The 53844-nt window shown below is 57.2% G+C and carries 64 protein-coding genes, 1 other RNA gene and 4 pseudogenes (1 of these 69 only partly in view); 30 read left to right on the forward strand and 39 right to left on the reverse strand.

The annotated features are described in order from the left end of the window. The first annotated feature begins 148 nt into the window (after positions 1-148). The gene (locus tag H7A77_RS19780; protein ID WP_182074546.1) at positions 149-811 is read left to right on the forward strand and encodes an MT-A70 family methyltransferase; all 663 of its coding nucleotides are present in this window, start codon (positions 149-151) and stop codon (positions 809-811) included. A gap of 174 nt (positions 812-985) precedes the next feature. Continuing rightward, positions 986-1240 (forward strand): excisionase Xis, encoded by a 255-nt coding sequence (gene xis, locus H7A77_RS19785; protein WP_230200484.1) that lies wholly within the window; start codon positions 986-988, stop codon positions 1238-1240. Here the strand turns inward: xis and H7A77_RS19790 are convergent. Further along, positions 1218-2447: a site-specific integrase gene (locus tag H7A77_RS19790; RefSeq protein WP_103687124.1), complete on the reverse strand. Its 1230-nt coding sequence runs from the start codon at positions 2445-2447 to the stop codon at positions 1218-1220. The two genes, xis and H7A77_RS19790, sit on opposite strands and share 23 nt — an antisense overlap. A gap of 765 nt (positions 2448-3212) precedes the next feature. Between H7A77_RS19790 and H7A77_RS19795 the strand changes: the two genes are divergently transcribed. Next, entirely contained in the window at positions 3213-4049 is an 837-nt protein-coding gene (locus tag H7A77_RS19795) for a hypothetical protein (protein WP_033644123.1), read from the forward strand. Here H7A77_RS19795 and rseC read toward each other — a convergent pair. The 4 genes from rseC to rpoE are packed head-to-tail and all read right to left on the reverse strand — an operon-like array spanning position 4046 to position 6737. Continuing rightward, the gene (gene rseC / locus H7A77_RS19800) at positions 4046-4522 is read right to left on the reverse strand and encodes a SoxR-reducing system protein RseC (protein WP_072627116.1); all 477 of its coding nucleotides are present in this window, start codon (positions 4520-4522) and stop codon (positions 4046-4048) included. The genes H7A77_RS19795 and rseC overlap by 4 nt on opposite strands. Then, positions 4522-5478 carry a sigma-E factor regulatory protein RseB gene (gene rseB / locus H7A77_RS19805; protein ID WP_025303948.1) on the reverse strand — a complete coding sequence of 319 codons (957 nt, stop codon included), beginning with the start codon at positions 5476-5478 and terminating at the stop codon, positions 4522-4524. Before rseB ends, rseC begins: the two co-directional genes overlap by 1 nt. Further along, the gene (gene rseA / locus H7A77_RS19810; RefSeq protein ID WP_182074547.1) at positions 5478-6131 is read right to left on the reverse strand and encodes an anti-sigma-E factor RseA; all 654 of its coding nucleotides are present in this window, start codon (positions 6129-6131) and stop codon (positions 5478-5480) included. The genes rseB and rseA overlap by 1 nt, the downstream gene beginning before the upstream one ends. A gap of 30 nt (positions 6132-6161) precedes the next feature. Then, positions 6162-6737 (reverse strand): RNA polymerase sigma factor RpoE, encoded by a 576-nt coding sequence (gene rpoE, locus H7A77_RS19815; protein ID WP_004929136.1) that lies wholly within the window; start codon positions 6735-6737, stop codon positions 6162-6164. A 214-nt stretch (positions 6738-6951) separates the two neighbouring features. On the opposite strand from rpoE, the gene nadB reads away from it, so the two are divergent. Continuing rightward, on the forward strand, positions 6952-8553 hold the full coding sequence (nadB, locus tag H7A77_RS19820; RefSeq protein ID WP_182074548.1) for an L-aspartate oxidase: 1602 nt from the start codon (positions 6952-6954) through the stop codon (positions 8551-8553). Positions 8554-8591: 38 nt separating this feature from the next. On the opposite strand, the gene H7A77_RS19825 is transcribed toward nadB, so the two are convergent. Next, positions 8592-9371 carry a tRNA1(Val) (adenine(37)-N6)-methyltransferase gene (locus H7A77_RS19825; protein ID WP_033651588.1) on the reverse strand — a complete coding sequence of 260 codons (780 nt, stop codon included), beginning with the start codon at positions 9369-9371 and terminating at the stop codon, positions 8592-8594. A 99-nt stretch (positions 9372-9470) separates the two neighbouring features. Between H7A77_RS19825 and srmB the strand changes: the two genes are divergently transcribed. Continuing rightward, entirely contained in the window at positions 9471-10793 is a 1323-nt protein-coding gene (gene srmB, locus H7A77_RS19830; RefSeq protein ID WP_047025578.1) for an ATP-dependent RNA helicase SrmB, read from the forward strand. A gap of 52 nt (positions 10794-10845) precedes the next feature. Here the strand turns inward: srmB and H7A77_RS19835 are convergent, their stop codons facing one another. From H7A77_RS19835 to grcA, 3 genes are all read right to left on the reverse strand, one after another. Beyond that, on the reverse strand, positions 10846-11601 hold the full coding sequence (locus H7A77_RS19835) for an ankyrin repeat domain-containing protein (protein ID WP_060442525.1): 756 nt from the start codon (positions 11599-11601) through the stop codon (positions 10846-10848). Next, on the reverse strand, positions 11594-12553 hold the full coding sequence (locus tag H7A77_RS19840; protein WP_060442526.1) for a DUF2974 domain-containing protein: 960 nt from the start codon (positions 12551-12553) through the stop codon (positions 11594-11596). Before H7A77_RS19840 ends, H7A77_RS19835 begins: the two co-directional genes overlap by 8 nt. Positions 12554-12736: 183 nt before the next feature. Continuing rightward, entirely contained in the window at positions 12737-13120 is a 384-nt protein-coding gene (gene grcA / locus H7A77_RS19845) for an autonomous glycyl radical cofactor GrcA (protein WP_004929114.1), read from the reverse strand. 347 nt (positions 13121-13467) lie between these two features. On the opposite strand from grcA, the gene ung reads away from it, so the two are divergent. Beyond that, positions 13468-14151: a uracil-DNA glycosylase gene (gene ung / locus H7A77_RS19850; protein WP_004929112.1), complete on the forward strand. Its 684-nt coding sequence runs from the start codon at positions 13468-13470 to the stop codon at positions 14149-14151. Between the two features lie 56 nt (positions 14152-14207). On the opposite strand, the gene grpE is transcribed toward ung, so the two are convergent. Further along, positions 14208-14792, reverse strand: coding sequence for a nucleotide exchange factor GrpE (grpE, locus tag H7A77_RS19855; RefSeq protein ID WP_025159545.1), 585 nt, complete (start codon positions 14790-14792; stop codon positions 14208-14210). Between the two features lie 125 nt (positions 14793-14917). On the opposite strand from grpE, the gene nadK reads away from it, so the two are divergent. The 3 genes from nadK to bamE all read left to right on the forward strand — a co-directional run bounded on the left by nadK (position 14918) and on the right by bamE (position 18123). Continuing rightward, the gene (gene nadK / locus H7A77_RS19860; RefSeq protein WP_004929107.1) at positions 14918-15796 is read left to right on the forward strand and encodes an NAD(+) kinase; all 879 of its coding nucleotides are present in this window, start codon (positions 14918-14920) and stop codon (positions 15794-15796) included. A gap of 86 nt (positions 15797-15882) precedes the next feature. After that, positions 15883-17544, forward strand: coding sequence for a DNA repair protein RecN (recN, locus tag H7A77_RS19865; RefSeq protein WP_033644129.1), 1662 nt, complete (start codon positions 15883-15885; stop codon positions 17542-17544). Positions 17545-17784: 240 nt separating this feature from the next. Further along, a complete protein-coding gene (gene bamE, locus H7A77_RS19870; protein WP_004929101.1) occupies positions 17785-18123 on the forward strand; it encodes an outer membrane protein assembly factor BamE in 339 nt (112 codons plus the stop codon). A 118-nt stretch (positions 18124-18241) separates the two neighbouring features. Here bamE and H7A77_RS19875 read toward each other — a convergent pair whose 3' ends face one another. Both H7A77_RS19875 and H7A77_RS19880 read right to left on the reverse strand, forming a co-directional pair. Further along, entirely contained in the window at positions 18242-18526 is a 285-nt protein-coding gene (locus H7A77_RS19875) for an RnfH family protein (RefSeq protein ID WP_004929098.1), read from the reverse strand. Continuing rightward, positions 18519-18953, reverse strand: a complete 435-nt coding sequence (locus tag H7A77_RS19880) for a type II toxin-antitoxin system RatA family toxin (protein WP_004929096.1) — start codon at positions 18951-18953, stop codon at positions 18519-18521. The genes H7A77_RS19875 and H7A77_RS19880 overlap by 8 nt, the downstream gene beginning before the upstream one ends. Before the next feature lie 161 nt (positions 18954-19114). On the opposite strand from H7A77_RS19880, the gene smpB reads away from it, so the two are divergent. The 3 genes and pseudogenes from smpB to H7A77_RS19895 all read left to right on the forward strand — a co-directional run bounded on the left by smpB (position 19115) and on the right by H7A77_RS19895 (position 21369). After that, on the forward strand, positions 19115-19597 hold the full coding sequence (smpB, locus tag H7A77_RS19885) for an SsrA-binding protein SmpB (protein ID WP_016929804.1): 483 nt from the start codon (positions 19115-19117) through the stop codon (positions 19595-19597). A gap of 49 nt (positions 19598-19646) precedes the next feature. Next, positions 19647-20010, forward strand: a transfer-messenger RNA (tmRNA) gene (gene ssrA / locus H7A77_RS19890). A gap of 189 nt (positions 20011-20199) precedes the next feature. Beyond that, positions 20200-21369: pseudogene (locus H7A77_RS19895) on the forward strand (integrase domain-containing protein). A gap of 34 nt (positions 21370-21403) precedes the next feature. Here the strand turns inward: H7A77_RS19895 and H7A77_RS19900 are convergent. The 6 genes and pseudogenes from H7A77_RS19900 to H7A77_RS19925 all read right to left on the reverse strand — a co-directional run bounded on the left by H7A77_RS19900 (position 21404) and on the right by H7A77_RS19925 (position 25523). Next, positions 21404-23101: a DUF2326 domain-containing protein gene (locus tag H7A77_RS19900; protein ID WP_182074549.1), complete on the reverse strand. Its 1698-nt coding sequence runs from the start codon at positions 23099-23101 to the stop codon at positions 21404-21406. Beyond that, positions 23088-23321, reverse strand: a complete 234-nt coding sequence (locus H7A77_RS19905; protein ID WP_182074550.1) for an ABC-three component system middle component 6 — start codon at positions 23319-23321, stop codon at positions 23088-23090. Before H7A77_RS19905 ends, H7A77_RS19900 begins: the two co-directional genes overlap by 14 nt. Beyond that, the gene (locus H7A77_RS19910; RefSeq protein ID WP_182074551.1) at positions 23308-23856 is read right to left on the reverse strand and encodes a hypothetical protein; all 549 of its coding nucleotides are present in this window, start codon (positions 23854-23856) and stop codon (positions 23308-23310) included. Before H7A77_RS19910 ends, H7A77_RS19905 begins: the two co-directional genes overlap by 14 nt. A gap of 2 nt (positions 23857-23858) precedes the next feature. Next, complete coding sequence (locus tag H7A77_RS19915) at positions 23859-24110, reverse strand: hypothetical protein (protein WP_182074552.1); 252 nt, start codon at positions 24108-24110, stop codon at positions 23859-23861. A gap of 437 nt (positions 24111-24547) precedes the next feature. Then, positions 24548-24801: pseudogene (locus H7A77_RS19920) on the reverse strand (ogr/Delta-like zinc finger family protein). Beyond that, positions 24798-25523 carry an NAD-dependent aldehyde dehydrogenase gene (locus tag H7A77_RS19925; RefSeq protein WP_182074553.1) on the reverse strand — a complete coding sequence of 242 codons (726 nt, stop codon included), beginning with the start codon at positions 25521-25523 and terminating at the stop codon, positions 24798-24800. The pseudogene H7A77_RS19920 and the gene H7A77_RS19925 overlap by 4 nt, the downstream one beginning before the upstream one ends. 545 nt (positions 25524-26068) lie before the next feature. On the opposite strand from H7A77_RS19925, the gene H7A77_RS19930 reads away from it, so the two are divergent. Together H7A77_RS19930 and H7A77_RS19935 are read left to right on the forward strand one after the other, a co-directional pair. Further along, complete coding sequence (locus H7A77_RS19930) at positions 26069-26329, forward strand: AlpA family transcriptional regulator (protein ID WP_182074554.1); 261 nt, start codon at positions 26069-26071, stop codon at positions 26327-26329. After that, positions 26326-26493, forward strand: coding sequence for a hypothetical protein (locus tag H7A77_RS19935; RefSeq protein WP_182074573.1), 168 nt, complete (start codon positions 26326-26328; stop codon positions 26491-26493). Before H7A77_RS19930 ends, H7A77_RS19935 begins: the two co-directional genes overlap by 4 nt. Here H7A77_RS19935 and H7A77_RS19940 read toward each other — a convergent pair. Beyond that, positions 26480-26740: pseudogene (locus tag H7A77_RS19940) on the reverse strand (transposase); the annotation flags it as partial. The gene H7A77_RS19935 and the pseudogene H7A77_RS19940 overlap by 14 nt on opposite strands. Positions 26741-27545: 805 nt before the next feature. On the opposite strand from H7A77_RS19940, the gene H7A77_RS19945 reads away from it, so the two are divergent. Then, a complete protein-coding gene (locus H7A77_RS19945; RefSeq protein ID WP_182074555.1) occupies positions 27546-28505 on the forward strand; it encodes a reverse transcriptase family protein in 960 nt (319 codons plus the stop codon). A 211-nt stretch (positions 28506-28716) separates the two neighbouring features. Here the strand turns inward: H7A77_RS19945 and H7A77_RS19950 are convergent, their stop codons facing one another. The 4 genes from H7A77_RS19950 to H7A77_RS19965 all read right to left on the reverse strand — a co-directional run bounded on the left by H7A77_RS19950 (position 28717) and on the right by H7A77_RS19965 (position 31880). Further along, positions 28717-29064: a DUF6404 family protein gene (locus tag H7A77_RS19950; RefSeq protein WP_182074556.1), complete on the reverse strand. Its 348-nt coding sequence runs from the start codon at positions 29062-29064 to the stop codon at positions 28717-28719. 101 nt (positions 29065-29165) lie between these two features. Beyond that, positions 29166-30827 (reverse strand): DUF2534 family protein, encoded by a 1662-nt coding sequence (locus H7A77_RS19955; RefSeq protein ID WP_182074557.1) that lies wholly within the window; start codon positions 30825-30827, stop codon positions 29166-29168. 71 nt (positions 30828-30898) lie between these two features. Next, entirely contained in the window at positions 30899-31315 is a 417-nt protein-coding gene (locus tag H7A77_RS19960) for a DUF2946 domain-containing protein (protein ID WP_206191941.1), read from the reverse strand. A gap of 112 nt (positions 31316-31427) precedes the next feature. Continuing rightward, a complete protein-coding gene (locus H7A77_RS19965; protein WP_042785778.1) occupies positions 31428-31880 on the reverse strand; it encodes a GNAT family N-acetyltransferase in 453 nt (150 codons plus the stop codon). A 100-nt stretch (positions 31881-31980) separates the two neighbouring features. Between H7A77_RS19965 and H7A77_RS19970 the strand changes: the two genes are divergently transcribed. Continuing rightward, positions 31981-32715, forward strand: a complete 735-nt coding sequence (locus H7A77_RS19970) for a bifunctional 2-polyprenyl-6-hydroxyphenol methylase/3-demethylubiquinol 3-O-methyltransferase UbiG (RefSeq protein WP_182074558.1) — start codon at positions 31981-31983, stop codon at positions 32713-32715. A gap of 59 nt (positions 32716-32774) precedes the next feature. Here the strand turns inward: H7A77_RS19970 and H7A77_RS19975 are convergent, their stop codons facing one another. After that, complete coding sequence (locus tag H7A77_RS19975; RefSeq protein ID WP_127146539.1) at positions 32775-33275, reverse strand: GNAT family N-acetyltransferase; 501 nt, start codon at positions 33273-33275, stop codon at positions 32775-32777. A gap of 151 nt (positions 33276-33426) precedes the next feature. Next, the gene (locus tag H7A77_RS19980) at positions 33427-33942 is read right to left on the reverse strand and encodes a DUF1543 domain-containing protein (protein WP_182074559.1); all 516 of its coding nucleotides are present in this window, start codon (positions 33940-33942) and stop codon (positions 33427-33429) included. Between the two features lie 120 nt (positions 33943-34062). Here H7A77_RS19980 and H7A77_RS19985 point away from each other — a divergent pair, with 120 nt between their 5' ends. Continuing rightward, complete coding sequence (locus H7A77_RS19985) at positions 34063-34245, forward strand: YodC family protein (protein WP_182074560.1); 183 nt, start codon at positions 34063-34065, stop codon at positions 34243-34245. A gap of 32 nt (positions 34246-34277) precedes the next feature. Here the strand turns inward: H7A77_RS19985 and H7A77_RS19990 are convergent, their stop codons facing one another. Then, complete coding sequence (locus H7A77_RS19990; protein ID WP_033644139.1) at positions 34278-34556, reverse strand: GNAT family N-acetyltransferase; 279 nt, start codon at positions 34554-34556, stop codon at positions 34278-34280. A gap of 1 nt (position 34557) precedes the next feature. Beyond that, positions 34558-34788 (reverse strand): (4Fe-4S)-binding protein, encoded by a 231-nt coding sequence (locus tag H7A77_RS19995; protein ID WP_016929825.1) that lies wholly within the window; start codon positions 34786-34788, stop codon positions 34558-34560. A gap of 192 nt (positions 34789-34980) precedes the next feature. Here H7A77_RS19995 and H7A77_RS20000 point away from each other — a divergent pair, with 192 nt between their 5' ends. Further along, a complete protein-coding gene (locus tag H7A77_RS20000; RefSeq protein ID WP_016929826.1) occupies positions 34981-35394 on the forward strand; it encodes a DoxX family protein in 414 nt (137 codons plus the stop codon). 50 nt (positions 35395-35444) lie between these two features. Here the strand turns inward: H7A77_RS20000 and smrA are convergent. Continuing rightward, positions 35445-36017 (reverse strand): annotated as a pseudogene (smrA, locus tag H7A77_RS20005) (DNA endonuclease SmrA). Positions 36018-36201: 184 nt separating this feature from the next. Between smrA and H7A77_RS20010 the strand changes: the two are divergent. Both H7A77_RS20010 and H7A77_RS20015 read left to right on the forward strand, forming a co-directional pair. Beyond that, the gene (locus H7A77_RS20010; RefSeq protein WP_033644141.1) at positions 36202-36537 is read left to right on the forward strand and encodes an MbeD/MobD family mobilization/exclusion protein; all 336 of its coding nucleotides are present in this window, start codon (positions 36202-36204) and stop codon (positions 36535-36537) included. A 67-nt stretch (positions 36538-36604) separates the two neighbouring features. Beyond that, positions 36605-37051: a DUF1198 family protein gene (locus tag H7A77_RS20015; protein WP_033644142.1), complete on the forward strand. Its 447-nt coding sequence runs from the start codon at positions 36605-36607 to the stop codon at positions 37049-37051. A gap of 25 nt (positions 37052-37076) precedes the next feature. Here H7A77_RS20015 and H7A77_RS20020 read toward each other — a convergent pair whose 3' ends face one another. The 3 genes from H7A77_RS20020 to H7A77_RS20030 all read right to left on the reverse strand — a co-directional run bounded on the left by H7A77_RS20020 (position 37077) and on the right by H7A77_RS20030 (position 39685). After that, positions 37077-37415 (reverse strand): DUF2002 family protein, encoded by a 339-nt coding sequence (locus tag H7A77_RS20020; protein ID WP_042785237.1) that lies wholly within the window; start codon positions 37413-37415, stop codon positions 37077-37079. 102 nt (positions 37416-37517) lie between these two features. After that, complete coding sequence (locus H7A77_RS20025) at positions 37518-38690, reverse strand: MFS transporter (RefSeq protein ID WP_108681807.1); 1173 nt, start codon at positions 38688-38690, stop codon at positions 37518-37520. Positions 38691-38788: 98 nt separating this feature from the next. Then, positions 38789-39685 carry a LysR family transcriptional regulator gene (locus H7A77_RS20030; RefSeq protein ID WP_033644145.1) on the reverse strand — a complete coding sequence of 299 codons (897 nt, stop codon included), beginning with the start codon at positions 39683-39685 and terminating at the stop codon, positions 38789-38791. Between the two features lie 105 nt (positions 39686-39790). Between H7A77_RS20030 and H7A77_RS20035 the strand changes: the two genes are divergently transcribed. Both H7A77_RS20035 and H7A77_RS20040 read left to right on the forward strand, forming a co-directional pair. Beyond that, positions 39791-41173: an MFS transporter gene (locus H7A77_RS20035; RefSeq protein WP_182074561.1), complete on the forward strand. Its 1383-nt coding sequence runs from the start codon at positions 39791-39793 to the stop codon at positions 41171-41173. Next, entirely contained in the window at positions 41170-41550 is a 381-nt protein-coding gene (locus tag H7A77_RS20040; protein WP_004928958.1) for a DUF4440 domain-containing protein, read from the forward strand. The genes H7A77_RS20035 and H7A77_RS20040 overlap by 4 nt, the downstream gene beginning before the upstream one ends. A 196-nt stretch (positions 41551-41746) precedes the next feature. On the opposite strand, the gene asr is transcribed toward H7A77_RS20040, so the two are convergent. Beyond that, positions 41747-42097 (reverse strand): acid resistance repetitive basic protein Asr, encoded by a 351-nt coding sequence (asr, locus tag H7A77_RS20045; RefSeq protein WP_004928953.1) that lies wholly within the window; start codon positions 42095-42097, stop codon positions 41747-41749. A 200-nt stretch (positions 42098-42297) separates the two neighbouring features. Between asr and H7A77_RS20050 the strand changes: the two genes are divergently transcribed. Both H7A77_RS20050 and H7A77_RS20055 read left to right on the forward strand, forming a co-directional pair. Then, positions 42298-43272, forward strand: coding sequence for a nickel/cobalt transporter (locus tag H7A77_RS20050; protein WP_182074562.1), 975 nt, complete (start codon positions 42298-42300; stop codon positions 43270-43272). Between the two features lie 91 nt (positions 43273-43363). Then, on the forward strand, positions 43364-43672 hold the full coding sequence (locus H7A77_RS20055) for a YqjD family protein (protein WP_004928950.1): 309 nt from the start codon (positions 43364-43366) through the stop codon (positions 43670-43672). 67 nt (positions 43673-43739) lie between these two features. Here the strand turns inward: H7A77_RS20055 and H7A77_RS20060 are convergent, their stop codons facing one another. Then, positions 43740-45164, reverse strand: coding sequence for a PLP-dependent aminotransferase family protein (locus H7A77_RS20060; protein WP_182074563.1), 1425 nt, complete (start codon positions 45162-45164; stop codon positions 43740-43742). A gap of 95 nt (positions 45165-45259) precedes the next feature. On the opposite strand from H7A77_RS20060, the gene H7A77_RS20065 reads away from it, so the two are divergent. The 5 genes from H7A77_RS20065 (at position 45260) to nrdF (ending at position 49714) form a co-directional block, all read left to right on the forward strand. After that, positions 45260-45691, forward strand: coding sequence for a carboxymuconolactone decarboxylase family protein (locus tag H7A77_RS20065; RefSeq protein ID WP_182074564.1), 432 nt, complete (start codon positions 45260-45262; stop codon positions 45689-45691). 272 nt (positions 45692-45963) lie between these two features. Continuing rightward, the gene (locus H7A77_RS20070; protein WP_033644148.1) at positions 45964-46194 is read left to right on the forward strand and encodes a redoxin NrdH; all 231 of its coding nucleotides are present in this window, start codon (positions 45964-45966) and stop codon (positions 46192-46194) included. A 9-nt stretch (positions 46195-46203) separates the two neighbouring features. Then, positions 46204-46608, forward strand: coding sequence for a class Ib ribonucleoside-diphosphate reductase assembly flavoprotein NrdI (gene nrdI / locus H7A77_RS20075; RefSeq protein ID WP_004928930.1), 405 nt, complete (start codon positions 46204-46206; stop codon positions 46606-46608). Then, positions 46590-48734 carry a class 1b ribonucleoside-diphosphate reductase subunit alpha gene (nrdE, locus tag H7A77_RS20080; protein WP_071845116.1) on the forward strand — a complete coding sequence of 715 codons (2145 nt, stop codon included), beginning with the start codon at positions 46590-46592 and terminating at the stop codon, positions 48732-48734. The genes nrdI and nrdE overlap by 19 nt, the downstream gene beginning before the upstream one ends. An 8-nt stretch (positions 48735-48742) precedes the next feature. Further along, positions 48743-49714, forward strand: coding sequence for a class 1b ribonucleoside-diphosphate reductase subunit beta (gene nrdF, locus H7A77_RS20085; RefSeq protein WP_033639549.1), 972 nt, complete (start codon positions 48743-48745; stop codon positions 49712-49714). A gap of 43 nt (positions 49715-49757) precedes the next feature. Here the strand turns inward: nrdF and H7A77_RS20090 are convergent, their stop codons facing one another. The 5 genes from H7A77_RS20090 to H7A77_RS20110 form a co-directional block, all read right to left on the reverse strand. Then, positions 49758-50045 carry a type II toxin-antitoxin system RelE/ParE family toxin gene (locus H7A77_RS20090; protein ID WP_033639548.1) on the reverse strand — a complete coding sequence of 96 codons (288 nt, stop codon included), beginning with the start codon at positions 50043-50045 and terminating at the stop codon, positions 49758-49760. Then, the gene (locus H7A77_RS20095; RefSeq protein ID WP_033639547.1) at positions 50045-50332 is read right to left on the reverse strand and encodes a CopG family ribbon-helix-helix protein; all 288 of its coding nucleotides are present in this window, start codon (positions 50330-50332) and stop codon (positions 50045-50047) included. The genes H7A77_RS20090 and H7A77_RS20095 overlap by 1 nt, the downstream gene beginning before the upstream one ends. Before the next feature lie 77 nt (positions 50333-50409). Further along, entirely contained in the window at positions 50410-50604 is a 195-nt protein-coding gene (locus H7A77_RS20100; RefSeq protein ID WP_046897850.1) for a DUF1289 domain-containing protein, read from the reverse strand. Positions 50605-50668: 64 nt separating this feature from the next. Then, positions 50669-51409, reverse strand: a complete 741-nt coding sequence (locus H7A77_RS20105; protein ID WP_182074565.1) for an SDR family oxidoreductase — start codon at positions 51407-51409, stop codon at positions 50669-50671. A gap of 153 nt (positions 51410-51562) precedes the next feature. After that, on the reverse strand, positions 51563-52507 hold the full coding sequence (locus H7A77_RS20110) for an MBL fold metallo-hydrolase (protein ID WP_033644153.1): 945 nt from the start codon (positions 52505-52507) through the stop codon (positions 51563-51565). Between the two features lie 206 nt (positions 52508-52713). Between H7A77_RS20110 and H7A77_RS20115 the strand changes: the two genes are divergently transcribed. Then, complete coding sequence (locus H7A77_RS20115; protein WP_182074566.1) at positions 52714-53685, forward strand: patatin-like phospholipase family protein; 972 nt, start codon at positions 52714-52716, stop codon at positions 53683-53685. 97 nt (positions 53686-53782) lie between these two features. On the opposite strand, the gene H7A77_RS20120 is transcribed toward H7A77_RS20115, so the two are convergent. Next, a protein-coding gene (locus H7A77_RS20120; RefSeq protein ID WP_033644155.1) for a 2-hydroxycarboxylate transporter family protein crosses the window boundary here: on the reverse strand, positions 53783-53844 show its end. 1294 nt of this gene lie beyond the right edge of the window; 62 of the gene's 1356 nt are visible here — the last part of the coding sequence; its start codon lies off the right edge, out of view; the stop codon is at positions 53783-53785.

Below are 53844 nucleotides of genomic sequence, written 5' to 3' on the forward strand. Positions count from 1 at the left end.
CCGAGGCAGAACGACGCGCCCATTTCGCAGATGCTGCAGAGAAGTGGCGCCAGGCGCTTGAAGCTGCGCGGGCGGTAGATGTTGCTTGGATCCACATCCGCATAGGTTTTTGCGTCAACGCGGCCGCGCGCTGCTGGGGTAACGCTCAATGACATATCAACTCATTTATGCAGATCCGCCGTGGAGTTACGGCAACACGATCAGCAATGGCGCCGCCGGCAATCACTACAGCACAATGAGCATGGCAGATCTGAAGCGTCTGCCGGTATGGGCTATTGCTGCGCCAGATAGCGTGCTCGCAATGTGGTACACCGGCAACCACAGCCAGGAGGCGATCGAGCTGGCAGAGGCTTGGGGATTCAGCGTCAGAACGATGAAGGCTTTCACCTGGGTGAAGCTAAACCAGCAGGCCGAACTGCGCTTCAACAAGGCGTTGCTGCAGCAAACCATCTTCGACTTCACCGACCTGCTCGACATGCTCAACTCCGAAACCCGAATGAATGGCGGCAACTACACTCGCGCCAACTCAGAAGACGTGTTGATCGCCGTTCGCGGCCAGGGCATCGAGCGCGCCAGCGCATCAGTAAAGCAGGTTGTGTTCAGCTGTCTCGGCGAGCACAGCGCGAAACCCTGGGAAGTCCGCCGGCGCCTTGAGCTGCTATACGGCGACGTGTCACGAATCGAACTATTCAGCCGTGGCGATGCGCCTGGCTGGGATCATTGGGGGAATCAATGCCCAGTAAACAGCCTGACGCTGATGCCGGCAGCGTTCAGAAAAACCTTCTCCGCAGTACAGCCAGAGAGCTTTTAAGAGATTTCGACTCCCCTTCCAACAATTTAACCCTCCGTCAGTTACTCGATAAGCACGCAGTCAAGATAGCACCGTACTGGCCGAAGTCTCCGCCGGTGTGGCTGCGCCTTTGCTGTGAGGTTCATCGGGTACGGGAGGGGAAGTAGTGAGGTAACCATGAACGATCATAGCTGGATGACAACTTCAACAATTTGCAGTGAATTGGAGGTGTCATCGCGAACCCTTGAGCGCTACAGGAAAAGAACTCCGGAAAACAACCCGTTCCCGGAGCCTGATATCACAGCAGCCGGCGCACCTAATAAGTGGTATCGCCACAAGGTTGCTGCCTGGCAAGAGGCCGAAACGAAAATAAAGCGCACCAAGCCATTTGCATCACTTCACAACCCGCGAAGCGATAGAGGCCGATTTACCCAGCGGAACGAGGCTTGAACTCAACCACGTCTGGCTCAGTAATACTCATCAGTCTTGCCCACCATTTAGAATACGCCACCCTCATTTCACTCAGATAGGTGTGTTTGTCATACACCGCCCACACTCCCGGTAGCATATGGCCGAGCATTATCTCGGCAATGTGCGGATCCGTGAGGTCGGAGAAATTTGTTCGTGCGGTGCGTCGCAGATCGTGCACGGTGAAATGAGGGACGTTCACATCATACGCCTTAATCATAAACAGCCGCAGATTTGCAGGTAAGCTTAGATGGTTTCCCGATCCCATTGGCGCATCTTTTTTGCTTGAAAAAAGGTAATCACCTTCAGCAAGAGAGATGACTCTTTTCAAGATTGGAACGATCTCCGCGATTATCGGACGAAGTATCGCGCGTTGTGTTTTGGCCCCTGTTTTATGGTTCTCAGGTGGAACCGTCCACACCCCTTCCTCGAAATCGAAATGCTGCTTTTTCGCCAAGCGAAGCTCAGATATCCGGCAACCATAGAACAAGCACAGCTTGAGCATGATCTTGTTTCGCTCGCTCATCCGGCACTCATCGCAGCCCTTCCAAAACAATGCAATTTCATCTCTCGAAAGCGTTCTCTTCCCCATTCCTTTTTTCAAACCGAAGTCGCGCCCAGTAAGCTCTGAAAGCGGGTTTGATGTTAGCAGCTGTCGCTTTACAGCCCAGGAATAGCATTGCTTGCCATTACTGATGATCCGTCTGGTAACCTCTGAATATGCCTTTGCGAGCTTATCCAGCAGCGTCAGCCAGTTGTGAACCGTGATTTCTGCTGCCGGGTATTTCCCCAGGCGTGGAAAAACGTGGATCTCAAACGAACGCAGCACCTGGGCTTCGTTACCCTTCTGAATGCAAACCATGCCATGCCATTCTCTGAACAACTCCTCGAACGTGTATCGCGTGGAGATCTTGCCGCGCTCCAAGTCGCGTTTAACTTTTGGGTTATCTCCGCCCACCAGCACAGAAGCCCATTTTTCAACCTCTTCGCGCGCAGCCTTAAGACTCAGTGCGGGATAGCTGCCCAGAGTCATCTTGTCCTGCTTGCCGAGAAACCGGTATCGGTAGAAGAAAGTAACGGCGCCCTTCTTGGAAACCCTCACCCAAAGCCCATCACGATCGGACTTCTCCTCAACTTTTTCCCTTTCTTTGTTCAGGCATGCCTTAAGGTAACTGTCTGAAATAGCCATTGATTCCCCCGCTCTGTGTCCATCGTGGACACGGTACATGATGAGAATCATAGTTTATGGACACGAGGATGGACACAAAAATGATGTCTTATATTGTCGAAGGGTGTCGTAGGTTGTCGTGGTTATCTTTTGCGGAGAGCTTAATTTACGTGGGTTCTTAGTGAAATTTGGCGGGGGTTGTCGGTAGGCGTCGGAGAGTTAGTTATCGATATGGGCAATAATGGAGAAATTTCGTATATGCTTCATTATAAAAGTTTTTCTGCCTTGGTATTTCTGAATTACTCGCCTATAGAAACCCGCATGGACCTAAAGCGACAGTGAATGGGTTAGGCCGTCTTGCACCTGAATCGCTGCATTCTACATGCCACACCACTGAAAACCTAGCGATCGGTGCAGTGAAGGCATTCTATTATGCGCAGCTAAATGTTACAGGGCGCCCCGGCTGATGAAAACAGATGTTAACACGGGCTATACGGCCTGAACCCAAGGCTTGCAGGTGCTCCGTGGCCGTCAAACTCCGGCGCTAATACATAACCGGCCGCAGCGCAATAAACCCCTTCTGAAATTATCGAAAAAGAATATTTGGATCAACCTCTTAGAATTCGATTTTGCCCCACATCCTTTAGGAAAAACCCCATATACGCCACCACCGTCCCTCGGATAGAAAGGGCATGAACTCCGCGACAAAACATTATTCCGGGCACTACATCGGCAGCCCACCGGGGTTCACCAGCATATCTGCGTACGTTGATTGGAAGGTGCATTATGATCGATAAAGGGCAAATGCTGAGCCGGCACGATTTTTCGAAGGTCAACTGGGGCATTCTGGCGGCGGCGGCGCTGCTGTTCAGCGTGGGTGCGGCGCTGTTGGTGCTGCCGCTGCTGAGCAGCATTGATGAGAACGACGTCATCACGCTGTTGCAGGCCGGCGCGGGCACAATTTTACTCGGCTGTACGCTGCTGGCGCTGCGGCATTACCTGCGCCCGGTGTTGACATATCGGCTCTACGAGCACGGCGTGCGGGTCTTTGACGGCCACCATCACAAAGAGCGTTTCATTCCGTTTGAGAAAATCGGCGACATCTATCGCTTTCGCGGCGGCAAGGCTTTTGGCGGGTTGTTTGACGTCACGGCGTTCCGCGCCGGCGCGGATCAGCCCTGGTGCACGGTCTTCAGCAATGTCGCCCATTCGTGGCGACTGGCGGACGTGATCGTCGATCAGCAGCTGCAGCAGCGCGGGCCATTGGCGTTGAACGCGCTCTATCAGGGGGAGACGGTGTCGTTTCACACGGTTGAGGGCGACGCACGCTGGCTGTGGCAGTTGCTGCTCGGCAAACGGCAAGGCACGCCGACCGAAACGCTGCGGCTGAGCGCCACCCTGCTGACCACTGAACGGGGCAACGTGCCTATCGAGCAGATCCGCGCGTTGGAAAATCATCCGCAGCGCGGCATCCGCTTATTCGACGGCCAGGGCAATGTGCTGTTCGCTATCAACGATGATTCGCTGCTCAGCGCCGATCTGTTCATCGCGCTGCTGGAACATATGATCCACAACCGCATCCCCGCCTATCACAACCCGGCGATGACGCGGCCATCGGTTTAAATCAGCGGGGAGTTTTCCGCCTGCATGCGCAGTGCGGTAGGCGGTAAGCCAATCTGCAGCACCACCGGCTGATAGTCGGCCTGCTCGCCCAGACGCCGGGCCAAGCGGCGCGCCAGCATAAAGGCCGCCCCGCCGCCCAGTACGGCGCCGACTGCCGCCGAGGCGTCGCTGCCGAAACAATATTGCAATAACGCGCCACCCAGCATCATGCCCAGCAGCGGCGTCAGGTAAACCAGCATGGCGGAGCGCAGCAGGCTGCCTTCCGCAATGCCGACCTCGACGCGCTGCCCCGGCTCGAGCGGCTGATCGATATGCACCTGCAGCTGATGCTCGGTTTCCGGCACCAGCTCGTTCAACGCACGCGCGCCACAGCCGGAGCGCGCGGTGCAGCTGCCGCAGCCGGCCTTGGGTTCACAGCGCAGCAGCGCTACGCCCTGTTGCCACGAAACCACCGTGGCCCACTCTTTCATCATTACGGCGATACCTTGAAAGAAATGCTGTCGGCGATGCGTTTGGCCGTCGCCGGCGGCAATTCGCCCACAATCGTGATTTCGTTGCCCGCACGCACTTCGGTCTGGATGGTGCGGCGCCCTTGACGGTAGTACTGCTGCCCGGCTCCGCTGCCCGCCGGGCTGACGTTGACCGAGAAGCTGAACAAGCCGTCGCTGTAAAGGCGGGATTCAACCGGCACGGCGACGTTCGGCAATTTGCGGCGGTTGCGCGCCACCTCGTCTACCCCCGCCGGCAGCCAGCCGGTGCTCCAGCTCAGCTGGACGTTTTCCACCGCCGGCAGCGACAGCAGCGGCGGCAGGTTGGCTTTGAGCAGCCCCTGCATCGCGCCCTGCACGTCGGCGCCGACCGCGAAGGAGATCACCCGATATTGCTCCAGCGTTTCGCCGTCGCGATCGAGCAAATCCACCCGCAGCGGCAGCTTGGTGTCCTCGTCCATCCAGACGATGTAGCTGTAGCGGGAACCGTCGCGCGCCACCACGCGCAGCACTTCACACGGCCGATCGGCGATGCGGGTGCTGCCCACGGAGATGAAGTCGTAGTACTTGGCCAGGCGGGTGAAATCGGCATAAACGATCGCCGGCAGCGCATCGACGATGTGATCGCCGGTGAGCGTGAACGGCTCCAGGCCGGGTTCGAAGTAGCTGATCCCGCCGCCGCGCTGCAGCACTTCGCGGCGCGGGCCGTCCATGTGCAACAGCTGGCCGAGCGGCACGTTGCCGATCACCGCATGGCGATAGCGCAACGACTCGATTCCCTGCTTGCTGATGCTGATGTAGGCGAGCTCGTAATTGAGAGAACGGCTGGCGCTGCTCATCTGTTGCAATAACGCCCCGGACGCAGTCGGCTGCGCCGGGGCGATGCTGGAATAGAGCAGGCTGCCCGTCAATAAACAAACGGAGAACCAGATTTGCTTCATTACTGCTGTTGCATTCCTAAAGACTGAGTTCCGGGAACCTGAATGGCAGCCTGTTGCGGATTGCTTTGCTCAAGCTGCAGCTGATCCGAATGCAGGCGACGTTGCAGTTCATAGTCCTGCAGCATGGCGTTGATACGCTTACGCTGTTCCTGCACCTGCTGCTGTTGGCCGCTGCCGGTGGAGAAACTGTCGGCAGGAACGCCCAGGCTGACCGGTGAGGCCTGGCCCATGATCGGCAGCGTGGTGAAGGCCGGCGATTCGGACGCGTTCGATGACGCAGAAGGCTGGTTGTAGTGCTGCACGCCGACGATGACCGCCAGCGACACGCAGGCCGCCATGCCGATTTGCGTAATCTGGCTCGCCCAAGGACGCACTTTGTCCCAGAACGGCATTTTCTGCCAGGTATGAGGCTGCAGCTGAGATTCCTGAACGGCGGAAGGCACCAGCCGGGCAGGTTCTTTCTCAAGTGCAGCGGCGACGCGATCGGCGATATCGAAATGCATCACTTGTCCGATATCACCCCGCAGTGTGTCACGTATCAGGTGATAGCTCTGCCAGTTTTGCTGAAGCGTTCGATCTTGCGACAGAGAACTCAACAGCTCGCTGTCGAACGATTCACCATCCATCAGAGCGGAAAGCTTTTCTTTCTGCATGCCTAAGTACCCTTCCTGTGCCCGCCATTGCTAACGCTGGATCAGCGGTTGAACTTTATTATCGATAGCTTCCCGGGCGCGGAAAATACGCGAACGTACGGTTCCGACCGGGCAATCCATGATGGCGGCTATCTCTTCGTAGCTTAGACCATCCAACTCCCGCAGGGTAATCGCCATGCGAAGATCCTCAGGGAGAGACTCAATGGTACGGAAAACTATCTGTCTCAGCTCTTCTGACAACATTAAGTTCTCAGGGTTCGAAATTTCTTTCAGTGCGCCCGCACTTTCGTAATTTTCCGCATCGTTGGCGTCCACATCACTGGATGGCGGACGGCGCCCCTGAGCAACCAGATAATTCTTTGCCGTGTTCACGGCGATTCGATACAACCAGGTATAAAAAGCGCTGTCGCCACGGAACGATTCCAGTGCGCGATAGGCCTTGATAAACGACTCCTGCACCACATCAGGCACATCGCCCTGCGGCACATAGCGGGAAACGAGACTCGCCACCTTATGCTGATAGCGCACTACCAGTAGGTTAAACGATTTCTGGTCGCCCTTTTGGACCCGCTCAACCAGAACTTGATCCGTTAACTGCTCGCTCATCCGAGGTAAACTCTCCCCAAATCCGTCTCCACGCGTAAAATTGTACTGCCAGCCATACATTATTTTCCTGAGCAAGCACTCGCTTGGAGTTCATATAGAACACGAAGTTCCATATCGCCATTGTTTTTTCTGTTGATGTCACCCTATCCGTGGCTTTTGCCCGGACAGTTAGGCTAACATGAAATTCACTCTTCTTCTGCACACATCATACGTTATGCAACCATCATCTGAACATGTTAGCGATGTACTGATCGTCGGCAGCGGCGCTGCGGGCCTGTCACTGGCGCTGCGCCTGGCGCAGCATTGCAAGGTTACCGTTCTCAGCAAGGGGCCGCTCAGCGAGGGGGCCACCTTTTACGCCCAAGGCGGGATCGCCGCGGTGTTCGATGAGACGGACAGCATTGCCTCACACGTTGATGACACTTTGATTGCCGGCGCTGGCCTGTGCGACAAAGAGGCCGTCGAATTCATCGCCGGCAACGCGCGCCACTGCGTGCAGTGGCTGATCGATCAGGGTGTGCTGTTCGACACCGAGGTCAACGCGCAGGGCGAGGCGCATTATCACCTCACGCGCGAAGGCGGCCACAGCCATCGCCGCATCCTGCACGCCGCGGACGCTACCGGTAAGGAAGTAGAGACCACGCTGGTGGGGAAAGCAAGCGCTCACCCCAATATTTGCGTGATGGAACGCCGCAACGCGGTTGACCTTATTACCTCGAACAAAATCGGCCTGCCGGGCACCCGCCGAGTCGTGGGCGCTTACGTCTGGAACCGCGAGCTCGAGCGGGTGGAAACCTACCGCGCCAAAACGGTGGTGCTGGCCACCGGCGGCGCGGCCAAGGTATACCAATACACCACCAACCCGGACATCTCCTCCGGCGACGGCATCGCCATGGCCTGGCGCGCCGGCTGCCGGGTCGCCAACCTGGAGTTCAACCAGTTCCACCCGACCTGCCTGTTCCACCCTCAGGCGCGCAACTTCCTGCTGACCGAAGCGCTGCGCGGCGAAGGCGCTTACCTGAAGCGTCCGGACGACAGCCGCTTTATGCCGGATTTCGACCCGCGCGGCGAACTGGCCCCGCGCGATATCGTCGCCCGCGCCATCGACCATGAAATGAAGCGCCTGGGCGCCGACTGCATGTACCTGGACATCAGCCACAAGCCGGCGGAGTTCATCACCCAGCATTTCCCGATGATCCACGAAAAGCTGCTGACGCTGGGCTTCGATCTGACTCGGCAACCGATCCCCATCGTCCCGGCGGCGCACTACACCTGCGGCGGCGTGATGGTCGATCAGCACGGCCGCACCGATCTCGACGGGCTGTACGCCATCGGCGAGGTCAGCTACACCGGCCTGCACGGCGCCAATCGCATGGCGTCGAATTCGCTGCTGGAGTGCCTGGTTTACGGTTGGTCGGCGGCGGAAGACATTCTGCAGCGCCTGCCGTTCATCCAGCAGGCCAAACAGGTGCCACACTGGGATGAAAGCCGGGTGGACGATGCGGACGAACGGGTGGTGATTCAACACAACTGGCACGAGCTGCGGCTGTTCATGTGGGATTACGTCGGCATCGTGCGCACCACCAAGCGCCTTGAGCGCGCCCTGCGCCGCATCAACACGCTGCAGGCGGAAATCGACGAGTACTACGCTCACTTCCGCATCTCCAACAACCTGCTGGAACTGCGCAATCTGGTGCAGGTGGCCGAGCTTATCGTGCGCAGCGCCATGGCGCGCAAAGAGAGCCGCGGCCTGCACTACACGCTGGACTACCCGGATTTGCTGCCGGAAGCGCTGCCGACCATTTTGCAGCCTTAAACTCTGCGACAGGGCGCCTTATCGGCGCCCTTTTCTTTTCAGTAGAACAGGTAGAAGTCGGTGATCAACCGGCGGAAATCGTCGGTATAGCTGCCGTCGGCCTGTTTGATCGCCAGCGCCTGCTCCCGCAGCGGCGTTTCCCACCGCGTCAACGCCAGCAACACCCGGTGCAGCGGCGTATCGGCCCGATCGCTGACGTTCACTTTCGCCGCCGTGTGCCAACCGCTTTGCTGCGCCAGGCGTTCGAATTCGGCGCCGATGTCGTGCGGCAGCACCACGCAGAACGTACCCTGTTCCGCCAGCAGCTGTACTGCACAGGCTAACAGCGCCTCGTGCGTCAGGGTTTCGGTGTAGCGCGCGTTGTGGCGCGCCTGGTCGCGGCAGGCCACCGCCGGCTCAAAATAAGGCGGATTGCTGACGATCAGATCATACTCAGCGGCATGCTGCTGCGCATAATGGTGAATATCCTGCGCATGCACGCGGATGCGCTGCGGCCACGGCGATTCCGCCGCGTTTTCGCGCGCCTGGCCGGCGGCGGCTTCATCCAGCTCCACCGCATCGATGGTCACTTCGTCGCCGCTGCGCTGCGCCAGCATCAGCGCGATCAGCCCGCTGCCGCTGCCGATGTCCAGCACCCGGCGTGCCTGCCCCAGCGGCGCCCAGGCGCCGAGCAGCACCCCGTCGGTGCCCACTTTCATGGCGCAACGATCGTGGGCGACAAAGAATTGTTTAAAGGTAAAACCCCCGCGGCGCGGGGTAAAATCGGCTTTCGATCGCTTGCTCACACTCACCACCTGGCTATAAAACTGGCGTAGCATAAGGCAATCTGATCGGCGGGAAAAGAGCGGCTTTCCGCTTAAATAGGTGAAGATCGCGGCCAACCCGTCTATAATCGGCGCCCCAAGTAGAGGTAGACCATGACAGCAACCACTTTTTCCGAACTCGAACTCGATGATCGCCTGATCGACGCGCTGCGCGACAAAGGCTACGATCGCCCCACCGCCATTCAGGCCGCTGCGATCCCGCCGGCGATGGACGGGCGCGACGTCTTAGGTTCGGCTCCGACCGGCACCGGCAAAACCGCCGCCTTCCTGCTGCCCGTGTTGCAGCACCTGCTGGACTTTCCACGCAAGAAATCCGGCCCGCCGCGCGTGCTGATCCTGACGCCAACGCGTGAACTGGCGATGCAGGTCGCCGACCAGGCGCGTGAATTGGCTGCTCATACCTCGCTGGATATCGCCACCATCACCGGCGGCGTCGCTTACATGAACCACGCGGAAGTGTTCAGCGAAAACCAGGACGTGGTGGTCGCCACCACCGGCCGCTTGCTGCAATACATTAAAGAAGAGAACTTCGACTGCCGCGCGGTGGAAACCCTGATCCTCGACGAAGCCGACCGCATGCTCGACATGGGCTTCGCGCAGGACATCGAAACCATCTCCGCCGAAACCCGCTGGCGCAACCAGACGCTGCTGTTCTCCGCCACGCTGGAAGGCGAAGCGATCCGCGAATTCGCCGAGCGCATCCTGAAAGAGCCGGTGGAAGTGGAAGCCGATCCGTCGCGCCGCGAACGCAAAAAGATCCTGCAATGGTACTATCGCGCCGATGACGTGCAGCACAAAACCGCGCTGCTGATCCACCTGCTGAAGCAGCCGGACGTGCAGAAATCGGTGATCTTCGTGCGCAAGCGCGAGCGCGTGCATGAGCTGGCCACCTGGCTGCGCGAAGCGGGCATCAACACCTGCTATCTCGAAGGCGAAATGGTGCAGGCCAAACGCAACGAAGCGGTCAAACGCATGATGGATGGCCGGGTTAACGTGCTGGTGGCCACCGACGTTGCCGCGCGCGGCCTGGATATCCTCGATATCACCCACGTGTTCAACTTCGACATGCCGCGCACTGCGGATACCTACCTGCACCGCATCGGCCGTACCGGCCGCGCCGGGCGCAAAGGCACCGCCATTTCGCTGGTGGAAGCGCACGACCATCTGCTGCTGGGCAAAGTGGGCCGTTACCTGAACGAGCCGCTGAAAGCGCGCGTGATCGACGAACTGCGGCCGAAAACCAAGGTGCCGAACGAGAAGAGCAACGGTAAACCGTCGAAGAAAGTGCTGGCCAAGCGCGCGGAAGACAAGGCGAAGAACAAAGAAAAGGCCAAGGTGAAAGTGCGCCATCGCGACGCCAAAAACGTCGGCAAACGCCGTCAGGCGAAGGCCAAACCAACCGGCGACGCGCAATAACCGCCGCTGCCTAAGAAAAAACCGCCTGTACAGGCGGTTTTTTTATGGGTGTTTACTGCTGCGCGTAATGCGTGGCCAGGCGGCGCCCCTGCAGCCATTTATCCAGCTCGCGGAACTGCGCCTTCAGCTCGTCATTCTGCAAATGCGCCGGCGTTTGCGAGAAATAAAACTGGAACGCATAACCCTGCTGATTGCGCGCCCGGGCATCGGCACCGGCCTGCAACAGCAACAGCGCCAGGTGCGGCGCGTTGATCTTCGCCGCCAGATGCAGCGGGGTATCCCCCAGCCGATCGCTCAACGTGGTGTCCGCCCCGGCCGCCAACAGCAGCCGCAGCTGCTCCTCACGCCCGGCCAGCACCGCCGCCGCGAGCGGCGTGGCACCGGTAACGGCATTGCGCACGTTCACCTGCGCCCCTTCGGTCAGCAACAACCGCAGATACTGCGCGTCTTGCAACATCGCCGCGGTGTGCAGCGCGCTGTTGCCGTCCAGCCCCGCCGTCGCCGGGTCGGCACCGAGCTCCAGCAACGTCTGCACGCTGGCCGGCTGTTGCGAAAGCACCGCCCACTGCAACAGCGTGACCTGCCGATCGCCCCGTTCGCGCAAGCGCTCCTGTGTGGCCTGCGCACCGATGCCCTGCGCATCGCCGCGCGCCACCGCCTGAGCCAGCGCCTGGTTGCTGCGGCCGTCAAACGGTGAAATCTCCTGCCCCATCTGTTGCTCCTTAGCCATCATCAGTAAACCGGTCACCGCGACCAGCGCCAGTAAGGCTATCGCCAGCGCCCGCCGCAAGCGACGCCCTTCAGGCATTGGCCTTCGCCTCCCACGGCTTTTGTTCCGCCATCGAGCTTATCACCTTGTCGATACCGTGCGCCGTCAGGCTGCGATCCAGATGCTTGCTCGGCCGCCAGTCATCGATGCCGGTCAGGGTATCGTTGTTGGCCAGGGTAATGTTGTGGCCGATGGCGTCCGGGATCAGCGAAGTCGATTCCTGGGTGCTGGTCAGCATGTCATATTGCTCGCTGTAACGGCGAATGCCCCCGGCTTCGGCGTCTTTCTTCGCCGCCGCCGGATCGATCCCCAGGCGATTCAGGGTGTAATCCGACACCCCGGCCGCATTGAAGGTGACCGCGACGGTGCCGGTCGCCAGCGCCGCCGTGGCCGCCAGACCACCGCCGAGCGAATGACCGGCGATCACCAGCGCATCGCCGAAGGCCGCCTTGGCGCTTTTGGCGGCGGCAACCGCCTGATTGTACTGCACATCGTCATAACCCGTCGCCTGCCGCACGTTGCTCAGCCAGTCGCGCCAGTCGTTGGTGCCGGCGAACGCCAACACATACTGCTTGTCGTTGCTGTAAATCCCGGCCTGGAAACCGCTGCCCGCGTCGTGCAGGCTGGCGGGATCGATGCCAAACCCGAGCAACGCGCTGTCGCTCAGACGGTTGAACCCGGCGGCGCCCTGGCCGTTCAGCGAGTAAACGTCCTTGGCCAACAGCGCCAACGCATAATCGCCTTCCTGAGATTGTTGCCCCCGGATCACGCCCGGCGCAACCGCCGTCGGCGCCGCCGCAGAGATATCGCCGACCAGCGTATTCAACAGGTTCTGCGCGTTCAGCGTATTCTGAGAAGGGGTGGCCACCGGCGCCGGATTTGCCGGCGCTGCCGCAGGCTGCGATGCCGTCGCCGTTTCGGCAGCGGCGCGAGGTGTAGGGATCGCGGCCACCGGGGATACTGCAGAGGTAAAACTTAAAGGCATACTCATGCCGACTCCTTGTCGATAGACTTTTTTATTTAGCACCTGAATAGGTGCTGATTTAGCTATCGGCAGGTCGGATGAGTTCTGTATCAGGAATGCTTATCTTTGTGCAGAATGTGATCCGCCTTCAGTTTTCGGCCATCAAGCGCAAAAAGGGAGCCGAAGCTCCCTGATTGACTGCGCCGCCGATTACAGGCTTTCGGTAAAGGTGCGGGCGATAACGTCGCGCTGCTGTTCCGGCGTCAGGGAATTGAAACGCACCGCATAACCGGACACGCGGATGGTCAGCTGCGGGTATTTTTCCGGATGCTTGACCGCGTCTTCCAGAGTTTCGCGACGCAGCACGTTGACGTTCAGGTGCTGGCCGCCTTCCACGCGCACGGTCGGCTGCATTTCCAGCGGCACTTCACGGTATTCGATCTGGCCCAGATCGCTGACCGCGACAACCTGATCTTCCGCGTAGTTGGCCTTGGCGCACACGCAGCGAGCTTCCGCTTTTTCATCGTCCAGCAGCCAGAAAGAATTCACCAGCGCCTGGTCGTTCGCTTTGGTAATTTGAATACCGGTAATCATTATGTTGCCTCCGTACAAGGGCGTAAAAATTCACATCGTGAGAAAACCCAATTCTGGTTTCGGCCATTTGGTAAAACCATTGTTGTCTTGTTGTTCTGTATACCAGCCTGACCGGGCCAGTTCTTTGATTAAAGTCAATTTTTACCGGGTAGGCACAAGGCGTGAAGGGGCAAATTTATGTTTTATATCAATTTTCCCGTCGCGCTAAAAAAACAATTATTTTTGTAAATTTTCAAAAATAATTGCATTACGCGTGACAGTGAGAAATGAAAAGCGGGTTTCGCTGCGCGGGCCGACACGGTAAGCTATAGCCCATGAATTGCTAAAGAAAACAAAGGAGAGCGTTTATGGCCACCTCCCTCACCTGGCATGACGTGATCGGCAAAGAGAAAGAGCAGCCCTATTTTGTTGAAACGCTCGCCTTTGTTGCCGCTGAGCGCCAGGCCGGTAAGACCATTTATCCACCGCAGAAAGACGTGTTCAACGCGTTCCGCTTTACCGAGCTGGCGGACGTCAAAGTCGTCATCCTCGGCCAGGATCCCTACCACGGCCCCAATCAGGCGCACGGCCTCTCTTTCTCGGTGCGCCCCGGCGTGCCGGCGCCGCCGTCGCTGGTGAACATGTATAAAGAGCTGGCGACCGACATTCCCGGTTTCGAACGCCCGGATCACGGCTACCTGCAAAGCTGGGCCGAACAGGGGGTGCTGCTGCTCAACACCGTGCTGACGGTCGAAGGCGGCCGCGCGCACTCGCACGCCAACCTGGGCTGGGAAACCTTTACCGATAAGGTGATCGCCGCCCTGAACGAGAACCGCGAAGGCGTGGTGTTCCTGCTGTGGGGCTCGCACGCGCAGAAGAAAGGCAACTTTATCGACCGCAACCGCCACCATGTGCTGAAAGCGCCGCACCCGTCGCCGCTCTCCGCGCACCGCGGTTTCCTCGGCTGCCGCCACTTCTCGCAGGCCAATCAGCTGCTGGAGCAGCAAGGGCTCACGCCGATCGACTGGATGCCACGCCTGCCGCAGGCGTAGTCCAGAGACAAAAAAGGCACCCTCGGGTGCCTTTCTTTATGCCGTTGCCGGGGCGATTACGCCTTGGCTTTGGAGACCGCGACCATCGCCGGACGCAGCAGGCGGCCGTTCAGCGTATAGCCTTTCTGCATCACCATCATCACGTGGTTCGGCTGGTGATCGGCAGATTCCATCATGCTCATCGCCTGATGCACTTCCGGGTTGAACGGCACGTTGACGTCGCCGACGATTTCGATGCCGTACTTGCGCACCACGTCCAGCAGCGATTTCAGCGTCAGCTCGATGCCTTCGATCATCGCGGCCAGTTCCGGATTGTTTTTATCCGCCAGATCCAGCGCGCGCTCCAGGTTGTCGATCACCGGCAGCAGATCGCCGGAGAATTTCTCCAGGGCGAACTTGTGCGCTTTCTCGACGTCCAGTTCGGCGCGGCGACGGATGTTCTCCGCTTCCGCTTTGGCGCGCAGCAGGCTGTCGCGCTCGTGCTGCTGAGCTTCCGCCAGTTGGGCTTCCAGTTCGGCGATACGCGCATCGCGCAGATCGACGCCTTCCGCCGCTTCCGGCAGCGTATCCTCGTGATGAGCGTGTTGTTCCATTTCTTCCGAGACTTGCTCGTTTGGCGTCTTCTGTTCTTTACTACTCATGAATATCTCCGCGTTTTAGCATTAATCTCGCAACTTGGCTTATTATGGGGATCAAAACCGGGGTTTCAAGTCAACCGGTCACAATGTGGGGCATAAACGGGTCCCGGTGAGGAAAATCACAGCAAATGAATAAAAAATTCGCCTGTATTGGCATTGTTGGCCACCCGCGTCACCCTTCAGCGCTGGCAACCCACGAGATGCTGTTCCACTGGCTGGTCGCCCGCGGCTATTCGGTGATGGTCGAACGCCAAATCGCCCATGATTTGGGGCTGAAAGACGCCGTCACCGGCAGCCTGGCGGATATCGGCCAGCGCGCCGATCTGGCGGTGGTGGTCGGCGGCGACGGCAACATGCTCGGCGCCGCGCGCGTGCTGGCGCGCTACGACATCAAGGTAATCGGAGTCAACCGCGGCAACCTCGGTTTCCTCACCGATCTCGATCCCGACAACGCCCTGCAGCAGCTGGCGGACGTGCTGGAAGGCGAGTACATCGACGAACAGCGTTTCCTGCTGGAAACCATCGTGCATAAAGAGCACCAGCAGTGCCGCATCAGCACCGCCATCAACGAAGTGGTGCTGCACCCCGGCAAAGTGGCGCACATGATCGAATTCGAGGTGTACATCGACGATCGCTTCGCCTTCTCGCAGCGCTCGGACGGCCTGATCATCGCCACGCCGACCGGCTCCACCGCCTACTCGCTCTCCGCCGGCGGGCCGATCCTCACCCCGTCGCTGGAGGCGATCGCGCTGGTGCCGATGTTCCCGCACACCCTTTCCGCCCGGCCGTTGGTGATCAACGGCGACAGCACCATCCGCCTGAAATTCTCGCAGATCGGCAGCGATCTGGAGATCAGCTGCGACAGCCAGATCGCACTGCCGATCCAGGAAGGCGAAGAAGTGCTGATCCGCCGCAGCAACTTCCATCTGAACCTGATTCACCCGAAGGACTACAGCTATTTCAACACGTTAAGCACCAAGTTGGGCTGGTCGAAAAAATTGTTCTAAAATCTGCATCGGCCACTTTACTGTATATAAAACCAGTTTATACTGTATGAAACTACAGTTATGTGTTTATACACAGGAAGGTTCCCATGCTGGCGCAATTAACCATCAGCAACTTTGCTATCGTTCGTGAGTTGGAAATCGATTTTCAACCGGGCATGACGGCGATCACCGGTGAAACCGGCGCCGGCAAATCCATCGCCATCGATGCGCTGGGGCTGTGCCTCGGCAACCGCGCCGACGGCAACGTGGTGCGCCTGGGAGCCGCCCGCGCCGACATCTGCGCCCGCTTCTCGCTGGCGGACACCCCGTCCGCGCGCGCGTGGCTGGAGCAAAACCAGCTGGACGACAGCAACGAATGCCTGCTGCGCCGGGTGATCAACGCCGACGGCCGTTCGCGCGGCTTTATCAACGGCACCGCCGTGCCGCTGTCGCAGCTGCGTGAGCTGGGGCAACGCCTAATCCAAATCCACGGTCAACACGCCCATCAGCTGCTGCTCAAGCCGGAGCACCAAAAAGCGCTGCTCGACGCCTACGCCGACGAACCCGCCCTGCTGGCAGCGATGAGCCAGGCCTACCAACGCTGGCATCAGAGCTGCCGCGAGCTGGCGCACCATCAGCAGCAGTCCATCGAGCGCGAAGCGCGCAAGCAGCTGCTGCAATACCAATTGAAAGAGCTGAACGAATTCGCGCCGCAGGCCGGCGAGTTCGAACAAACCGACGCCGAGTACAAGCGCCTGGCCAACAGCGGCCAGCTGCTGACCCTCAGCCAGCAAACGCTGCAGCTGCTGGCCGACAGCGACGAGAACAACATGCTCAGCCAGCTTTACAGCGCCAAACACCTGCTGCTTGAGCTGGCCGGGCTGGACGATAAGCTCAGCGGTCTGCTGGACATGCTGGAAGAGGCCTCTATCCAGATCAGCGAAGCCAGCGACGAACTGCGCCATTACGCCGATCGCATGGATCTCGATCCCAATCGCCTGCACGAGCTGGAACAGCGCCTGTCGCGTCAAATCAGCCTGGCGCGCAAACACCAGGTCGCGCCGGAAGAGCTGCCGCAGCTGCATCAGCAGTTGCTGGATGAACAGCAGCTGCTGTCGCAGCAGGAAAGCGACCATGAGCACCTGAACGAGGCGGTGACCCTGCATCATCAGCAGGCTCTGGCGCTGGCGGAGCAGCTGCATCAGAAACGCCTGCACTACGCCGCCGAGCTGACCACGCTCATCACCGACAGCATGCAGGCGCTCTCCATGCCGCACGGCAAGTTCAACATCGACGTGCGCTTCGAACCGCAGCACCTGAGCGCCGAAGGGGCCAGCCGCACCGAGTTCTGCGTCTCCACCAACCCGGGCCAGCCGCTGCAGCCGCTGGCGAAGGTCGCCTCCGGCGGTGAGCTGTCGCGCATCGCGCTGGCCATTCAGGTGATCACCGCCCGCAAGATGGAAACCCCGGCGCTGATCTTCGATGAGGTGGACGTGGGCATCAGCGGCCCGACCGCCGCCATCGTCGGCCGCCTGCTGCGCCAGCTCGGCGAATCCACCCAGGTGATGTGCGTCACCCACCTGCCGCAGGTGGCCGGATGCGGGCATCAGCACCTGTTCGTCAGCAAGCAGACCGACGGCACGGTTACCGAAACCCAGATGGCGCCGCTGGATAAACGCGCCCGGCTGCAGGAGCTGGCGCGCCTGCTCGGCGGCAGCGAAGTCACCCGCAATACGTTGGCGAACGCCAAAGAACTGCTGGCGGCATAAAAAAGCTCAACTTTTTCACTTTCCTGCGGTCTGACAGTGACGCTGTTGGCCCGAGAAATATCTAAAGTGCGGCGCGGCGGTGATCCAAAGCCATCTCAACAGCCTGAAAAAGGCCAAGCGCTTGAGGTGCTAAAGGAAAGCCAATGCGTCGCAACGTGAAAGATGAAGGGTATAAAGGTTTCCAACTGCCGCAAGGTCTATTATCATCGGCATCCTATGCCCTAAAGGAATGTGATTACTATGCGCTGTAAAACGCTGACTGCCGCCGCTGTAGTTCTTGTGATGCTGACTGCAGGCTGTTCTACTTTTGAAAAGGTGGTTTATCGTCCTGACATCAACCAGGGGAACTACCTGACGTCGACCGACGTGGCGAAAATTCAGAAAGGGATGACCCAACAACAGGTCGCTTACACATTGGGCACCCCAATGCTGCAAGACCCGTTCGGAACTCAGACGTGGTTCTATGTGTTCCGCCAGCAGCCTGGCCATGAAGATATCACCCAGCAGACGCTGACGCTGACCTTCGACAGCGCAGGCGTGTTGACCGACATCCAGAACAAACCGGCGCTGACCAAGTAATCGGTGCTGACCGCTCTTCCGGCCCATGAGGGGGCATGGTGTTCCTCATGACAGTCGCAGGCTGCAACGCGGAAGAGAAAATCAGTTTCAGATAAAAAAATAAGGCGCTATAAGCGCCTTATTTTTTTGCCTTTTCTGCCCGTTGCCGGCGCAGCTCTTTCGGATCGGCGATCAGCGGCCGGTAAATCTCCACCCGGTCGCCATCGTTCAGCGTATCGCCCAGCTTGGCCGGGCGGCTGTAGATGCCGATTTTATTGCTTTTAAGATCGATATCCTGGCGCAGCTCCAGCAGGCCTGAAGCCTGAATCGCCTGCTCGACGCTGCTGCCCTCGGCCAGCTTCACCTTGCGCAGGTACTGCCGCTCCGGCAAGGCGTACACCACCTCGACCTGGATGTCAGACACTGTAGACCTCTTTCGCCCGCTGGGTGAATGCCTGCACCATGCTGCCCGCCAGCTCTTTGAACACCTTGCCGAACGCCAGCTCAATCAGTTTGTTGGTGAACTCGAAGTCCAGGTGCAGCTCCACCTTGCAGGCCTCTTCGCTCAGCGGCGTGAACTGCCAGCCGCCCATCAGCTTGCGGAACGGACCATCGACCAGTTGCATATTGATGCTCTGATTATCCAGCAGCGTATTGCGGGTGGTGAAGGTCTTGCTGATACCGGCCTTGGCGACGTCCACCGCGGCGGTCATCTCGTTGGAGGTAGCGTTAAGCACCCGGCTGCCGGTGCAGCCTGGCAGAAAATCGGGATAAGAATGAACATCGTTAACCAACTGATACATCTGCTCGGCGCTGAACGGCACTAATGCAGACCGACTGATCTGGGGCATATCATTTCCTGTAAGACATAAAACGTACAGATAATACCATTTATCTGGCGGCAAACAAAAAATCTGCTAAGGGATGAGGGCACCAAAAATGCGAAAAATTGCGCAGGTGCTGAACGGGAAAGGATTTCTTTCGCTGAAGCATCCAGTATAATGAACGCACTATGACAAAGAAAAAAGCACACAAACCCGGTTCCGCCACCATTGCCCAAAACAAGCGCGCGCGTTTCGAATACTTCATTGAAGAAGAGTTCGAGGCGGGCCTGTCGCTGCAAGGGTGGGAAGTTAAATCGCTGCGTGCAGGCAAAGCCAACCTCAGCGACAGCTACGTGACGTTCCGTGACGGTGAAGCCTACCTGTTTGGCGCCACCATCACCCCGCTCAACGTGGCTTCGTCGCATGTGGTGTGCGATCCGACGCGTACCCGTAAACTGCTGCTGAACCGACGCGAGCTGGACACCCTGCTCGGCCGCGTCAACCGCGACGGTTACACCGTGGTGGCCTTGTCCCTGTATTGGAAAAATGCCTGGAGCAAGATTAAGATCGGCGTAGCCAAAGGCAAGAAAGAGCACGACAAACGCGATGACATCAAAGATCGCGAATGGCAGACGGCGAAAGCCCGTATCATGAAGCACGCCAATCGTTAAGCCGCTGGCTTATCGAGGTAAACTTCTGGTATACTGCACAAAGTTACTTGGGGCTGATTCTGGATTCGACGGGATTTGCGAAGCCCTAGGAGCATGCCGAGGGGCGGTTGGCCTCGTAAAAAGCCGCAAAAAAATAGTCGCAAACGACGAAAACTACGCTTTAGCAGCTTAATACCCTGCTTAGAGCCCTCTCTCCCTAGCCTCCGCTCTTAGGACGGGGATCAAGAGAGGTCAAACCCAAAAGAGATCGCGTGGATGTCCTGCCTGGGGCTGAAGCGTTAAACTCAATCAGGCTAGTCTGTCAGTAGCGTGTCCATCCGCAGCTGGCCGGCGAATGTAAAGATTGGACTAAGCATGTAGTGCCGACGGTGTAGTAATTTCGGACGGGGGTTCAAATCCCCCCAGCTCCACCAAATACGTCGCCAGTGAACCAGATAGACCCGGCGATAATAGCGAAAAAGCCCACAACTTCGGTTGCGGGCTTTTTTGTATCCGTAACCATCCGAGCGCATCCGGCTAAATCCGGTGATTATTGGTATACGGTTAGGTATACGCTAAAATGTATGCCAATTACGTATACCAATAAACGGACGATCCCTTGCATGGCGCGGACTACACGCCCCTCACCAATACTGAAGTACAAAAAACCAGAGCACTCGAGAAAGACCTCACCCTGCATGACGGAGACGAGCTCTTTCTTCTGGTAAAAGCTAATGGCAAAAAGCAATGGCGCTTCCGTTATCAGCGACCAGCAACGAAACAGCGTACCATGATGGGGCTAGGCCCCTACCCAGCCCTGTCACTTGCCGACGCTCGAGCAATTCGTGCAGATTACCTTTCCATGCTAGCTAAGGGTGTTGACCCGCAAACCAAGGCCGAGCAAGCGGCAGAGCAGAACAGCACCAAATCGCTTTAGACAGCATTTTCTCAACCGTCGCGGCCAATTGGTTTGCCCTTAAGCGAACAAGCGTAACCGAAGATTATGCTAAAGATATCTGGCGTTCTTTGGATAAAGATATTTTTCCAAGCATCGGAGACATTCCGGTTCAGGAAATTAAGGCGCGAACGCTGATTGAAGCATTGGAACCAATTAAAGCGTGCGGTGCATTGGAGACCGTTCGCCGCTTGATACAGCGCATCAACGAAATTATGATATTTGCGGTTAATACAGGTCTGATTGATTCAAACCCGACATCAGGAATCGGCATGGCCTTTGAGAAACCTAAAAAGCAAAACATGCCGACGCTACGACCAGAAGAACTACCAAAATTGATGCGTTCGCTGGAAATGTCAAATCTGTCCGTTTCGACTCGTTGCCTTATTGAATGGCAGCTACTGACCCTTATACGCCCTTCTGAAGCTTCGGGCGCCCGATGGGAAGAGATCGATCTCAACTCAAAACTCTGGACGATTCCTGCCGAACGGATGAAAGCAAAACGGGAGCATATCGTTCCTTTATCACCTCAAGCATTAGATATTTTGGAGGTAATGAAACCTATCAGTGCTCATCGTGAGCATATTTTTCCTAGTAGAAATGACCCAAAGCAACCCATGAATAGCCAAACTGCTAATGCAGCATTAAGCATATCGGCTATGGTGGTAAGCTGGTTGCTCATGGGCTACGTTCTATTGCGAGTACAGCATTGAATGAAGCAGGTATTAATGCAGATGTTATTGAAGCGGCTCTTGCTCATAGCGATAAGAATGAAGTACGAAGAGCCTACAATCGCTCAACGTACTTAAATAAAAGAGTAGAACTCATGAATTGGTAGGGGTTGTTTGCCCATAGCCCAACCCCCTCGATGTTCAAACTTTAAAGAATTTATTCGTTGAAGAAAGCTCTAATATAGAGTTTTCTTCTATTAATTTTAAATCACCTGCCTCAGAAAACTTATCACTCAAAATCGAAACAATATATTGACCATTTATACCATTCGCCTCTGAGAATATATCTCTAATTTGATTTATATCAACATCCTCAATACTATCATGAATGACAAAAGTTGGTCTTTTTAATTTAATCTTATCCACGAACTTTATATAAGCCAAATCAAATGCAGTTATTTCACCCTTCTTTTTTCCTCCTGTGCTGTTTGGTGTTACACAAGATATCCCTAAATTGCACTTTCCTTTATCAGTATCAAATGAAAGATCAAAAATGTATCGTTCATTATATATTTCTTTGGTTAAATCACCAAAAAACTCATTGAAAATTTCTATGTTACGCTCTAAACCTTGTACTGCAAATTCTATTTTTCGAAGCAATAACTCTCTACTATCTTCAAGTGACTTAATTAAGCCAACCGTTTCATTTATTCTTTTAAGGTTAGACTCTATGCTAGCAAGATTTTCACGCAACTCGGTCAATTTACTGTATAGCTGATTAATAGACTTTAATGTTTCAGGCTCTTTAATTGTTTTAAATAAAGATGACTCGAAGGCATGTAAATTATTTATTCTTACATTTATTAAATCACTTTCTCCTTGCTTCTTTGTTAGCTCTGATTCCAGAAAGTTAATTTTGTTCCTAATCACATCATTGTGAAATAGGATCATTTCTTCGTATGAGTGCTTTAGCTCCCCCTTGAAATACACCCCAGCCGCCTTATAAATGTCAATAAGGTCATCTTCTATAATTTGAGTTATATTGTTTTTCAATGCTAAAATTGACTCTTCAATATTACGCTCTCTCATTTTCAGAGAAGCATACTGCAAAGAATAATCACTGATTATCGATTGTATCTCTGACAGTTTTTTCAAACTCTCATCATGACTATCTTTAAAGTCGAAATTTTTAATGTTTCTTTCAGCCTCTAAAATTTCCTTCCTAAGAGGCTTGATCATTTTTGATAATACAGTTTCTCGATTAGGGTTCCTATATGCAGAAAGAAATGCCTTTTGTTTTTTTATTTCTTTATTAAAATCACTCTTTTCCTTTATCAATGGCAAGCCATTAAATCCAAATAAAAATAAATATAACAAATCATAGACATCAGCAGTTGTGTTACCATGCAAGAAATAAATAGTCATTTGCATTTTTTCATTCGTATTACGAATAAATTTATGAGTGACATTTCTTAAGCTTGGTTTATCCGTTGTTAATCCAAAGATAGATTGGGATACAAACTTCAAATATTCTTTTTTATCCACCTCTATTTCATCAATAAAATATTTTGAATTTTTTTCATCAGTGGACATTATACGGGAGATAACTGCATTTCTATTCTCTACCGTTTTGAAATCAAGTTTAAACCGTAAATCATTATCATCAATTAGAGACACTATTTCAGGAATATCTTTTCCAAACTCAGCATCGTGATAAATGTCATGCCCTGAAGACATAAACAAGTAATCTAAAACACGAGAAAGTGTTGACTTTCCAACACTATTACCACTTTCCTTTCCAGATGTGCGCTTATTGACAATTAAATTTAGGCCATCCTTAAACTCAACCTCTCTCACAACAGTGTTATTTTTTAATATAGTAAGTTTATTGAGCCGCATACGTAATGCCTCCATTCTCGTCTAACTCAATCACACCAATAGCAAAGAGCCAATCCAAAGAATAAAGAAAAAGATCAAACGAAAGTTCAAAAATTTCATTTACCAAGTCATATAGCCGCGATATATCCATTGTTCTAGAATCATTGCTTTGAAAGATTTTAATGATCCGCGCGCCAATATATACAGGATTTGCTTTTGGGTCCGTGTCAATTGTAATCATTTGGATTCTCCAGCACTATACATTCGATAATAGAATAGCTAACAATTATGCGAATGCCATAGTCAATATCCTCTTGCAAAAACTCCACACCTAAATCCGAGCAAGAGCTAACTATTTCCTGCGCTGAAAAAACAACATCATCAATTATATTGTCGGAGTTTTTCCTGATAATTTCGATGTTGAATGGCTTTTCATAAATGCCATACTTTCCCAACGCTGTATTATAATAAGTCCTAAACTGTCTTTTTAGCTTGACGCTCCCATTATATATTATGCTATCTAGCGTTTTAATGGAATTATCAACAAGTAAGGCATCTTCTTTATATAACTCAGCTACCCACCTATTTCGTTTCAGGTCATTGAATGAAATTTTAGCGTCAATATTGGATGGAGTTCTATTTATACTTTGCACCACACCAACTGGATTAGCAATTATTTCAATCAACTTACCAATAACACTTGCCCTCAGGACTCTTGGCTGGTTATTTATAAGCACAGGGCCATTATTGTCGTTAAAATTCACACCCGAAGTCATTCTCACCCCCGATTATCAATATTAACAGGCCCATTATTATCCTGAAAATATTGAGAACGCTCGCCTTGAATAACATTATTCTCATTATTTGTTATTTTTGCATTAAGTTCTTCAATTGTTACCTCAAGCTGTTCCACCTTTCTATTACTAGAATTTAATTGTACGGTTTGATATATTGCAATGCAGCCAGAAATAACTCCAACCACATACCCAAAAGCACTTACATATTCATTAGAAAGTATAGTTGCGATCATTTGAAACTCCATTTCAATTTTAATATTTTTCGGTTACAGAGATTACTTCTAAGAGCATAGCAAGTATTAATTAGTAAATGAATATTTTTTGATCGCTCTTGCCGTTATGATCTCATTTGAAATGATTTCATCCACCTTACAAGCCACTATTGCACTTGTATGAGCAAAACCTCTTTTGACTCCCATCGCGCGCAATACTTCCCCCGCCTCGCCTGCGCACTTCATGTGTCGCTTTTCATGCAGTTGCATGAACGACCGCAGGCCGCGCCAGTACTGGTGCTGGCAGGGATGAAAAGTGCATTTTCTTGCATGCAAAATCATGCACCCTATGCATGCACGCGTAATTTGAGGCTGGCTAGCCAGGAAAAAGGCTGTTTTGGGCGAGGCGGAAGGGGAATGCCCCGCGGTGCTGTCGAGAGCGGCGGGGCGGAGTGTGATTAGTGCAGGGTCGGATTGTTGTTGTAGCGGCGATAGCGGTTCAATGTCCGTTTCTCGGGCGGTGGCAGGGCGTTCTCATCGACCGGTTGCGCTTGTATCGGCTGGCACAGGATTTTATCGACGCTTTCCACCGTCTTGAATGTGCAAGAACAGGTCAGGCTCTGACATTGGTAATACGCCTCTTTCGTCGCTCCGTGATATAGCGACTGGTGCGGGTATAGGATGCATGGGTGCACAGCGGGCAGCGCATCATGATTTGGCCCCCTTCTGCTGCAAGCGTTGACGTTTTTCCTTCAGTTCTGCGACAGCCTGCATACGTTTGGATGGACTGTTTTGCAGTTCCAGCAATGCGCCCGTTTCTTCCGGTATCGTCAGGCCAATCTCATTAAGCACCGGGTGGTCGATATTTTGCTGTGCCATGGCAACGTGAATACGGCCTTGTAGCGTTCCCAGTACCTGTTGCTCAATCATTTTCATCGGATTGTCCGCATAGACGCCGTAAGCCCGTGAAGCCAGTGCACAAGCCTTGATAACGTCAGGGCTGATAAGCGCTGTGCTCAGCGTATCCACTGCCTGATGCATCGCATGAGCAGCAAAGGTCGTGAGGGCGTCTTTGTGCGCGTTCACCACCTTCGGGGCTGTACCACCGCAGCTGAGGTGAAGCTGCATTTTGTCCAGCTCCATCTCTTCAATCAGGCCGTCGAACTCTTTCGCCAGCTCCCGCTTGGAAAGCCGGCTGTGGTGCTGCGCTTGCAGTTCCGGCGTCATCTCCCCGCGCAGTTTGCGAAACAGGGTGCGCCACTGGCTTTCTGCCTCATGGCTTTGCACTTCGGTGTCTTTCTTCTGTTGGTGGCAGCGAGCAATGCCGGTTACGACATCGGTCAACGCCTGATAGTTTTTGTCGTGGGCGGCGCGAACGTCACGCAGGGCTTGCAGTTTATCGGTGATGTATTTCGGTAAGGTGGTGGTGCTCATGGGGTTATCTCCGGTGTCAGTCAATGTGAGGCTATTCTGCTGACTGCCGTACAACATCGCCATTCATCCCAGTTGGACTGTCCGCAGGACAACAGTCTCGAAAAATGACGATAAAACCATCAAAGCGTTTTTAGTTTTATATAAAACTATTCACAACTGTTCACTCTAATAAAAAACATAGATAAATCAGTTATTAAAGTAGTGAATAGTTTCACTAAAACTCGTCACCCAGTGTTCACCACTGTTCACTTTTCTAAAAAAGACCTTTTCTCTGGCTAGCCGTGGTTATATTTATTTTTGATTTTCCTGCCTATTTATAAATCGATTATTGATTGCTGAAAGCTATGATTTGAAAGTGAGGAAGGGTGAGGAGCGATGGGCTAATGCAACTTAGTGCAATTCGTTGTTTTTACGTGAAATTCCTTAGCCCATCACACAACATCCCCTTGTTGCCACCCCGCAAAATATTCTCATAATAGGGCGCTACCAGACGAACCCACACAGCACCGGTGAAATCCCACCGGGTATAAACGAGGTAGCATTCCATGTTTGCAGTTACCACACAGACCCCTTCCACATTCCCGACCGTCCCGGTCGATTACATGCCCCGTGAGCGTTTCATTCGCCTGCCCGAAGTGCTTTACACCACCGGGCTGTCACGCTCTACCGTCTACGAAATGATGACCCGCAAGCAGTTCCCGGCCCAAGTTTCCCTTGGCGGTAAAACCGTCACGTGGCTCGAATCAGAAGTCGAAAGCTGGATGGCTGAACGTATCGCCAACCGTCATCAGGGGGCCGCAGCATGATGCGGTTAACCTTTGGTCGCCAGCACTTTACCCTGAGCGACAACGACGCACTGTTTGTGGCAGAAGCCATCCTGTTGCAACGCAAACAGCCGGATATTGTCTTACCGGAGCTCCGCAGCGAAAAACACGGCGTTATCGCTGGCTTTAAAGCTTTTTTTCGATAACGTCTTTCAGGGCCCGACATTCAAGGCTGAGATCAGAAAACATCTGTTTTAGCCGCCGGTTTTCGTCCTCCAGATCCTTCATCTTTTTGATATCAGAAGCTTCCATCCCGCCATACTTTGCTTTCCAGTTGTAATAGTAAGCTTCGGATATTCCCGCTTCGCGGCAAACATCCTTAACGGTACGTCCAGCTTCGACAGACTTCAGAACGGTAATGATCTGGTGCTCGGTGAATCGGGCTTTACGCATGACGATCTCCTCAGGGAACATAATCAGTATGTCGGAAGATCTCTAAAAGTGAATGGTCCGTTTTACCGGGATGCTTACATTTCAATTTATTGTAGCTACAACAATACCTGAATTCAGCTTCCTGCCGGGGAGTTGAATTCGCGTCCTAATTATCCTCCTCAACATCACTCACATTTCGAAACAAATATCTAACCGACCTATTGCTAACAACATGAATATGATCATAAAATTATCCTGCTAGTACCTAGGAGAGACTTTCTCGCAAAAGCTTGATGGTCTGCTTGTCAGCCATCGTGGAGGTTTCGGCCTCTAATCTCTCCCCCACACGACGCATGCTACGCTTACGCAGTGTTCCAACGTTCCGATGCAACGCATCACCGACGCTCTGGGCCATACTGGGATAGCTAGGATTGCTGGATCTGTGGCGAGAGGACGTCACTCTGTGACGTCGAAAACTGGGGTTAATTGCTGAACATCTCTTATTCCTGTCAGTTCAGGCGAGACTGGTGGCCATGTTGGTCATCGGGAACTGAAAGGGAGATGTAATATGGGTCGTAAGACACGTAAAAGTCGAAAGACACATACAAGTCGAAAGACACGTAAGAAATACCAGGCTAGTGTTCAGCAAACGTTTTGTGTGAAGGAGAAACTAAAGAAATACTCCAAAGATACCGGTAAGTACTTCCTTGCTTTGGTTTTCAGCGAAGTGTTTTCTACGGTTTTTCATTCTGAAGCTGTTGCCTCCATCTTTGCATCCATCAAGGGATTCCTGTAATGGAGGCTATAATGGATTGGAGAAACAACGATGAAAAGCACAAAACGTACCCCTAGTCTTCAAAGATCCCCAAAGATTTATCCTTTGAATCAATCCCCTCTATTCAAGCTTAAAACCAGAAAAAAATTGCTTGAAATCATAGGGTTATCAAAGAAGCAGGCTGATAAACTCATGCTTGACTCTGCGTACAAAGAATTCGAAAACGACGCAGGAAGGAAGATTCAGGAACCAATTGCCCAGCTCAAAGCGGTTCACAGGAAGATCGGCGTTTTATTAAGCAGAATCGAATTACCTTTATACCTTCACTCCGGTCGGAAGAAACATTCAACACTAACTAATGCAGAATCACATAAGCAAGCAATTGAACTTCTGAAACTCGACATTCACAAGTTTTTCCCCTCAACTAGGGCTACGAAGGTCTACAAGGCATTTGTTGAGAAATTTGAGATGTCACCTGATGTGGCTTATGTAATGACCAATCTCGCAACCTTTGCAGGAAAAGTACCCACAGGCAGCCCGATAAGCATGGCTATGGCGTTTTGGGCCAATAAAGATATGTTCGACGAGCTTAGCAACCTTGCGGCCTCAAACAGCTTGGTATTTACGGCATATGTTGACGATGTAGCGTTCTCCGGTTCGAAAATCCCAAAAGGATTTGCCGCCCAAGCTAAAAATTGTATTCGTTCTCATGGCCTCACCTCTAAAGACAAGAAAGAGCGATTTTATCCAGCATCAGAGGGAAAGCTGCTTACAGGGATAGTGATTCAGGATGGAGAACTTAAGGTTCGTTGGGCACACAATGATTCGATCGGAAAAGAATTCGCTACTTTGGCTGAAGCAACAGACAACACTGCAAAAATAATCCATCTAGAAAAGCTAGCAGGCAAGCTGCATGCAGCTGGTCAAGTTGACTTCAGACAGAAAGACAGAGCTCGCTTCTTCACTCAGCAACTCAAAGCAGCCAAAAAGCAATCAACTCAGAGCAGTTAGGACTATTGATCCTAGCTAGTTGGGTGTGCCATACTGCTGTGACATTGATTCCCGCTACATTGCTCAAAGAATCAGACAGTTAGTATTTGGTGTCGCTTCAAGCCAGCTCCACCAAATACGTCGCCAGTGAACCAGATAGACCCGGCGATAATAGCGAAAAAGCCCACAACTTCGGTTGCGGGCTTTTTTGTTTTTGTTCTTCACTAACGTGTCAAAGATCGTTCCAGTCCGGCAGCCTGTTCGCCTTTTTCCGCCTATAGTGGAAAAGCGCCATAAAAAAGCCAAACAACAGGCCGGCGGCGAGGCTTAATTTCAGGGCCTCTTCACCGGTATATCCCTGATTTTTCCATACCATGAACCACATCAGCACGCCCCACAGCGGGCCAAACCAAATGCCGAAGAACAGCATATTCAGCCAGAAAGGCGCAAACGGCGGCGGTGGCATATTCACGTCCATTCGCCACAGCAGTCGCAAGATTGGCGGCGCATAGTTGCTCCGCCACATCTTCTTTTCCTCCATCAGCGCTATCGCCTTATCCCTTTGTTGTTCAAACGTCATCGTTCGCTTCCTTTCAGTGGAGATTACCCTTTGGTGAGAGGATACGCGCTTAAGCCACATCCCTAAATATCCGGCATGCCCGCAGGCATGCCGGACGCTCCTCACCGCCCCTCTTTCTCCCCCAGGAAGAAATACCACAGCGGAATGGAAAGCAGCAGGGTGAACACCAGCGTATACAGCAGCACCATCAGGCTCTGCATGATCACCATCTGGGCACTCCAGGTGCCGATCGGCAGTTGGAATTGCTCGACGGTGCCGCCGAGGATCGCCCGGCCCATCACGCAGCCGACCGCCACCGCCACCGTCGCCACCGCCGCGCGGAACTTGCGCACCTCGGCGCGGCGGGCGGCGGCTTCCGGCGTTTCGTCCCGAAGCCCTTGCCGCTGGCCGCGCCAGCGCCACACGTCCACCAGCAGCAACGCCGCGAGGCTCACGCCCATTACCGGCAGGCAATAACCCAGCGCCGCTGCTACCAGCAGCGTGACGGCGCGGGCAGGCAGAGAAAGCGCCAGCCAGGCGGCAACCAGGGTCTGCACCGGATGCTGCGCACCCGCCGCCGGGCGGCGCATCCACCACATGCGGTAACCCAGCACGATCGTTAAGCACAGCCCGAGGCCGAACGCCGCCAGCAGCAGCTGATTCGGCAAGCCGAACAGAATGCCCATGTGGGCGTCGATGCCCCAGCGGGTCAGCTTGGCGATGAGCGGGAAGGTGTCGAACCGCACCTGGTCGACGACGGCGAAGCTTTGCGGCGCGATGGCAACCGCGTCCACCTGCGTCGGCCAGCTGCGATCTACTTCGGTCACCGTCCAGGCTTTGCCCTCGCCTTTCGGCTGGCGCAGCTCGACCTTAGCGGCGTCTATTCCGGCGGCGCGCGCGGCGTGCAGCGCCCGATCCCAATCGCCGTTCAGCGCATTGCTTTGCGCGGCAGGGCTCATCTTCATGCCCGGCATCATCCCGCGGTGCTCGGCGTGCGGATCGGTCGGCGTCTGCGGCGCATCGGCCTGCAGACTGGTGTTGACCTGCGGCGTCAGCCAGCCCAGGTTGGCCCGCAGCGCGTCGATGTTGCCGCCGGCCCACTGCGACCAGGTCAGCCCGGTAGCCGAGAAGAACAGCAGCCCGGCCAGCAGCGCCACGCCCAGCGTGATATGCCAATGGCGGTTAGCGGCGAAGCCCCCTTTCACCCTTTTCAGCTTGCGCTTCGGCCGCGTCGCCAGCCACAGCGCCACGCCGCCCAGCGCGGCTACCCACAGCCAGGAGGCCGCCAGCTCGCTGTAATTACGGCCCAGATCGCCAAGCAGCAGGCTGCTGTGCAGCTTGTCCAGCCAGGTGCGCAGCGGCAGTACGCCGGAAGTGCCGTACACCGTCATATCGCCCTTGATCGCCAGGGTATAGGGATCGACAAACAGCGCACGCGACTCGGAAGCGCCCAGATCGGCACTCGTGAACTGTACGCGCGTGGTGTCCATTGCGCCGGGAGCCGGACGCACGGCGTAAATGCGCGCCTCGTCACCCGCCGCACGGCGGGCGGCGGCGATCTGGTCAGCCAGCGATCTCGCCTGCCCGTGCGGTTCGGTGAAAAGCGCATCGCGATACAGCGCCTCTTCAAGCTGCGGGGTCAGCACATACAGCGTGCCGGACAGTGCAGCGACCAGAATAAAAGGGGCAACCAGCAGGCCGATATAAAAATGCAGCCGTCTGATCAGGTTCAGCATCGCGCCACGCGGCGATGCGGCAGGTGGATTTTTGGTTATTGAAGACATGGCCTTTCTCGTTTTTCAAACTGTGCGCGCAGGCAAACCGTCCGCAGCGATACGGACGGCGTTACCCATGATCAAGCAATAGGGAAAAACGGCTGGCCGGGCGGCCCGCGCGGGCTCGGCCGCAGAGTAAGGCGCCGAAGGGGCGGAGAAACGATGCGCGGCGCGCAAGGCAGGCGCGCGATACGCGCCATCAGCCACAGCAGCGGGACGAATGTCCACAGCAGCAGCGGCACGTGGATCAGCAGCTCGCAATAGCCGCAGAAAATCATCTCCGCCGGGTCCATGCCGTGGTGGCCGGCATGCTCGGCGGCGGGCATCGCCATCCCGTGCATGTCGTGCGGCATGGCGGCTGCCGACTGCGTCATGCCGCCCATCATCGGGTGGTGCGTCAGCGATTTCGACACCACCGGCGCCACAAACAGCAACAGCACCGCCATAATGGCGATGCAGGCGGTAAAGCGTTGCTGTAGCTGACGTGGCACTCTCATCGCGGCGGCGAATTAACCCGGTCGGTGGCGAACAAGCGGCCAGTGTAACCCGCGATGCGCGATGAGGTGAAAGAAAAGTCAGATTTGTCTTGCTCGCCCCCGGCGGCGGCGATCACAGCGCCCGCGAGTAGACCCGCGAGGCTTCGCCCCAGGGGTGATAGCCGAGCCCGTTATAAACGAAGCCGCTGCGTTCGTAGTACCCTTCCAGATCGGTGCACAGGTGCAACTGCGGGAAGCCCAGCCGGCGGGTTTCCGTCGCCACATGCTCAATCAGCTTGGCGCCGTAGCCCCGGCCGCGCTGCGTCTCTTCTACGTAGAGCGCACACAGCCAGGGATACAATTCCCCACGGCTGATAAAGTCGTTGGTAATCAGCCCCGCGCAGCCGAGGATCCGGTCATTTGCCATCAGCAGATACCACTGCGGCAGCGGGTTGGCGGCGCCGAGGCTGCGGTTGATGGCGTCTTCATACATCATCAGCGTTTCTGCCGTGGCCCAGTGCTGCTGAAAATACGCAATGGCGCGCGGCGCCAGTTCGGGCGCTTGCCGCACCGAAATCATGTCCATCGTCATTCCCGTTATTCATGTTGTCAGCGTAGAATTATGCAGCAATATGCACGGTATGGCAGCGGCATTCCGCCGCCGTCATTCACCCCAAGGAGTCATCATGACGCAAAACATCTATGACAATCAGGCCTTCTTCGACGGCTATGCGCAGCTCAGCCGCTCGCAGCACGGCCTGGACGGCGCGCCGGAATGGCCCGCCATCCGCCGCATCCTGCCGGATTTACAGGGCAAAAGCGTGGTCGATCTCGGCTGCGGCTACGGCTGGTTCTGCCGCAGCGCCCGCGAACAGGGCGCAGCCAGCGTGCTGGGGCTGGACGTTTCGGAAAAGATGCTGGCCAAAGCGCGGGAGATGACCGCCGATGCGGGCATCGAGTACCGTCGGCAAGATTTGGCGCAGTTGAAGCTGCCGCCGGAAAGTTACGGTCTGGTCTACAGCTCGCTGACGCTGCACTACCTCGAGGATCTGGCCGCGCTGTTCGCCACGGTTTACGCCGCGCTGAAACCCGGCGGGCAGTTCATCTTCACCGCCGAGCACCCGATCTACACCGCCCCGGCGCAGCAGGGCTGGCTGACCGACGGCAACGGGCAGAAATCCTGGCCGGTCAACGGCTACCAACGGGAAGGCCGGCGCGTCTCCAACTGGCTGGCGGAAGGCGTCATCAAGCAGCACCGCACGCTCGGCAGCTATATCAACCCGCTGGCGCAGCAAGGGTTTATCATCCAGCATTTGAACGAATGGGGCCCCAGCGCGCAGCAAATCGCCGCTACCCCGGCGCTGGACGAAGAGCAGGAACGCCCGATGATCTTCATTCTCGCCGCCCGCAAACCCGCCTGATTGATCCGCAGTAAACCGTTCACACCACCACAGTTGGGGAGGCCGCCTCCCCCCAACGGCTATTGTACCGGCAGCGCCGCCCCGTGCGCCGCGAAGTGCGTCAGCGCCTCGCCCTCCATGCGATAACGCACCCACTCGCCCTGCGGCTGCGCGCCGATGCTAAGGTAGAAATCGATAGCCGGCTGATTCCAGTCCAGCACGCTCCACTCCAGGCGGCCGCACTGCCGCTCGCACGCCAGTTGGGCGATGTGCCGCAGCAGCGTTTTACCGGCGCCCGCGCCGCGATGCTTCGGCGCCACGTACAGGTCTTCCAGATAGATGCCGTTTTTACCCAGCCAGGTGGAGTAACTCATAAAGAACACCGCATAACCCGCCGGCTCGCCGTTCACCGTACAAATCAGCGCTTCGGAACAGGCGCCCGGCCCAAACAGGCTGCGTTCGATGTCCTCCACGCTGGCCAGCACCTGCTCGCGCGCCTTTTCGTACACCGCCAGCTCGATAATCATATCCAGAATCAGTTTGGCGTCGCTTTTTTGCGCCGGGTAAATCTCAATGGTCATGGCAAGTCCCGTGTGAGTTGATGGCCGTGCTTGCCAGCATACAGCGCCTCTCATGCTGCATGAACGGCATTTTCATCAACAGGCAATGAATATCATGCATCTGGATTTGAAACGCCTCGATCTCAACCTGCCGCGGGTGTTTGAAGCGGCGTTATAACGCGGGTTCGCCGATCGGCAGATACCCCTGCCACAGCGGCCGGGCCGGTTCGCCGTGCGGGTTGGCGCGCAGATGAACGTGGTAGCCCTGCAGCGCCTGCAGCAGCAGGCAGTCGTCCACCTCAGCCAGATCATCTTTGTGCTGCTGCGCGCTGTCCGTCAGCAGCGCCCGTTTGGCTTTCTCCTTCGCCTCGTCGGCGGAGCGCGCCACAAACAGACCGAACTGGTGCAATTCCGCCAGCTCATCGCTGCGGTAGCCGCCCACGTTGACGAAAAACAGCCTCTCTTCACCGGCAAACGGCGCGGGCTTCAGGCTCACGTCGTAACCGTCCGCCCAGTCGATGCGCGCATAGCCGTCGACATGCACCTTGCGCTTATCGCCGAACCACTTTTCACGTAGCAGCGGATACGCCTCTTCCGGCCGATCCGCCGCCGCGAACTGCACGTCGTGCAACTCAATATTGGCGCCCGGCGCCGTACCGCCCACATAAAACATCAATAATCCCGGCATGTTAATTTGCTCTCCCTGGTAATAGTCGCTGTATAATTTAATACATAACGAAACACCTGCCAACGGCGGCGCCATTCTGTGTTATCAATAGATGAGGTTTAATCTGTTGTGGAGGAACGCATGACATTCAATATCGGTGATTTTGTACAACGCACCACCGGCGGCCCGAAGATGACCGTGGTGGCGATCGACGGCGAAACCCTGGTTTGCAGCTGGAATGAACTGGGTAAAGAGCAGCGCACGGAAGTGCAGGCCAACGAGGTGGCGCTGTACCACGAAGACGGCGATTTCGGCGTCTGCTGAATGACCGGGGCGCGCCGCGCCCCGTTATCGCCTCAGGCGCGAATGTCCTGATAGGCTGGGGTGGTATCGAACTCATGCTTGGCGAACGGGCACAGCGGAATGATTTTACGCTGCTCCGCGCGCATTTTCTCCACCACCAACGCCACCAGCTTTTTGCCGACGCCCTGCCCCTTCAATGACTCATCCACCCAGGTGTGATCGATAATGGTCAGCTTGTCCCCGCTCGGCACGAAAGAGATCTCGGCGATCAACTTGCCGTGCTCGTCATTGATATAAAAACGCTTCTCGTCCGCCAGTATTTTATGATCCATATTATTTCTCCCTATATTTCAGTGCGCCGCTGGGGCAAGTATCGATAACGCGTTTCACTTCGGCCGCGTCGGCATTGTCCGGCATAATCCACGGCCGGCGATTCAGGGTAAAAATAGCCGCGTTGCCACGCACGCAGTTGGCGGAATGGCGGCATATCGCGCTGTTAAAATAAACGTCAATCTTGTCGCCGGAATAACGGCGGTAACCTGCGGCGGTCAATTCTTCATCCATCATGGCCTCACATTGCCCGTTTTATTGTTTTTGCTCCAGGCTCAAGTATAGGCAATGCCGCCGGCTTCACCACGCCTCTCGTCCGCCGAAAAAAGTGGCGCAACCGCCCGCCGCAGCTAGAAAAAAACGTAAATTGTTCTAATCTTTAATCAGCAAGACAACATAATTCCGACAGTGGCTAAGGAGTTCGAAATGGGTGATAGCTCAAAAGACGGCGTAATTCTGCTGTCCCGCATTCTACTGATGGTTCTGTTTATCATTTTCGGCTGGATGAAACTGGTCAACTTCGGTGCGACCGTCACGGCGATGGAAGGCTATGGCACGCCGATGCCTTATTTGGCGGCGATTGTCGCCGTGGTGGTGGAGTTTATTTTCGGCATCGCGCTTATTCTCGGCCTGTTTACTCGCCCTATCGCGGTCATTTTCGCCCTGTATGTGTTGGGCACCGCGTTTATCGGCCATCCGTTCTGGAAAATGACCGGCATGGAAATGATGGGCAACGAAATCAACTTCTTTAAAAATATCAGCATCATTGGCGGTTTGCTGCTGCTGGCGGTGACCGGCGCCGGCCGTTATTCGCTGGACTATAAAATATTTAATAAATAATTCATCGATGGCCGGCGATATGCGCCGGCCATTTTATTTCGGCTATCCTTTCACCGGCTGCGCTTGGCGTGGCGCTCAAAGTTTTCCGCCCTGGCCTGCGCCGATTTACGCAGCGTGACATAGCAGGCGCCCTCGCCGCCGTCGCGCGGTAAGGCGCGGCAAAACGCCTGCACCTGTTCAAACTGCGCCAGCCATTTGGCGACGTAACTGCGTACGATATTCGGATGGCTGTCGTTCTGCCGCCCGCGGCCGTGCACGATAAGCAGCGAACGCAGGTTTTGCGCCTCCGCCTGCATAATGAAGCGGAACAGCGCCTGCCGGCTGGCTTCAACCGGCTGACGCAGCAAATTCAGCGACGCCTGCGGCGGGTAACGCCCGTTGCGCAGCTTGTCCAGCACGCCCTGCTAAATGCCTTCCCCTTTGAACTCCAGCGGCCGATCGCAGGGGATCACCTCGAGGAAATCGGTGCTGAGGAAGTTTTCCTGCATCAGCCGCTGCGCTTCGCGCCGCGCGCTTTTGTCCACCGTCTCCTGCGGCTTGAGGTACAGCGTCTGGCGCCTGCTCGCCAGCGGCACCACGTCTGCCATCGCCTGTTCAAAAAAGTCTTTTTCCTGCTCGCTCATGTTCCACCTCTCTTGAACGGCAGCCTTTACGGCCGGGGATGGGGACGATTGTAAGACGCCTTGGCGCGGTTGCAAGCCGGGAATTGTCAGCGGCATTTGTCTCAATTGTCGTCAACGGGTGAGCTTGCGAGCAGTTTTCGCTATACTGCTAAGCCATCATTGAGTGCCGCAAAGGATCGAGCCCATGACAATGCGCGAGCTGGAAATCCAGTTTCAAAATGCGATGAATGAGTTGCAGAGCAGCTTCGAACGGCAACACCGCGAATGGCAGCGGAGCTACCAGGCGCTGCAGCAACTGCTGGAAGAAGCCAAACAGCGCGAAGCCGCGCTGCGGGCGCAGAATGAACAACTGGCGCGCAAACTGAGCACCGCCAGTTCGGTGCCGGAGCAGCATGCGCTGGTCAAGCAGATCAAAATGCTCGGCGCCCATCTGGACGCGCTGGCCAAAGACGCGGCCACCTTCAATCACCACCTGCGCCAACAGAGCGCGGTCGGTAATTTCAGCGGCGAACAGCATTGATAGCGGGCGCTGTCGCACAGCGCCTCCCGCCCCTCTTCTGGCGTACTGAGAGTGTAATAAAGCCTAAATGACCTGGATCATCCTCGCCGCCCTGATCGTCGTATTCATCATCGGTTACCGCATTTTGACGTCCGATACCCGTAAAGCCATCGATTCGCTGGCCCATCTGCTGAGGGTCAAACCGATGCTGATCGAATCGATGATCCAGGAAATGGGCGGCCGCCAAAGCCAGACCTTTATCCGCATGCTGAACAACGGCTATACCGAAGAGATGCACCAGGCCGCTTACCTGCTGTTCATCTACCTGACGTTCATCAAACAGGCGGACGACGAGCAGATTGGCCATTGGCGCGACGTGCTGCTGCGCGCCGGGCTGTCGCCGGAGCTGCACGCCGAGCACACCGAAGCGGCGCTGTTTTACTTCGCCGAGTTGGATATCGATGCGTTTGAACTGGCGCAGTTCCGCCGCGCCTACAACGAGCGTTTCAACCGCGAAGCGTTGGCCCACGGCTGATAGCGTCCCCCTGGCGGGGGACCGTTTACAGGAACATGCTGTAGAGGTAACGCGACAGCGCTTCGCGCGAGCTGAAGCCGTGTGCGATGCCGTAACGCTGATTCGGCGCGTCGCTGCTTAAATCCAGGGGAAATTCCAGATATTGCTCGCTGGTGCGCACCGGCGAGGTCGGCGTGGCGAAATGCACGCTTCTCTCTTTCAGCGCCGGGTGGATCACCAACGCGGTTCTGCCCATCCGCGCTTCGCGATTCACATACACGTAGTGTGCACCCTTGCGGTAACCATAGGCCTGATCGGTGACATAATCACGCTCAAAGCCGGTATTCTCCAACACTTTAGCCACTTCATCCGGCCGTAAATACATCGATTCCTCCTCTCATTCTGGACCGCTGAGCGACCTTACCGTAATCATTCACCGAAACAATGATTTTCTGGGGAGGAATCCGGGTTTCGGACTATTCCTGAATCAGGCCCGGCTGCGCTGCAGCAGGCGCAGAGTGAGCAACACCCCGAGCGCCACCAGCAGCGCCGCCGCCAGATAAATCGACGGCACGCCCGCCTGCCCAATCAGCAGCCCGGCCAGCGGGCCGGTGATACCCAACGCCAGGTCGAGGAACGCCGAATAGGTACCGAGCGCCGTGCCCTGATTCTGCGACGGCACCTGTTTCACCGCCTCAACGCCCAGCGCCGGGAACACCAGCGAAAAACCGGCGCCGGCCAGCAATGCGCCGGTTTGCACCATCCAGGGCTCGCCGGCCTGCCAAATCAACAGCAGCCCGACGATCTCAACCAGAAACGACGCCAGCGTCACCTTCAACCCGCCGTGGCGGTTGATGACATTGCTGAAGATCAGGCGAATGCCGACGAAGGCGCAGCTGAACAGCGTCAGCGAAAACGCCGCGCCGCTCCAGCCTTTGTCAGCGTAGTAAAGGGTGATGAACGTGGCGATCACGCCGAAGCCGACGGTGCCCATCGCCAGCCCGAGACCATAGGCCCAAATGCGGCCGAACACCGCGCGAAAGGCGATGCGTTGCCCGGCGGCGATCGAGACGTCCGGCTTGCCGCTCGCCAACAACAGCGCCACCGCAATCGCCAGCACGATCAGCGCCGCCACCCCGGCCAAGCCCCACTGCTGATTCAGATACACGCCGAGCGGCGCGCCGGCCGCCATCGCGCCGTAGGTAGCAACGCCGTTCCAGGAGATCACCCGCGCGGTGTGCATCGCCCCAACCCGGCCGATGCCCCACAGCGTGGAACCGGTGCTGGCGAAGCTTTCGCCGACGCCGAGAAACACCCGCCCCACGCACAGCAGCAGCAGGCTGAGCCACGGCCAACCGTCAACGCCGAACGCCAGCGCGTAAAACAGGCCGCTGGCGCCGCAGCAGGCCAGGCCGAACAGCACCACCTTCTTCGGCCCCAACTGATCGGCGTAACGCCCGGCGTGCGGGCGGCTGAACAGCGTGGCGAAGTACTGCGCGCTGATGATAAGGCCCGCCAGCACCGAGTTGTAGCCCAGGTGGTCATGCACAAACCCCGGCAGCACCGCCAGCGGCAGGCCGATGGTCAGGTAGCAGACGAAGGTGAACATCACCACGGACAAAATACGTCGGTTCAGCTGGCGGTTATTTTCTGCGGTCATCGAAGGCGGCTCGCATCGGACGGGGTAGACGAAGCCCTCCAGCATACCCCGACGAGATTTGATGATAAATGAGAGAGTGATAACAAATTATTATTTCGCTAACGGTTTGCCGCCACCCGCGCACGCAGAAAATCGATAAACGCCCGCACTTTCTCCGGCACGTGACGGGTATTCGGGTAGAGCGCATAGATGCTCTGCTCGGGGAAACGGTGATCCGGCAGCAACCGCTGCAACCTGCCGGCGTCGATGTCGGGTTGCGCCAGCCACGCCGGCAGCAGCGCCACCCCGGCGCCATGCAGGGCGAACGCCAGCAATGCCGCGGCGCTGTCGCCGGTGAGCGTCGCCGCATCCGCGACCTTGAACAGCACCGCGTCGCGCTGCGGCGTGACCACCTGCCAGCTGAGGGGCGAACTGAGCCGGCTGTGGGCGATCCACTGCGCCTGCGCCAGATCCGTCAGCGAATGAATCGGCCGCTCGGCCAGATAATTCGGCGCCGCCACCGGAAAGATGGCGAAGCTGTCGATCAGCGCCGCGCGGTGGCTGGAATCCGCCAGCTGGCCCAGGCGGATCGCCACGTCGAAGCGCTCAGAGATCAGATCGGCATGATAAGAGGAAGACACATGCTGGATGCGCAGGCGCGGATGCTGCCGCGAAAACGCCGCCAGCGCCGGCACCACGACCTGCGCGCCATACTCAGGCGTGCTGGTGATGCGCAGCACGCCGCTCAGCCCGTGATGATCGCGTCGCACGTCGTCGAGCACGTTCTCGGCCTCCTGCAACAGCTGCAGGCTGCGCTGGTAGAAGCGTTCGCCGGCATCGGTCAGCGACAATCGGCGGGTGCTGCGCGCCAGCAGTGACACCCCCAGCTCATTCTCCAGCTGCTTGACGTTAAAGCTCACCACCGCCTTGGTTTGCCCCAGCGCCGCCGCCGCCGCGGTAAAGCTGCCCGCTTCCACCACCGCCGCGAAGATCGCCAGACGCTGCAAATTCAGCATTTCGCCGCCCTTATTGTCAAAATCATTTTGACAGTGTAATCGCCCGCCGCCGATTTATCCGCACTTTTCCCCCCGATACACTGCTCGCCTTCAACCGGAGGCACCATGTCTTATCGCAGCAAAGTGGCAATCGTCTATCTGCTCGGCTTTTTCGTCGATCTGATCAATATGTTTATCGCCAACGTCGCCTACCCCGCCATCGGCCAGGCGATGGCGGCGTCGGTCAGCCAGCTGGCGTGGGTCAGCAACGGCTATATTTTCGGCCTGACGCTGGTGATCCCGCTCAGCGCCTGGCTGGCGCAGCGCATCGGCGGGCGGCGGGTGTTTCTGCTCTCGCTGGCGCTGTTCATGCTGGCCACCCTCGGCGCGGGCAACGCCGACAGCATCGGCGCGCTGATCGGCTGGCGCACCCTGCAGGGCATGGGCGGCGGTTTGCTGATCCCCATCGGCCAGACCCTGACCTATCAGCTGTACCGCAGCCATGAACGCGCCGGGCTGTCGGCCGCCATCATGTTGGTGGGTCTGCTGGCGCCGGCGCTGTCACCGGCGCTGGGCGGCTGGCTCGTCGATCGGTTGGACTGGCGCTGGGTGTTTTTCGCCAACCTGCCGCTGGCGGCCCTGGCCCTGGCGCTGGCGGCGCTGTGGCTACGTGCGGAAACGCCGACGGCGGCGTGCAAACCGCTCGACGCGACAGGATTACTGAGCGCCTGCGCGGCGCTGACGCTGCTGCTGCTCGGCCTGACCCGGCTGAGCGAAGCCGGTCATCAGGTTTCCGGCGCGGCGCTGCTGGCCGCCGGGCTGCTGGTGCTGGCCTATTATCTGCGCCATAGCCTGCGCACCCCGCAGCCGCTGCTGAACCTGCGGCTGGTCGGCGATCCGCTGCTGCGCAACGCCATGGCGGTTTATTTGTGCATTCCCGGCCTGTTCATCGGCGTCAGCCTGGTGGCGATGCTGTATTTGCAAAACCAGCTGGGGATGCCCGCCGCGCAGGTCGGCGGCCTGATGCTGCCCTGGGCGCTGGCGTCGTTCCTGGCCATCACGTTGACCGGCAAAAGCTTTAATCGCCTCGGCCCGCGGCCGCTGCTGATCGCCGGCTGCCTATTGCAAGGCGCCGGCATGCTGACGCTGGCGCAGATCGATCAGACCGGGCAGCACGCGTTGCAGATCGCCGCCTTCGCCCTGATGGGGTTCGGCGGCAGTCTGTGCAGCAGCACCGCGCAGAGCAGCGCGTTTCTGCAGATCCCCGACGGCCAATTGGCGGACGCCAGCGCACTGTGGAATATCAACCGCCAGCTCAGTTTTTGCCTTGGCGTGGCGCTGCTCAGCCTGCTGCTGAATCTGCTGCTGGCCGTGTTGCCGCCCGCGGCGGCTTACCGAACCTGCTTCATTCTGGCGGGCGCCAGCGCACTTATCCCGCTGTTGCTGTGTCTGCGCCTCGCCAACCGCGCCATCGTGCGCCAACTCAACGCTCAACAGGATGCTTTATGAACCCGTATTTTACCGAAGTGATCGACGCCCACATCGCCATTGAACGCTGGCTGGGCAAAGGCGCCGGAGAGGAGCAAGCGCTGCTGGCGCGCTTTACGCCGGATTTCAGCATGATTGCGCTGAACGGCGCCCCGCTGGATTTCACCGCGCTGTGCGCTTTTTTCCGCGCGCATCGCGCCGCCAAACCGGGACTGGAAATCGAGATAGAAGAGATGAAGCTGGTGGCCGAATGGCCGACGGGTGCGGTAGTCAGCTACCGGGAAAAACAGAGTCTGCCGGGGCAAAGCGCCACGCTGCGCTACTCCACGGTGGTGTTTGAACGCCTGCCCGACGCGCTCGGCTGGCGGCATTTGCACGAAACCGCCGCGGCGCAATAATTACAGGAAGCTGCCGGCCAGAAACAGTTCCCAACCGACGATCACCCCGCACAGGGTTACCGCGCTGAAAATGACTTCAAACAGATAGCGATGGATCATCGTGAGTAGCCTCAAAAGAAGACACCCGGAAAGACCGGGTGTCTGGAATACGGGCTGTAGAGTGCGGAACCTTGTCGGTTCCGCAAACATCACTTAATTAAGCTTTTTTACCGGCTTTTTTGTGGTGTTTTTTAGCGGCCTGAGCTTTCTGCACTGGCGCTTTTTTGTGGTGTTTTTTAGCAGCCTGGGCTTTCTGAGCTGGCGCTTTTTTGTGGTGCTTTTTAGCGGCCTGAGCTTTCTGGGCTGGCGCTTTTTTGTGGTGCTTGGCTTTCTTGTGGTGCGTTGCTTTAGCTGGCGCTTTTTCAGCAGCAGCCGCTGGCGCAGCGGTAGTGGTGGTCGCAGCTGGCGCGGTGGTGGTAGCCGGAGCAGTAGCTGCAGTATCAGCAGCGAAAGCAACAGAAGACAGACCCATAGTGGCAGCAACGATCAGCGCTAATACTTTTTTCATCTTTAAATCCTCAGAGTGTTGTTTCGGTAAGCTCCAGTGGAGCCGTTGAAACAGATACTAGTGGAATCAAACGGCCGTTTCCGTGAGTGATTGGTTTCGCCGAGTAACCAAATGTACAACGTTTGTGAACGGCGCTTGTGAACCGCATCGGCGCGTATATGCTGAAGGAAGACGCCCCTCGGTACAGGCTCGCTCACGCTATGAAAACCGTCTCGCTGAAACACGCGCCGGGCCGCTACGCCGGCCTGGCCCTCGCCGGTCTGCTGCTACTGACGCTGCTCTACGTGTTCGTGCGGCACTGGGCCGAGTTTGTGCAGTATTGCATCAACTTCCAGATTTACATGCACCGCTATCTGGTGCTCTATCTGCTGCAGCAACGCAACCAGCAATACAGCGGCGGGCTGATGCTGACGCTGGCCAGTTTCGCTTACGGTTTCCTGCACTCCATCGGCCCCGGCCACGGCAAGTTCGTCATCACCACTTATCTGGCCACCCACCGCGAACGGCTGAACGCCAGCCGGGCGATCACCCTGCTGGGCAGCCTGATGCAAGGCGTAGTCGCCATTGTGTTCGTGGTGGTGCTGGCGGTGGTGCTCAACCTGTCGATGGGCGATCTCAGCCTCAGCCGTTATTGGGTGGAAAAAGGCAGCGCGGTCTTCATTGCCGCCTTCGGCCTGATGGTGATCCTGCGCGCCAGCGGCTGGCGCTGGCGTCGGCGCCGCGCGCCGGTCATTCAGGTGCTGAATCCGGCGGACCACGCGCATAGCGCGGCGTGCGAGTGCGGCCACCGGCATCAGCCCAGCGCGGCCGAACTGACCGGCGGCTGGCGCAACGCGCTGTGGCTGATCGTCTCCATCGGTATTCGTCCGTGCAGCGGCGCCATCCTGATTCTGGTGTTCGCCAACGCCATCGGCATGTTCACCTGGGGCGTGATCTCCGCCATGAGCATGGCGCTGGGCACCGGGCTGTCGATCATGATCCTCGCCACGCTGGTGCACCACGCCCGCGAGCGTTTTCTGGCCCATCAACCCGGCCTGACGGGCTATTATCTGGCACAGGCGTCGCGTATCGCCGTGATGCTCGGCGGCGTGCTCCTGATCCTGTTCGCGCTGGTGTTATTCAATTCAGTGATCCCGGTCAGCGCTAACGGCGATTTTATCGCCGCTGGCTGCTAACGCCGGTAAATCGTCGTTTTTTTTCGCGATCGGCCACACAAATCTCGGCATGGTCTACACTTAAAAGACATGTGTCGAAATGGAGAGCTGAATGTTTAAGAAAGCGGAAAGAACAGAACGCGATATCGATCAGGATGTGACTCTGTTGGCCGATACGCTGGATGAAGTGTTGCGCGAGTCCGGTGACAAGACCAAAGAGGAACTGAAAGAGCTGCACAGCAAGGCGAAAGGCGTGCTGCGCGACGCGCGAGCGCGATTCAACGGCTCCACCAGTCTGACACAACATGCGCGCGACGCGGTCGATCAAGCCGACAGCTATGTGCGTGACAAACCTTGGCAGGGCGTAGGGATCGGTGCCGCCGTCGGCATCGTGCTCGGCGTGCTGCTGGCCCGGCGTTAACACCCCTGCAGTCATAAAGATAAAACAGATGTGCGTCTGGCCCGCGGAAATCGCGGGCCGTTTAATTTTAGCGAAACAGCTGCGCCAGCCCCTGTACCGCCCGCTCCGCCTCCTCTCGCCGGCTGAAATTGGCGAACCCCAGCAGTAACCCTTGCCCCGCCGGATGGTCAATTCGCCAGTCAGACAACGCCTGCACCGCCAGCCCCTGTCGCCAGGCTTGCGCCGCCAACGGCGCATCCGCCAAGCCGTCGCGCAGCCGGGCCAACAGCTGAATGCCGCCCTGTTGCGGCACCGTCGTCAGCCACGCCCCCAGCTGCCGCTCCAACGCCTGCGTCAGCCACTCGCGCCGCTGGCGGTACAACGGCCGCATGCGTTTCAGGTGGCGATAGAAATGCCCTTGCCGGATAAAATCCGCCACGCCGGCCTGCAGCAGCGGCGGGCAACCGCAGCCGCGCAGCAGGCTGCTGCGCGCAAAGGCCTCCGTGAGGCCGACGGGCACCACTAAATAAGCCATGCGCAGCGCCGGGAACAGCGTTTTGCTGAAGGTGCCGGCGTACAGCACCCGCCCCTGAACATCGAGGCTTTTCAGCGGCGGCAGCGGCCGCCCGTGATAGCGAAACTCGCTGTCGTAGTCATCCTCGAGGATCCAGGCCCCGCGCTGCTGCGCCCAGTCGAGCAGCGCCACCCGCCGCGCCAGGCTGAGCGAGACGCCGAGCGGGCTTTGATGGGTCGGCGTCACCACCGCCAGCCGCGCCTCAGGCGCCGTCAGCATACCGGCGGCCACGTCCATGCCCTGTTCATCCACCGGCACGGCGACCGGCCTGACGCCGGCGGCCCGCAACAGCGGGCGCGTGACCGGATAACCGGGATCTTCGATCCATACCGCGTCGCCGGCGTGCAACAGCGTCTCCGTCACCCAGTCCAGCAACGCCGGATAACCGGCGCAGAGGAAAATTTGCTCCGGCCGACAGCTGATGCCGCGCGACAAATGCAGATAATGGGCGATCGCCTCACGCAGTTCAGGCAGGCCGCCGGCCGGCGGCAGCGCCAGGGAAGCCGCCGTGGAACCGCGCAGCTGGCGGGCGACAATGCGCTGCCACAGCGCGCGGGGAAACGCATCCAGCGCCGGCACGCCCAGTTGGAAAGGCTGCAGCATGCCCTGCGGCTGCAGCGGATCGGGCGCTATCGTCGCCAGCGGCGGCGCAGCGGGCATTGCGCCCGGCGGCATGTGCGGCAACTGCGGCGAGACATAGGTGCCCGCCTGCCCCCGGCTCTGCAAGAAACCTTCGGCGATAAGTTGCGCGTAGGCGCTTTCCACCGTGGCGCGCGCCACGCCCAGATCGCTCGCCAACCCGCGCACCGAAGGCAGCCGGCTGCCCGCCGCCAGGCTGCCCTGGGCGATGGCGTCTTTAATCCGCTGGTAAATCTGCCGGTACAGCGGCTCGGCGAGCCGGCTGTCCAGCCGCAATGAAGTCAGGAACGGCGGCATCATGGCCCGGTTAAATAATCATTTTATGGCCCTATAGCATAGACCATAAGGCCGCTAAAGTAGCGCCATGATTTCGTTACTATCGATTGAGGTTGACCATGATTAAGCCACGTTTGAACTATACCGAGCTGGCGCCCGCCCCGTACAAAAATATGGTGAGCGCGCTGATGGCGCTGGAGAAAGGCGCCCTGGACAAAGCGACCATCGAGTTGATGTTTATGCGCGTCTCGCAGATCAACGGCTGCGCCTACTGCCTGGACATGCACGGCAAAGCGCTGCGCGAAAGCGGCTTCAGCCATGCCAAGCTGGATACGTTGGCGGGCTGGCGCGTCAGCCATGAATTCAGCGAGCGTGAACGCGCGGCGCTGGAGTGGGCCGAGTCGGTTACGCTGATCGCCGCCACCGGCGCGCCGGACAGCGCTTTCGAGGCGCTGAAAGCGCACTTCAGCGACGCCGAGATCGCCGATCTGACCTTCGCCATCAGCATCATGAACGCCTTCAACCGGCTGGCCGTCAGCATGCGTCAGTAATGCGCTCGCCTCCCCCTCTTGACTCTGAGGGGGAATTTCACACCCGCAAAAATTTTTCCCCTCGCCTTTTCCAGCCCCGGCGCGGCCTGCGCGCAAAACCCGACAAAACACCATATATAGCGTGGTTGATAAAACAAATGTCAACATATAGTATTTTATCTATCAGCCGCAGGGAATATTGTTCGGCTGATAACGCCGTCAGAAACGCCAGGAACAATGCTCCGTTCTCTGACTTGTCCGCCTTTCCTTCAGTCTAAAGGTAAATGCGAATCATGAGCATTATTATTTATAGTAAGCCGGACTGTGTCCAGTGCAACGCCACCTATCGCGCATTTGATAAACAGGGGATTGATTATCAGGTGATCGACCTCACTCAAGATCCGCAGGCGCTGGACCACGTTAAATCCCTAGGTTATCAGCAAGTTCCGGTCATAATCGCCGGTGACGATCACTGGGCCGGTTTCCGGCCGGACAAAATCGGCGCGCTGGCGCTCACCTGCTGAGGCCCGACGATGAATCCGCTGGTCTATTTCTCCAGCAGCTCGGAGAACACCCACCGATTCGTTGAGAAACTGGGCCTGCCGGCGATCCGCATTCCGATCGCCGGCGCCCGCAGCAAATTGCTGATGGAACAGCCCTATATCTTGATCGTGCCCAGCTATGGCGGCGGCAGCGCCGTCGGCGCGGTGCCGATCCAGGTGATCCGCTTTCTCAACGTTCCGCAAAACCGTTCATACCTGCGCGGCGTCATCGCCGCCGGGAACACCAACTTCGGCGCAGCGTACGGCATCGCCGGCGACATCATCGCCAAAAAATGCCAGGTGCCTTTCTTGTACCGCTTCGAGCTGCTCGGCACTACGCAAGACGTTGAAAACGTTAGACAGGGAGTAACCGCATTTTGGCAACGACAGAACTGACCAGGCCCGAGACGGGCGCGCTGGATTACCATTCGCTCAACGCGATGCTCAATCTTTACGATGCGGAAGGCCGGATCCAGTTCGATAAAGATCGGCTGGCGGCGCGGCACTACTTCCTGCAGCACGTCAACCAAAACACCGTGTTCTTCCATAACCTGGAGGAAAAGCTGCGCTATCTGGTGGAAGAAGGCTACTACGAGCCGCAGGTGCTGGCGCAGTACGAATTCCCGTTTATCAAGCAGCTGTTCCAGCAGGCCTACGCCAAAAAATTCCGCTTCGAGACTTTCCTCGGGGCCTTCAAGTACTACACCAGCTATACGCTCAAAACCTTCGACGGCAAGCGCTATCTGGAACGCTACGAAGACCGGGTGTGCATGGTGGCGCTGACGTTGGCGGCGGGTGACACCGCACTGGCGCAGGATCTGGTGGAAGAGATGATTTCGGGCCGCTTCCAGCCGGCCACGCCGACCTTCCTCAACTGCGGCAAACGCCAGCGCGGTGAGCTGGTCTCCTGCTTCCTGCTGCGCATCGAAGACAATATGGAATCGATCGGCCGGGCGGTGAACTCCGCGCTGCAGCTGTCGAAACGCGGCGGCGGCGTGGCCTTCATGCTGAGCAACATTCGCGAGGTGGGCGCGCCGATCAAACGCATCGAGAACCAGTCCTCCGGCGTCATTCCGATCATGAAAATGCTCGAAGACGCCTTCTCCTACGCCAACCAGCTCGGCGCGCGCCAGGGGGCCGGCGCGGTGTATCTCAACGCTCACCACCCGGATATCCTGCGTTTTCTCGACACCAAGCGGGAAAACGCCGACGAGAAGATCCGCATCAAAACGCTGTCGCTGGGGGTGGTGATCCCGGATATCACCTTCGAACTGGCGAAGAACAACGAAGAAATGTACCTGTTCTCGCCCTACGACGTCGAACGGGTGTATGGCACGCCGCTGTCTGAAATCAGCGTCAGTGAAAAATACCGCGAGATGGTGGACGACAAGCGCATCCGCAAGTCGCGCATCAACGCGCGCGAGTTCTTCCAGGTGCTGGCGGAGATCCAGTTCGAATCCGGCTACCCCTACGTCATGTTCGAGGACACGGTCAACCGGGAGAATCCGATCGCCGGGCGTATCAACATGAGCAACCTGTGTTCGGAAATCCTGCAGGTCAACCGCGCCAGCACCTATCACGAAGATCTGAGCTACGATCGCATCGGCAAGGATATCTCCTGCAACCTCGGCTCGCTGAACATCGCCAAAACCATGGACGCGCCGGACTTCGGCAAGGCGATCGAGACCGCGATCCGCGCGCTGACCGCGGTGGCCGACATGAGCGATATCCGCTCGGTGCCGTCGATCGCCGAAGGCAACCGCAGCGCCCGCGCCATCGGTCTGGGCCAGATGAACCTGCACGGTTACCTGGCGCGCGAGCGCATCTTCTACGGCTCGGAAGAAGGCATCGACTTCACCAATCTCTATTTCTATACCGTGGCCTATCACGCCATCCGCGCCTCGAACCGGCTGGCGATCGAACGCGGCGGCGCGTTCGACGGCTTTGAGCACTCGCGCTATGCCAGCGGCGAGTACTTCGACAAATACACCGAACGCGACTGGCTGCCGCAGACCGAGCGGGTGCGCGAGCTGTTCGCCGCCGCCGGCATCGCCATTCCGGGCCGCGATGAGTGGCGCGCGCTGCGCCAGTCGGTGATGATGCACGGGCTGTACAACCAGAACCTGCAGGCGGTGCCGCCGACCGGTTCCATCTCGTACATCAACAACGCCACCTCCAGCATCCATCCGATCGTCTCGCGCATCGAGATCCGCAAGGAAGGCAAGATCGGCCGCGTTTACTATCCGGCGCCGTACATGACCAACGACAACCTGGCGTATTACCAGGATGCCTACGAGATTGGCCCGGAAAAAATCATCGATACCTATGCCGCCGCGACGCAACACGTCGATCAGGGGCTGTCGCTGACGTTGTTCTTCCGCGATACCGCCACCACCCGCGACATCAACCGCGCGCAGATCTACGCCTGGCGCAAAGGCATCAAAACCATTTACTACATCCGCCTGCGCCAGATGGCGCTGGAAGGCACCGAGGTGCAGGGCTGCGTGTCCTGCGCGCTGTGAGGCAACTTATGACGACCGTAACATCGGCGCCGCTGGTGCGCGCCATCAACTGGAACATCATCGAAGACGACAAGGATCTGGAGGTGTGGAACCGCCTGACCTCCAACTTCTGGCTGCCGGAGAAGGTGCCGCTGTCCAACGATATCCCCTCCTGGGCCACGCTGACGCCGAAGGAGCAGCAGCTGACCATTCGGGTGTTCACCGGGTTGACGCTGCTGGACACCATCCAGAACACCGTCGGCGCGCCGGCCCTGATCGCCGATGCGCTGACGCCGCACGAAGAGGCGGTGTACTCCAACATCAGCTTTATGGAGGCGGTGCACGCCCGCTCTTACAGCTCAATCTTCTCTACCCTGTGCCAAACGCCGGACGTGGATGACGCCTATCGCTGGAGCGAGGAAAACCGCGCGCTGCAGAAGAAAGCCGGCATCATTCTGGCGCACTACCGCAGCGACGATCCGCTGCTGAAAAAAGTCGCCAGCGTGTTCCTCGAGTCGTTCCTGTTCTATTCGGGCTTTTACCTGCCGATGTACTGGTCCAGCCGCGCCAAGCTGACCAACACCGCCGATCTGATCCGCCTGATCATTCGCGACGAGGCGGTGCACGGCTACTATATCGGCTATAAGTTCCAGAAAGGGCTGGAGAAAGTGGACGCCGCACGGCGCCAACAGGTGAAAAATTTCGCCTTCGATCTGATGCAGGACCTGTACGACAACGAGGTGCGCTACACCGAGGAACTGTACGACGGCGTCGGCTGGACGGAAGACGTGAAGACCTTCCTGCACTATAACGCCAACAAAGCGCTGATGAACCTGGGGTATGAAGCGCTGTTCCCGCCGGCGATGGCGGAGGTCAACCCGGCGATCCTGTCGGCGCTGTCGCCGAACGCCGACGAAAACCACGACTTCTTCTCCGGGTCAGGGTCGTCCTACGTCATCGGCAAGGCGGTCAACACCGAGGATGAGGACTGGGATTTCTGAGGACATGACAGCGATGCCGGTCTTTCAGGCCGGTATCGTGCATTCAATACCCTTGTTCTTTCTGACTGCGGATCGCCAGAACAAACGCCGTATCGATATCAGGAATGTATTTGTAGAGCGCCAAATAACCGCGAGCTTGCTGCCCAATAATCAATTCACGCAGCCCTGCACCAAGGGACCGTCCGATCAATGGATTATGTTCCAATACCGCAATTGCCTGGATGATTTCCTGAATGCGCCGCCCTGAATCCGCAGCGCCATACTGAGCCAAATGAGCGAGAATACGTTCGATATCATCCCTGACCTCTGGCGCCAACTCGACATTTGCCATCAGCGCCCCAATTTTTTAACCGGAGGTTTGACAGCGGCAGTATCACCCGCTGCGTAATTTTCCAAATAACCGCGCATCTCTTTCCAAGAGACCGTCTCTCCCGTCGCAATTATCTTGGCATAGCGTTTTTCCGCTTCATTCTCAAAGTCGCGGCGCAACTCTTCCTGCTGCGTTTTCTCCGCTATTGCCTGCAAAATAAAGCTGTGAGACGTTACGCCAACCTGCTCGGCGACGGCAGCGACTCGGGCTTTAAGCTCATCTGGAATACGAATGGTCGTCGTCGACATAATCGCTCCTCACGTCGGTCAATCACATGTAGCTCAATTGTGCTACATGCAGTCTGGCAGCGCAATAATGCAGAGGATTATTTCACCGATTGACGCAGCTCTAGCCGCCGCCAGATAGCGCGTTTCTCCGCGTCGCTGGCGGTCGGCCAGGCGGCGATCTCCGCCCGCGTGCGCCGGCATCCGCGGCACTGCTGGGTTTCGTCGTCGATCCGACACAGGCTGACGCAGGGCGACCTGACGCCGGGATGAAACTGCTGATTGTCGCCCGCCATACGCTGCCCTTGATGTGATGAGTTCCGCCACAGGATACCCGATCCTGCGGCGGCGCGTCGTCAATCAGATGATGCCGCCGTTGGCGCGCAGGGTTTGGCCGTTGATCCAGCCGCCGTCGGCCCCCGCGAGGAAGGCCACCGCCGCAGCGATATCGTCCGGCGTGCCCAGGCGCTCCAGCGGCGCCATCTTCGCCAGCCGCTCGATAAGCTCCGGGGTTTTGCCGTCGAGGAACAAACCGGTGGCGGTCGGTCCCGGCGCGACGGCATTCACCGTGATATTGCGGCCGCGCAGTTCTTTCGCCAGCACGCTGGTCAGCGCTTCGATCGCCGCCTTACTGGCGGCATACATGCCGTACCCCGGCTGCAGCAACCCCACCACGCTGGAGGAGAAGTTGATGATGCGGCCATTGTCGCGCAGGCGCTTCGCCGCCTCGCGCATCGCATTGAAGCTGCCTTTCAGATTGATGTCGAGCAGGCGATCCACGTCTTCGTCACGCATGTCCGCCACCGGCGCCAGCGCGATCACCCCGGCGTTATTGACCAGCACGTCGACGCCGCCAAACGCCTGTTCGACGCTGTCGAACAGGCGGGCGACCGCAGATGCATCGCTGACGTCGGCTTTGACGCTCAAGGCGCGGCCGCCGCCCTGTTCAATCTTGCGCACCAGCTCATCGGCCGGTGCCGGGTTGCCCGAATAGTTGATGATGACGGTGAAGCCATCGGCGGCCAGACGCTCGGCGATGGCCGCGCCGATGCCGCGCGATGCGCCGGTAACGATGGCGACGGGGGGAGTTTTCTGATTCATCGGGAGATCCTTAAAGAAAACGACGAGGGTAACGTTAATCATGCACTCTTTATCACGGCGAATAAGCCCCGATTCTCTGGCATCATCATCCCAAATTATCGAACAATGTCCCCAAGGCGCTTACGATGGCCGCCCGTTGGGCGGCCATCGCCATTACAGCGCGCCGTAGTTCAATGGCACCCAAGTGTAACCGTCGCCCTGGCGGTTCAAATACCCCAACCCCGGGAACGACAGGTGTGCGCCCCCCACCAGCTCGCTCTGCCGCGCGCTGTCACCAAATATCCGCAGCCGCTGAGCGACCGCCGCCTTGGCGTCATTATCAAAGCTGATAGCCACCTTCGGATGCGGCATCTGCACCGCCGCCACGTGGATCAGATCCCCCAGCAGCAACAGCTTCTGGCCCTGGCTGGTCACCTGATACACGCTATGCCCCGGCGTATGGCCGTGGGCGGCAAAGGCGGCAATGCCCGGGGAAAGCTCACCGTCGCCGCTGAACGGCTTAAAGTGGCCGGCCGCCTGATACGGCTTGATCACTGCCTGAGCCCTTTCGAAGTTGCTTTTACTGCCCGCGCTGGCCTGTTTCAGTTTGTCCGCGCTTAGCCAGAAGTCCGCGTCCTGGCTGGCGGCGCGCACCACCGCATTGGGGAATACCGCCTTGCCGTCGTGCGTCAGCCCGCCGAGGTGGTCCGGGTGCATGTGGGTCAGGTAGATCTCATCCACCTGCTCCGGCTGGTAGCCCGCCGCACGCAGGTTATCCACCAGCTTGCCCAGGCCGTCGCCCAGCAGCTGGCCGGCGCCACTGTCGATCATCACCAGCTTGTCGCCGGTATTGATCAGATAAGCATTGACCGACGTGACCACCGGCAGGCTTTGATGCTGCTCGGCTACCCCGGCGGCGATCTGCTGCGGCGTGCGGCCCAGTAACAGCTTATCCGCCGGCAGGCGAATAATGCCGTCGGACAACGCGGTCACTTCAAAGCTGCCCAGCATGATGCGGTAAAATCCCGGCGTCGGGGTTTTGGCCTGCGGCGCGGCGGCGCCGGCCTGTAACGACATAACGGCCAGCGCCGCGCCCAGCAGACAACGTTTCCAGAACATGATGACTCCTTGTGAGAATTGAACAGCGCTAAGTATTGACGCAAAAAGCCCGATGCGCCTGTTTAATAAATGCCTTTGATAAATATATAAATAATATATTCATTATGAATAATTTTGTTTGCCAAGCCACACAACCCCAATCCATATTTTCTCGTGCGCCGCTTCGTTATTTTTTTTACTCCCTAAACCACGAGTAAGGAAATATGATGAGCTATCAATTCGAAAACCTGGTCTTTGAAGGCGGCGGCGTAAAAGGCATCGCCTATGGCGGCGCACTGGAATTGCTGGAGGCCAAAGGCATCATGCCGCAGATCAAGCAAACCTCCGGCGCCTCAGCGGGCGCCATCGCCGCGCTGCTGGTCGGGCTGGGCTGCAGCTCGGCCGACGTGACCAAGATTCTGTCGGCGATGGATTTTAAAAAATTCCTCGATTATAACGGCGGTTTTTTTGGCACGCTCCAGGACGCCTATCGCCTGTTCAATCAATACGGCATTGCGCCCGGTGATTATTTCTATCAATGGTCGCGCGATATTATCAAGCAATATACCGGCACCCCGGATATTACCTTCGAACAGTTCGAAGCGATGAAAACGGCGAAAGGCTTCAAGTCGATTTACTTTATCGGCGCCAACCTCAACAGCGGCCAGCGCGAAGTCTATTCGCATCGCACCACGCCGCGCATGAAAGTGGCGGATGGCCTGCGCATTTCGATGTCGTTCCCGTTCGCCTTCGTGGCGAAGAAAAATGTCCTGGGCGACCTGTGCATCGACGGCGGCATGATCGACAACTACCCGGTGCGGCTGTTCGACTATGACTTCTCCGCCACGCCGCCTTACATCGACAGCGCCAGCCAGCGCATCAACACCCGCACGCTGGGCATTCGCCTGGACTCCGCCAGTGAAATCGCTCAGGCCGCCGGTCAGGCCGGCCCGCGCACGCCGGTCAACAACCTGTTTGATTTCACCCTGGCGGTGGCCAACGTGATGCTGGACATCCAAACCAAGATGCATCTGGACAGCGATGACTGGAAGCGCACCGTGTATGTCGACACGCTCGACGTCGGCACGCTGGAGTTCGGCATCAGCGAGGAGAAGAAACGCGCGCTGATCGAATCCGGCCGTCGCGGCGTAGAGCGCTACTTCGCGTGGTATGACGCCGCCATGAAGCAAGCGGCGTAACCGGCAGTTCCCCGCCCGCGCGTCGGGCCGGCGCGCGGGCAAAAAAAATCCCCGCGGGGGCGGGGAAAGGCAAAGTAACGCTAAGGATTTATAGGAGTTATACGAAGAACTTGGCCAACACCAGCAGCGACAGCGAAACGTTGATAGCGCCGCCGATAC

Origin of the sequence: Serratia sp. ME47 (genome assembly GCF_903970925.1) — a bacterium.
Lineage (GTDB): Bacteria > Pseudomonadota > Gammaproteobacteria > Enterobacterales > Enterobacteriaceae > Serratia > Serratia ureilytica.

Coding starts and splice junctions, on each gene's coding strand:
- H7A77_RS20070 (WP_033644148.1), top strand. CDS start 45,964: ATGAGCATTATTATTTATAGTAAGCCGGACTGTGTCCAGTGCAACGCC.
- H7A77_RS20010 (WP_033644141.1), top strand. CDS start 36,202: ATGACAATGCGCGAGCTGGAAATCCAGTTTCAAAATGCGATGAATGAG.
- H7A77_RS20040 (WP_004928958.1), top strand. CDS start 41,170: ATGAACCCGTATTTTACCGAAGTGATCGACGCCCACATCGCCATTGAA.
- H7A77_RS20065 (WP_182074564.1), top strand. CDS start 45,260: ATGATTAAGCCACGTTTGAACTATACCGAGCTGGCGCCCGCCCCGTAC.
- asr (WP_004928953.1), bottom strand. CDS start 42,097: ATGAAAAAAGTATTAGCGCTGATCGTTGCTGCCACTATGGGTCTGTCT.
- H7A77_RS19915 (WP_182074552.1), bottom strand. CDS start 24,110: ATGATCGCAACTATACTTTCTAATGAATATGTAAGTGCTTTTGGGTAT.
- H7A77_RS20095 (WP_033639547.1), bottom strand. CDS start 50,332: ATGTCGACGACGACCATTCGTATTCCAGATGAGCTTAAAGCCCGAGTC.
- H7A77_RS20015 (WP_033644142.1), top strand. CDS start 36,605: ATGACCTGGATCATCCTCGCCGCCCTGATCGTCGTATTCATCATCGGT.
- H7A77_RS19960 (WP_206191941.1), bottom strand. CDS start 31,315: ATGAGAGTGCCACGTCAGCTACAGCAACGCTTTACCGCCTGCATCGCC.
- H7A77_RS20115 (WP_182074566.1), top strand. CDS start 52,714: ATGAGCTATCAATTCGAAAACCTGGTCTTTGAAGGCGGCGGCGTAAAA.
- H7A77_RS19995 (WP_016929825.1), bottom strand. CDS start 34,788: ATGGATGAAGAATTGACCGCCGCAGGTTACCGCCGTTATTCCGGCGAC.
- rpoE (WP_004929136.1), bottom strand. CDS start 6,737: ATGAGCGAGCAGTTAACGGATCAAGTTCTGGTTGAGCGGGTCCAAAAG.
- H7A77_RS19955 (WP_182074557.1), bottom strand. CDS start 30,827: ATGTCTTCAATAACCAAAAATCCACCTGCCGCATCGCCGCGTGGCGCG.
- smpB (WP_016929804.1), top strand. CDS start 19,115: ATGACAAAGAAAAAAGCACACAAACCCGGTTCCGCCACCATTGCCCAA.
- H7A77_RS19945 (WP_182074555.1), top strand. CDS start 27,546: ATGAAAAGCACAAAACGTACCCCTAGTCTTCAAAGATCCCCAAAGATT.
- H7A77_RS19910 (WP_182074551.1), bottom strand. CDS start 23,856: ATGACTTCGGGTGTGAATTTTAACGACAATAATGGCCCTGTGCTTATA.
- H7A77_RS20090 (WP_033639548.1), bottom strand. CDS start 50,045: ATGGCAAATGTCGAGTTGGCGCCAGAGGTCAGGGATGATATCGAACGT.
- H7A77_RS20050 (WP_182074562.1), top strand. CDS start 42,298: ATGAAAACCGTCTCGCTGAAACACGCGCCGGGCCGCTACGCCGGCCTG.
- H7A77_RS20025 (WP_108681807.1), bottom strand. CDS start 38,690: ATGACCGCAGAAAATAACCGCCAGCTGAACCGACGTATTTTGTCCGTG.
- nadB (WP_182074548.1), top strand. CDS start 6,952: ATGCAACCATCATCTGAACATGTTAGCGATGTACTGATCGTCGGCAGC.
- H7A77_RS19840 (WP_060442526.1), bottom strand. CDS start 12,553: ATGAGTATGCCTTTAAGTTTTACCTCTGCAGTATCCCCGGTGGCCGCG.
- H7A77_RS19985 (WP_182074560.1), top strand. CDS start 34,063: ATGACATTCAATATCGGTGATTTTGTACAACGCACCACCGGCGGCCCG.
- rseC (WP_072627116.1), bottom strand. CDS start 4,522: ATGATGAAAGAGTGGGCCACGGTGGTTTCGTGGCAACAGGGCGTAGCG.
- H7A77_RS20000 (WP_016929826.1), top strand. CDS start 34,981: ATGGGTGATAGCTCAAAAGACGGCGTAATTCTGCTGTCCCGCATTCTA.
- grcA (WP_004929114.1), bottom strand. CDS start 13,120: ATGATTACCGGTATTCAAATTACCAAAGCGAACGACCAGGCGCTGGTG.
- H7A77_RS19990 (WP_033644139.1), bottom strand. CDS start 34,556: ATGGATCATAAAATACTGGCGGACGAGAAGCGTTTTTATATCAATGAC.
- recN (WP_033644129.1), top strand. CDS start 15,883: ATGCTGGCGCAATTAACCATCAGCAACTTTGCTATCGTTCGTGAGTTG.
- H7A77_RS19975 (WP_127146539.1), bottom strand. CDS start 33,275: ATGACCATTGAGATTTACCCGGCGCAAAAAAGCGACGCCAAACTGATT.
- H7A77_RS20030 (WP_033644145.1), bottom strand. CDS start 39,685: ATGCTGAATTTGCAGCGTCTGGCGATCTTCGCGGCGGTGGTGGAAGCG.
- H7A77_RS19965 (WP_042785778.1), bottom strand. CDS start 31,880: ATGGACATGATTTCGGTGCGGCAAGCGCCCGAACTGGCGCCGCGCGCC.
- H7A77_RS19935 (WP_182074573.1), top strand. CDS start 26,326: ATGATGCGGTTAACCTTTGGTCGCCAGCACTTTACCCTGAGCGACAAC.
- H7A77_RS20105 (WP_182074565.1), bottom strand. CDS start 51,409: ATGAATCAGAAAACTCCCCCCGTCGCCATCGTTACCGGCGCATCGCGC.
- H7A77_RS20020 (WP_042785237.1), bottom strand. CDS start 37,415: ATGTATTTACGGCCGGATGAAGTGGCTAAAGTGTTGGAGAATACCGGC.
- bamE (WP_004929101.1), top strand. CDS start 17,785: ATGCGCTGTAAAACGCTGACTGCCGCCGCTGTAGTTCTTGTGATGCTG.
- grpE (WP_025159545.1), bottom strand. CDS start 14,792: ATGAGTAGTAAAGAACAGAAGACGCCAAACGAGCAAGTCTCGGAAGAA.
- H7A77_RS19880 (WP_004929096.1), bottom strand. CDS start 18,953: ATGCCCCAGATCAGTCGGTCTGCATTAGTGCCGTTCAGCGCCGAGCAG.
- ung (WP_004929112.1), top strand. CDS start 13,468: ATGGCCACCTCCCTCACCTGGCATGACGTGATCGGCAAAGAGAAAGAG.
- H7A77_RS19905 (WP_182074550.1), bottom strand. CDS start 23,321: ATGATTACAATTGACACGGACCCAAAAGCAAATCCTGTATATATTGGC.
- rseA (WP_182074547.1), bottom strand. CDS start 6,131: ATGCAGAAAGAAAAGCTTTCCGCTCTGATGGATGGTGAATCGTTCGAC.
- nrdF (WP_033639549.1), top strand. CDS start 48,743: ATGACGACCGTAACATCGGCGCCGCTGGTGCGCGCCATCAACTGGAAC.
- H7A77_RS19780 (WP_182074546.1), top strand. CDS start 149: ATGACATATCAACTCATTTATGCAGATCCGCCGTGGAGTTACGGCAAC.
- H7A77_RS19900 (WP_182074549.1), bottom strand. CDS start 23,101: ATGCGGCTCAATAAACTTACTATATTAAAAAATAACACTGTTGTGAGA.
- H7A77_RS19970 (WP_182074558.1), top strand. CDS start 31,981: ATGACGCAAAACATCTATGACAATCAGGCCTTCTTCGACGGCTATGCG.
- H7A77_RS19930 (WP_182074554.1), top strand. CDS start 26,069: ATGTTTGCAGTTACCACACAGACCCCTTCCACATTCCCGACCGTCCCG.
- H7A77_RS19950 (WP_182074556.1), bottom strand. CDS start 29,064: ATGACGTTTGAACAACAAAGGGATAAGGCGATAGCGCTGATGGAGGAA.
- H7A77_RS19795 (WP_033644123.1), top strand. CDS start 3,213: ATGATCGATAAAGGGCAAATGCTGAGCCGGCACGATTTTTCGAAGGTC.
- H7A77_RS19980 (WP_182074559.1), bottom strand. CDS start 33,942: ATGCCGGGATTATTGATGTTTTATGTGGGCGGTACGGCGCCGGGCGCC.
- nadK (WP_004929107.1), top strand. CDS start 14,918: ATGAATAAAAAATTCGCCTGTATTGGCATTGTTGGCCACCCGCGTCAC.
- H7A77_RS20060 (WP_182074563.1), bottom strand. CDS start 45,164: ATGATGCCGCCGTTCCTGACTTCATTGCGGCTGGACAGCCGGCTCGCC.
- H7A77_RS19790 (WP_103687124.1), bottom strand. CDS start 2,447: ATGGCTATTTCAGACAGTTACCTTAAGGCATGCCTGAACAAAGAAAGG.
- H7A77_RS19835 (WP_060442525.1), bottom strand. CDS start 11,601: ATGCCTGAAGGGCGTCGCTTGCGGCGGGCGCTGGCGATAGCCTTACTG.
- rseB (WP_025303948.1), bottom strand. CDS start 5,478: ATGAAGCAAATCTGGTTCTCCGTTTGTTTATTGACGGGCAGCCTGCTC.
- srmB (WP_047025578.1), top strand. CDS start 9,471: ATGACAGCAACCACTTTTTCCGAACTCGAACTCGATGATCGCCTGATC.
- H7A77_RS20055 (WP_004928950.1), top strand. CDS start 43,364: ATGTTTAAGAAAGCGGAAAGAACAGAACGCGATATCGATCAGGATGTG.
- xis (WP_230200484.1), top strand. CDS start 986: ATGACAACTTCAACAATTTGCAGTGAATTGGAGGTGTCATCGCGAACC.
- H7A77_RS19825 (WP_033651588.1), bottom strand. CDS start 9,371: ATGCTACGCCAGTTTTATAGCCAGGTGGTGAGTGTGAGCAAGCGATCG.
- H7A77_RS19925 (WP_182074553.1), bottom strand. CDS start 25,523: ATGAGCACCACCACCTTACCGAAATACATCACCGATAAACTGCAAGCC.
- nrdI (WP_004928930.1), top strand. CDS start 46,204: ATGAATCCGCTGGTCTATTTCTCCAGCAGCTCGGAGAACACCCACCGA.
- H7A77_RS20035 (WP_182074561.1), top strand. CDS start 39,791: ATGTCTTATCGCAGCAAAGTGGCAATCGTCTATCTGCTCGGCTTTTTC.
- H7A77_RS20100 (WP_046897850.1), bottom strand. CDS start 50,604: ATGGCGGGCGACAATCAGCAGTTTCATCCCGGCGTCAGGTCGCCCTGC.
- H7A77_RS20110 (WP_033644153.1), bottom strand. CDS start 52,507: ATGTTCTGGAAACGTTGTCTGCTGGGCGCGGCGCTGGCCGTTATGTCG.